This is a genomic window from Altibacter sp., assembly GCF_019913785.1.
Classification (GTDB): Bacteria; Bacteroidota; Bacteroidia; order Flavobacteriales; family Flavobacteriaceae; genus Altibacter.
This window is the reverse complement of record NZ_JAIOHK010000033.1, coordinates 1-57391: the sequence shown is the minus strand read 5'-3', so window position 1 is coordinate 57391 and position 57391 is coordinate 1. Positions and strand designations below refer to the sequence as shown.

At 39.2% G+C, this 57391-nt stretch carries 65 protein-coding genes; 21 read left to right on the top strand and 44 right to left on the bottom strand.

The features are described from left to right. Positions 1 to 50 precede the first annotated feature (50 nt). Positions 51 to 821, top strand: coding sequence for a hypothetical protein (locus K8F54_RS05140; protein WP_290787983.1), 771 nt, complete (start codon positions 51 to 53; stop codon positions 819 to 821). A gap of 9 nt (positions 822 to 830) precedes the next feature. Here K8F54_RS05140 and K8F54_RS05135 read toward each other — a convergent pair whose 3' ends face one another. After that, positions 831 to 2084 (bottom strand): DEAD/DEAH box helicase, encoded by a 1254-nt coding sequence (locus K8F54_RS05135; protein ID WP_290787981.1) that lies wholly within the window; start codon positions 2082 to 2084, stop codon positions 831 to 833. 265 nt (positions 2085 to 2349) lie between these two features. On the opposite strand from K8F54_RS05135, the gene K8F54_RS05130 reads away from it, so the two are divergent. Beyond that, a complete protein-coding gene (locus K8F54_RS05130; RefSeq protein ID WP_290787978.1) occupies positions 2350 to 2904 on the top strand; it encodes a nuclear transport factor 2 family protein in 555 nt (184 codons plus the stop codon). Between the two features lie 59 nt (positions 2905 to 2963). Here K8F54_RS05130 and K8F54_RS05125 read toward each other — a convergent pair whose 3' ends face one another. Continuing rightward, positions 2964 to 3824: a DUF4349 domain-containing protein gene (locus K8F54_RS05125; protein WP_290787976.1), complete on the bottom strand. Its 861-nt coding sequence runs from the start codon at positions 3822 to 3824 to the stop codon at positions 2964 to 2966. Between the two features lie 133 nt (positions 3825 to 3957). On the opposite strand from K8F54_RS05125, the gene K8F54_RS05120 reads away from it, so the two are divergent. From K8F54_RS05120 to K8F54_RS05100, 5 genes are all read left to right on the top strand, one after another. After that, positions 3958 to 4857: a hypothetical protein gene (locus tag K8F54_RS05120; RefSeq protein WP_290787974.1), complete on the top strand. Its 900-nt coding sequence runs from the start codon at positions 3958 to 3960 to the stop codon at positions 4855 to 4857. After that, positions 4854 to 5348, top strand: a complete 495-nt coding sequence (locus tag K8F54_RS05115; protein ID WP_290787972.1) for a hypothetical protein — start codon at positions 4854 to 4856, stop codon at positions 5346 to 5348. The genes K8F54_RS05120 and K8F54_RS05115 overlap by 4 nt, the downstream gene beginning before the upstream one ends. Positions 5349 to 5903: 555 nt before the next feature. Then, a complete protein-coding gene (locus K8F54_RS05110) occupies positions 5904 to 6530 on the top strand; it encodes a carbonic anhydrase (RefSeq protein ID WP_290787970.1) in 627 nt (208 codons plus the stop codon). A 69-nt stretch (positions 6531 to 6599) separates the two neighbouring features. Continuing rightward, complete coding sequence (locus K8F54_RS05105) at positions 6600 to 8087, top strand: M28 family peptidase (RefSeq protein WP_290787967.1); 1488 nt, start codon at positions 6600 to 6602, stop codon at positions 8085 to 8087. Between the two features lie 3 nt (positions 8088 to 8090). Further along, a complete protein-coding gene (locus tag K8F54_RS05100; RefSeq protein WP_290787960.1) occupies positions 8091 to 8501 on the top strand; it encodes a hypothetical protein in 411 nt (136 codons plus the stop codon). Between the two features lie 179 nt (positions 8502 to 8680). Here K8F54_RS05100 and K8F54_RS05095 read toward each other — a convergent pair whose 3' ends face one another. Continuing rightward, the gene (locus K8F54_RS05095) at positions 8681 to 9157 is read right to left on the bottom strand and encodes a hypothetical protein (protein WP_290787959.1); all 477 of its coding nucleotides are present in this window, start codon (positions 9155 to 9157) and stop codon (positions 8681 to 8683) included. 47 nt (positions 9158 to 9204) lie between these two features. Next, positions 9205 to 10965 (bottom strand): hypothetical protein, encoded by a 1761-nt coding sequence (locus K8F54_RS05090; RefSeq protein WP_290787958.1) that lies wholly within the window; start codon positions 10963 to 10965, stop codon positions 9205 to 9207. 109 nt (positions 10966 to 11074) lie between these two features. Between K8F54_RS05090 and K8F54_RS05085 the strand changes: the two genes are divergently transcribed. The 3 genes from K8F54_RS05085 to K8F54_RS05075 are packed head-to-tail and all read left to right on the top strand — an operon-like array spanning position 11075 to position 15094. Next, positions 11075 to 11584 (top strand): sigma-70 family RNA polymerase sigma factor, encoded by a 510-nt coding sequence (locus K8F54_RS05085; protein ID WP_290787956.1) that lies wholly within the window; start codon positions 11075 to 11077, stop codon positions 11582 to 11584. A gap of 59 nt (positions 11585 to 11643) precedes the next feature. Further along, positions 11644 to 12552, top strand: coding sequence for a FecR family protein (locus K8F54_RS05080; RefSeq protein ID WP_290787952.1), 909 nt, complete (start codon positions 11644 to 11646; stop codon positions 12550 to 12552). Then, positions 12533 to 15094, top strand: coding sequence for a TonB-dependent receptor (locus tag K8F54_RS05075; RefSeq protein ID WP_290787949.1), 2562 nt, complete (start codon positions 12533 to 12535; stop codon positions 15092 to 15094). Before K8F54_RS05080 ends, K8F54_RS05075 begins: the two co-directional genes overlap by 20 nt. A gap of 1 nt (position 15095) precedes the next feature. Here K8F54_RS05075 and argS read toward each other — a convergent pair whose 3' ends face one another. From argS to ctlX, 4 genes are all read right to left on the bottom strand, one after another. Next, positions 15096 to 16868: an arginine--tRNA ligase gene (gene argS / locus K8F54_RS05070; protein ID WP_290787946.1), complete on the bottom strand. Its 1773-nt coding sequence runs from the start codon at positions 16866 to 16868 to the stop codon at positions 15096 to 15098. 170 nt (positions 16869 to 17038) lie between these two features. After that, positions 17039 to 17599 (bottom strand): GNAT family N-acetyltransferase, encoded by a 561-nt coding sequence (locus K8F54_RS05065; RefSeq protein WP_290787943.1) that lies wholly within the window; start codon positions 17597 to 17599, stop codon positions 17039 to 17041. Beyond that, positions 17580 to 17786 (bottom strand): hypothetical protein, encoded by a 207-nt coding sequence (locus K8F54_RS05060; RefSeq protein ID WP_290787940.1) that lies wholly within the window; start codon positions 17784 to 17786, stop codon positions 17580 to 17582. The genes K8F54_RS05065 and K8F54_RS05060 overlap by 20 nt, the downstream gene beginning before the upstream one ends. Before the next feature lie 36 nt (positions 17787 to 17822). Beyond that, positions 17823 to 18728 (bottom strand): citrulline utilization hydrolase CtlX, encoded by a 906-nt coding sequence (gene ctlX, locus K8F54_RS05055; RefSeq protein WP_290788066.1) that lies wholly within the window; start codon positions 18726 to 18728, stop codon positions 17823 to 17825. A gap of 250 nt (positions 18729 to 18978) precedes the next feature. On the opposite strand from ctlX, the gene K8F54_RS05050 reads away from it, so the two are divergent. The 5 genes from K8F54_RS05050 to K8F54_RS05030 all read left to right on the top strand — a co-directional run bounded on the left by K8F54_RS05050 (position 18979) and on the right by K8F54_RS05030 (position 23178). Beyond that, positions 18979 to 19416 (top strand): thioredoxin family protein, encoded by a 438-nt coding sequence (locus tag K8F54_RS05050; protein ID WP_290787937.1) that lies wholly within the window; start codon positions 18979 to 18981, stop codon positions 19414 to 19416. Between the two features lie 6 nt (positions 19417 to 19422). Then, entirely contained in the window at positions 19423 to 20409 is a 987-nt protein-coding gene (locus tag K8F54_RS05045) for an FAD:protein FMN transferase (RefSeq protein WP_290787934.1), read from the top strand. Next, complete coding sequence (locus K8F54_RS05040) at positions 20406 to 20615, top strand: DUF4266 domain-containing protein (protein WP_290787931.1); 210 nt, start codon at positions 20406 to 20408, stop codon at positions 20613 to 20615. The genes K8F54_RS05045 and K8F54_RS05040 overlap by 4 nt, the downstream gene beginning before the upstream one ends. A gap of 10 nt (positions 20616 to 20625) precedes the next feature. After that, positions 20626 to 21870, top strand: a complete 1245-nt coding sequence (locus K8F54_RS05035) for a DUF3570 domain-containing protein (RefSeq protein WP_290788063.1) — start codon at positions 20626 to 20628, stop codon at positions 21868 to 21870. A gap of 117 nt (positions 21871 to 21987) precedes the next feature. Next, positions 21988 to 23178, top strand: a complete 1191-nt coding sequence (locus K8F54_RS05030) for a proprotein convertase P-domain-containing protein (RefSeq protein ID WP_290787929.1) — start codon at positions 21988 to 21990, stop codon at positions 23176 to 23178. A gap of 13 nt (positions 23179 to 23191) precedes the next feature. Here K8F54_RS05030 and K8F54_RS05025 read toward each other — a convergent pair whose 3' ends face one another. From K8F54_RS05025 to rpsL, 36 genes are all read right to left on the bottom strand, one after another. After that, positions 23192 to 24106, bottom strand: a complete 915-nt coding sequence (locus K8F54_RS05025) for an arginine deiminase family protein (protein ID WP_290787926.1) — start codon at positions 24104 to 24106, stop codon at positions 23192 to 23194. Between the two features lie 65 nt (positions 24107 to 24171). Beyond that, a complete protein-coding gene (locus K8F54_RS05020; RefSeq protein WP_290787923.1) occupies positions 24172 to 25458 on the bottom strand; it encodes a citrate synthase in 1287 nt (428 codons plus the stop codon). A 182-nt stretch (positions 25459 to 25640) separates the two neighbouring features. Further along, the gene (gene eno, locus K8F54_RS05015) at positions 25641 to 26927 is read right to left on the bottom strand and encodes a phosphopyruvate hydratase (RefSeq protein WP_290787920.1); all 1287 of its coding nucleotides are present in this window, start codon (positions 26925 to 26927) and stop codon (positions 25641 to 25643) included. After that, a complete protein-coding gene (gene carA, locus K8F54_RS05010; protein ID WP_290787917.1) occupies positions 26924 to 28045 on the bottom strand; it encodes a glutamine-hydrolyzing carbamoyl-phosphate synthase small subunit in 1122 nt (373 codons plus the stop codon). Before carA ends, eno begins: the two co-directional genes overlap by 4 nt. Before the next feature lie 140 nt (positions 28046 to 28185). Continuing rightward, positions 28186 to 28689, bottom strand: coding sequence for a 50S ribosomal protein L17 (rplQ, locus tag K8F54_RS05005; RefSeq protein WP_290787914.1), 504 nt, complete (start codon positions 28687 to 28689; stop codon positions 28186 to 28188). Between the two features lie 69 nt (positions 28690 to 28758). Next, positions 28759 to 29751: a DNA-directed RNA polymerase subunit alpha gene (locus K8F54_RS05000; protein ID WP_290787911.1), complete on the bottom strand. Its 993-nt coding sequence runs from the start codon at positions 29749 to 29751 to the stop codon at positions 28759 to 28761. A 21-nt stretch (positions 29752 to 29772) separates the two neighbouring features. Next, positions 29773 to 30378 carry a 30S ribosomal protein S4 gene (rpsD, locus tag K8F54_RS04995; protein WP_290787908.1) on the bottom strand — a complete coding sequence of 202 codons (606 nt, stop codon included), beginning with the start codon at positions 30376 to 30378 and terminating at the stop codon, positions 29773 to 29775. Between the two features lie 85 nt (positions 30379 to 30463). Beyond that, complete coding sequence (gene rpsK / locus K8F54_RS04990) at positions 30464 to 30856, bottom strand: 30S ribosomal protein S11 (protein WP_100803233.1); 393 nt, start codon at positions 30854 to 30856, stop codon at positions 30464 to 30466. Positions 30857 to 30867: 11 nt separating this feature from the next. Next, positions 30868 to 31242, bottom strand: a complete 375-nt coding sequence (rpsM, locus tag K8F54_RS04985; RefSeq protein WP_290787903.1) for a 30S ribosomal protein S13 — start codon at positions 31240 to 31242, stop codon at positions 30868 to 30870. Between the two features lie 2 nt (positions 31243 to 31244). Next, a complete protein-coding gene (gene ykgO / locus K8F54_RS04980) occupies positions 31245 to 31361 on the bottom strand; it encodes a type B 50S ribosomal protein L36 (RefSeq protein ID WP_281542470.1) in 117 nt (38 codons plus the stop codon). Positions 31362 to 31366: 5 nt separating this feature from the next. Continuing rightward, positions 31367 to 31582: a translation initiation factor IF-1 gene (infA, locus tag K8F54_RS04975; protein ID WP_100803230.1), complete on the bottom strand. Its 216-nt coding sequence runs from the start codon at positions 31580 to 31582 to the stop codon at positions 31367 to 31369. A 1-nt stretch (position 31583) separates the two neighbouring features. Continuing rightward, positions 31584 to 32927 (bottom strand): preprotein translocase subunit SecY, encoded by a 1344-nt coding sequence (gene secY / locus K8F54_RS04970; protein WP_290787895.1) that lies wholly within the window; start codon positions 32925 to 32927, stop codon positions 31584 to 31586. A 12-nt stretch (positions 32928 to 32939) separates the two neighbouring features. Beyond that, positions 32940 to 33392, bottom strand: a complete 453-nt coding sequence (gene rplO / locus K8F54_RS04965) for a 50S ribosomal protein L15 (protein WP_290787892.1) — start codon at positions 33390 to 33392, stop codon at positions 32940 to 32942. Positions 33393 to 33402: 10 nt separating this feature from the next. Continuing rightward, on the bottom strand, positions 33403 to 33582 hold the full coding sequence (gene rpmD, locus K8F54_RS04960) for a 50S ribosomal protein L30 (RefSeq protein WP_290787890.1): 180 nt from the start codon (positions 33580 to 33582) through the stop codon (positions 33403 to 33405). Between the two features lie 11 nt (positions 33583 to 33593). After that, on the bottom strand, positions 33594 to 34118 hold the full coding sequence (rpsE, locus tag K8F54_RS04955; RefSeq protein WP_290787887.1) for a 30S ribosomal protein S5: 525 nt from the start codon (positions 34116 to 34118) through the stop codon (positions 33594 to 33596). A gap of 5 nt (positions 34119 to 34123) precedes the next feature. Further along, positions 34124 to 34480 carry a 50S ribosomal protein L18 gene (gene rplR / locus K8F54_RS04950; RefSeq protein WP_290787884.1) on the bottom strand — a complete coding sequence of 119 codons (357 nt, stop codon included), beginning with the start codon at positions 34478 to 34480 and terminating at the stop codon, positions 34124 to 34126. Between the two features lie 11 nt (positions 34481 to 34491). Beyond that, positions 34492 to 35034 (bottom strand): 50S ribosomal protein L6, encoded by a 543-nt coding sequence (rplF, locus tag K8F54_RS04945; RefSeq protein WP_290787882.1) that lies wholly within the window; start codon positions 35032 to 35034, stop codon positions 34492 to 34494. Between the two features lie 17 nt (positions 35035 to 35051). After that, positions 35052 to 35453, bottom strand: coding sequence for a 30S ribosomal protein S8 (gene rpsH, locus K8F54_RS04940; RefSeq protein WP_290787880.1), 402 nt, complete (start codon positions 35451 to 35453; stop codon positions 35052 to 35054). Positions 35454 to 35519: 66 nt separating this feature from the next. Continuing rightward, positions 35520 to 35789: a 30S ribosomal protein S14 gene (gene rpsN / locus K8F54_RS04935; RefSeq protein WP_290787878.1), complete on the bottom strand. Its 270-nt coding sequence runs from the start codon at positions 35787 to 35789 to the stop codon at positions 35520 to 35522. 3 nt (positions 35790 to 35792) lie between these two features. Then, positions 35793 to 36344 (bottom strand): 50S ribosomal protein L5, encoded by a 552-nt coding sequence (gene rplE / locus K8F54_RS04930; RefSeq protein ID WP_290787876.1) that lies wholly within the window; start codon positions 36342 to 36344, stop codon positions 35793 to 35795. 2 nt (positions 36345 to 36346) lie between these two features. Beyond that, the gene (gene rplX, locus K8F54_RS04925) at positions 36347 to 36661 is read right to left on the bottom strand and encodes a 50S ribosomal protein L24 (protein WP_290787874.1); all 315 of its coding nucleotides are present in this window, start codon (positions 36659 to 36661) and stop codon (positions 36347 to 36349) included. A gap of 12 nt (positions 36662 to 36673) precedes the next feature. Beyond that, the gene (gene rplN, locus K8F54_RS04920) at positions 36674 to 37042 is read right to left on the bottom strand and encodes a 50S ribosomal protein L14 (RefSeq protein WP_034259303.1); all 369 of its coding nucleotides are present in this window, start codon (positions 37040 to 37042) and stop codon (positions 36674 to 36676) included. Positions 37043 to 37044: 2 nt separating this feature from the next. Beyond that, the gene (gene rpsQ / locus K8F54_RS04915) at positions 37045 to 37305 is read right to left on the bottom strand and encodes a 30S ribosomal protein S17 (protein WP_034259304.1); all 261 of its coding nucleotides are present in this window, start codon (positions 37303 to 37305) and stop codon (positions 37045 to 37047) included. Positions 37306 to 37322: 17 nt separating this feature from the next. Then, on the bottom strand, positions 37323 to 37514 hold the full coding sequence (gene rpmC / locus K8F54_RS04910; protein WP_290787871.1) for a 50S ribosomal protein L29: 192 nt from the start codon (positions 37512 to 37514) through the stop codon (positions 37323 to 37325). 11 nt (positions 37515 to 37525) lie between these two features. Further along, entirely contained in the window at positions 37526 to 37945 is a 420-nt protein-coding gene (gene rplP, locus K8F54_RS04905) for a 50S ribosomal protein L16 (protein WP_100803218.1), read from the bottom strand. 18 nt (positions 37946 to 37963) lie between these two features. Next, on the bottom strand, positions 37964 to 38689 hold the full coding sequence (gene rpsC / locus K8F54_RS04900; RefSeq protein ID WP_290787868.1) for a 30S ribosomal protein S3: 726 nt from the start codon (positions 38687 to 38689) through the stop codon (positions 37964 to 37966). A gap of 3 nt (positions 38690 to 38692) precedes the next feature. Beyond that, positions 38693 to 39103, bottom strand: coding sequence for a 50S ribosomal protein L22 (gene rplV, locus K8F54_RS04895; RefSeq protein ID WP_290787866.1), 411 nt, complete (start codon positions 39101 to 39103; stop codon positions 38693 to 38695). A 6-nt stretch (positions 39104 to 39109) separates the two neighbouring features. Further along, positions 39110 to 39388 (bottom strand): 30S ribosomal protein S19, encoded by a 279-nt coding sequence (gene rpsS, locus K8F54_RS04890; protein WP_290787864.1) that lies wholly within the window; start codon positions 39386 to 39388, stop codon positions 39110 to 39112. A 3-nt stretch (positions 39389 to 39391) separates the two neighbouring features. Continuing rightward, positions 39392 to 40216, bottom strand: coding sequence for a 50S ribosomal protein L2 (gene rplB / locus K8F54_RS04885; RefSeq protein ID WP_290787862.1), 825 nt, complete (start codon positions 40214 to 40216; stop codon positions 39392 to 39394). Positions 40217 to 40242: 26 nt separating this feature from the next. Next, on the bottom strand, positions 40243 to 40533 hold the full coding sequence (gene rplW, locus K8F54_RS04880) for a 50S ribosomal protein L23 (protein WP_290787860.1): 291 nt from the start codon (positions 40531 to 40533) through the stop codon (positions 40243 to 40245). 7 nt (positions 40534 to 40540) lie between these two features. Then, positions 40541 to 41170, bottom strand: a complete 630-nt coding sequence (gene rplD / locus K8F54_RS04875; protein ID WP_290787858.1) for a 50S ribosomal protein L4 — start codon at positions 41168 to 41170, stop codon at positions 40541 to 40543. Further along, entirely contained in the window at positions 41170 to 41781 is a 612-nt protein-coding gene (rplC, locus tag K8F54_RS04870) for a 50S ribosomal protein L3 (protein ID WP_290787856.1), read from the bottom strand. The genes rplD and rplC overlap by 1 nt, the downstream gene beginning before the upstream one ends. A gap of 164 nt (positions 41782 to 41945) precedes the next feature. After that, entirely contained in the window at positions 41946 to 42251 is a 306-nt protein-coding gene (gene rpsJ / locus K8F54_RS04865; protein WP_010181931.1) for a 30S ribosomal protein S10, read from the bottom strand. 10 nt (positions 42252 to 42261) lie between these two features. Further along, a complete protein-coding gene (gene fusA, locus K8F54_RS04860; RefSeq protein WP_290787854.1) occupies positions 42262 to 44394 on the bottom strand; it encodes an elongation factor G in 2133 nt (710 codons plus the stop codon). A gap of 3 nt (positions 44395 to 44397) precedes the next feature. Then, entirely contained in the window at positions 44398 to 44874 is a 477-nt protein-coding gene (gene rpsG, locus K8F54_RS04855; protein WP_290787852.1) for a 30S ribosomal protein S7, read from the bottom strand. A gap of 23 nt (positions 44875 to 44897) precedes the next feature. Continuing rightward, positions 44898 to 45272 carry a 30S ribosomal protein S12 gene (gene rpsL, locus K8F54_RS04850; RefSeq protein ID WP_010230128.1) on the bottom strand — a complete coding sequence of 125 codons (375 nt, stop codon included), beginning with the start codon at positions 45270 to 45272 and terminating at the stop codon, positions 44898 to 44900. Between the two features lie 258 nt (positions 45273 to 45530). Here rpsL and K8F54_RS04845 point away from each other — a divergent pair, with 258 nt between their 5' ends. The 6 genes from K8F54_RS04845 to K8F54_RS04820 all read left to right on the top strand — a co-directional run. Beyond that, the gene (locus K8F54_RS04845; RefSeq protein ID WP_290787831.1) at positions 45531 to 47153 is read left to right on the top strand and encodes a BamA/TamA family outer membrane protein; all 1623 of its coding nucleotides are present in this window, start codon (positions 45531 to 45533) and stop codon (positions 47151 to 47153) included. A gap of 119 nt (positions 47154 to 47272) precedes the next feature. Continuing rightward, the gene (locus K8F54_RS04840) at positions 47273 to 50374 is read left to right on the top strand and encodes a SusC/RagA family TonB-linked outer membrane protein (protein WP_290787828.1); all 3102 of its coding nucleotides are present in this window, start codon (positions 47273 to 47275) and stop codon (positions 50372 to 50374) included. A 16-nt stretch (positions 50375 to 50390) separates the two neighbouring features. Then, positions 50391 to 51818: a RagB/SusD family nutrient uptake outer membrane protein gene (locus K8F54_RS04835; RefSeq protein WP_290787825.1), complete on the top strand. Its 1428-nt coding sequence runs from the start codon at positions 50391 to 50393 to the stop codon at positions 51816 to 51818. A gap of 18 nt (positions 51819 to 51836) precedes the next feature. Then, positions 51837 to 52265, top strand: a complete 429-nt coding sequence (locus K8F54_RS04830) for a hypothetical protein (RefSeq protein WP_290787823.1) — start codon at positions 51837 to 51839, stop codon at positions 52263 to 52265. Between the two features lie 227 nt (positions 52266 to 52492). Continuing rightward, positions 52493 to 55756, top strand: coding sequence for a SusC/RagA family TonB-linked outer membrane protein (locus K8F54_RS04825; RefSeq protein ID WP_290787820.1), 3264 nt, complete (start codon positions 52493 to 52495; stop codon positions 55754 to 55756). 18 nt (positions 55757 to 55774) lie between these two features. Next, the coding region (locus tag K8F54_RS04820; RefSeq protein WP_290787817.1) for a SusD/RagB family nutrient-binding outer membrane lipoprotein at positions 55775 to 57391 on the top strand (1617 nt) is incomplete at its 3' end.

Sequence of the window (57391 nt, the reverse complement as noted above, 5' to 3'; positions counted from 1 at the left end):
CGAACTTTTTGGCAATCCCACTTATGATACTAATATAAAACCCTACCACTATGAAATCATTGTCCATCACTCTTTTTAGTACCATATTTTTATTACTAATCCCTATTTTAAGTTTTTCACAAGAAAATGCTTCTCAGGCCTATTGGGTACATGAGGATCCGGTTTACCCAGCTAAAGTAGCCGATTATGAAGGTTATTGCACTACCCTGGCCGACAATTGTAAAAAGTACGATGTCAAGGAAGCCAAATGGGTAACGGTTTCCACAGATGACCTGCGATATTTTCACCTTTCACCTATTGAAAACATGGGAGACCTTGATAAAAGTAGGTTCTCACTCCTTAGAGATAAGATGGGGGAAAATGAATTCAATGAATTATTCGAAAATTTTGATAGTTGTTACGATACTCATACCGACTATATTATTCACTTAGACAATGATCTTTCGTATATGCCGGAAGGGGTAAAAATAGTGCAGGCGGGTATGGAATTCAGAAAACTAGAGTTTTGGTATGTAACCCCACAAAACTTTCAAAAAGTGCTCAACCTTGCCAAGGAGTTTAAAGAGTTGTATACCAAGAATAATTCGAAAGAGTATTATCGCGTCTACCGAAGCGGGTTTGGAGCTGCTGGTCAGTTTATTTTAGTGGCGATTTCAGCAAAAAGCGCACAAGATTACGAACGTATTCGTGTAGAAAACAAAGCGTTGTTGGGAGAAGCTAGAACACCGGTGTATACCGAACTTTTAAAATCTATTATTCGTGTAGAGACCTTAAACGGCTATATGCGGAATGACTTGTCATACGACCCTGACGAAAAATAATAAAAGCTATTATCTTCCTCTCTTATGAAACCCACGCCCTTTTGTGGGTTTCTTTTTTTGTGTACTTGAACGCCCTTTCTGATGTTGTGCCTTGTTTTCGGCTTTCTTGTCCAGTACTTCTTTTAAAGATTCGGTTGGCTCAAAACCCGGAATGACTTCACTCTCCAATTTCTCACCCAATAGTTTTTCGATCCCTTGCACATATTCATATTCATCCACACTTACAATAGAAATAGCTTCGCCACTGGCACCGGCTCTTCCCGTTCGGCCAATGCGATGGACATAATCCTCTGGAATATTGGGAAGTTCATAATTGATAACATGCGGTAGTAATGGAATATCCAATCCGCGAGCGGCAATATCGGTAGCGACCAAGACTGCAACCTTTCCGCTTTTGAATCCTGCAAGTGCCTTGGTGCGTGCCCCTTGACTTTTATTTCCGTGTATGGCTGCCGATCTAATTCCAGCCTTTTCCAATTTCTGACTCAGTTTATTGGCACCGTGCTTGGTTCGGGTAAAAACGAGTACTTGTTGCCAGTTTCCTTCAGAAATTAGTTTGATGACCAATTCAGTTTTCTTTCCCTTGTCAGTTCGGTACACAATCTGATCTACTTTTTCGGCCGTGGTGTTGACCGGTGTAGCCTCCACCATAACCGGGTGGTGCAAAAAAGAACCCGCAAGTTGCTTGATTTCTTTTGAAAAGGTAGCCGAAAACAAGAGGTTCTGTCTTTTCGATGGCATTAAAGCTAGAATTTTCTTAATATCCCTTAGGAATCCCATATCCAGCATACGATCTGCCTCATCCAACACCAATATTTCAACTTTCGCTAAGGAGAGCACCCCTTGGTTTTCTAAATCTAATAAGCGACCCGGAGTTGCAACCAAAATATCCACCCCTTGCCGAAGTGTTCTAATTTGCGGATTGGCGTTAACACCACCAAAGATTACTGTCGATCGCAAATCCAAAAATTTACTGTACTCCCTAAATTCATCTTCCACTTGAGCGGCGAGTTCTCTTGTTGGGGTCAAGATTAGGGTGCGTACCGGACGATGACGTAATGGTTGTCCACTATTGAGAATTTGTAAGATTGGTAACGCAAACCCTGCAGTTTTTCCACTTCCTGTTTGGGCTGAAGCCAATACGTCCTTTCGCTCGAGGATTAATGGAATTGCTTTTTGCTGAATAGGTGTTGGGTTGGTATATCCTTTTTTGTTGATCGCTTTCAACAGGGCATCAGACAAGCCCAAAGATGTAAATGACATAGTATTGGATTACAAAATGACAATGTAAGGCAACGTCATTTCTTTATAAGGGGCGAAGATACATTAAATTATCTGAGTGGAATTTGTAGGAAAAAAAGAAGTGCAGGTGCAAGTAAAAACTCAACTATATTTTGTAATTTTAAATTGCTGTTTTTCAGTTTATTAAAATTAAAAGCCGTTTTATTTACCTGCCTTATTTCATAAGTATTAAAACCAATCAAGATTATTAACCAATATAAAATAGTTCTAACCAATTTAAATAATTATGAAAACAACTAAAATTTTAGGATTACTGGTAATTACATTACTACTATTTGCAGCTTGTCAAGAGCAGACCAAACGCTATACCCAAAGCTCTCCGGAAATTGACCACCTGAAAGCTGCAATCGCCGATTATGAGGCTAGTGACTGGGAAGGTTATATGAGTCATTATGCAGATACCGCGAAAATATATCACAATACAGATGACAAACCAATCTCTCCTAAAGAATCTACTGAATATTTTACTGAAAGAAATAAAAATTACACTTCTTATGGTTTTGTAAAAGATGAAGGCGATTCAGAAATGGTGGTGACCGATGAAGGAGAGACTTGGGTGAATTACTGGGGTATTTGGAATGGCACACTGGCCGGAAACAACCAAACAATTGTGATGCCAGTACATTTAACGGCTCAGTTTGTAGATGGAAAGATTGTTAAGGAATATGGTTATTTTGACACAGCTCCTATAATGACAGCCATGATGGAAATTGAAGCGGCTAAAAAAGCAGCCGATACAATGTCTGGGAAAAATTCGTTAACACCGTCAACCAAAAAGTAATTTAGAAAACTATTAAAAAACAAAAACCCCCGTGTTTACTTAACACGGGGGTTTTCTTCTTATTTTTTGAGCCTTGCCCTAACAAAAACCACAGCAATAATTCCTACTAGCAATAATGGCCAAATATGGATCATTCCTAAGACAACCGTTTCTATAATATTCCAGCCAAAGGCAAAACCATCCTTTGTTTTCGAAATAAAGGTTCTAGAATAATGCTCTGGTTCCTCTTTATAGTTAACCGTTTCATACAAATCAATTTGAATGGTACTATAGGCAACTTTACTGCTAAGATATTTTAGTCGTCCTTGAGCTGCTTCTATCTCTTCCTGAATTATGCGTAGTTTATCTTCGGTGGCCAAGATATCCTCAACGGTTTTAGCATTCCTTCTCAACACCTCCTCATACCGCTCTTTTACATCCAACTTTGTTTTGAGTCGGGACTGCAGATCAATATACTCCTCGGTTACATCCTGCGTCGAAATGTTTTCAAATTCAACAAACTCAACAACGCTGCCAATTGAGTCAAGAAGTACATCAAAATATTGTTGTGGCACTTTGATAGTGAATCTATTTTCAATTTGATATAAGTTATTCTGAAATCGAAGATCACTTACATATGCGTGATACTGCAGGGTGATGCCTTTAATCTGCTCGGTGGCAACTTTTACATTTTTAACCTTGTAACGGGCATTCGCCGACTTAATGATCTTAAGATCCAATGGGGTCTTTGCCAAAACGGCATCGGTTTTAATAGTAGCTTTGGTACTTTCTTCTTCAATAACTTCAAAGCTAGTGGTGACTCCCGTATCTTCGAGTGTGAGATTTTCTTTATAATCTCCCTGATTACATGCAAAAACGGTTAGGATACATACCAAACTAACTGTGATTTTAAAAACTGATTTTACTGAAATTGTTTTCATAATTTTATATTTTTAAGTTTTACAGAAACAAACCTAATCCACCGGAGCAGCTGGTGGCTGTAAAACACCAGTAAACCCGTTGTAAATTAATTTACAATTTATATTTAATTGATTATCAGTATATTACAATCATTTGACCAAGACTGAACAACATCTTCTTACCCTTCTGAAAAAGGACATTGTGCGTACTTTTTTAGAGAATAATTTTGCGCCGGAGGATATGTCGGAGTGGAAAGGTGAAGCTATTGTGGCATTTCAGGAAGATCTTTTTAGCAAAACAAAGGCGAGGGTCAGCGAAAAGTGGTTCTATACTTACCTAAAGAAAAAGCCGAAAAAATTACCCCGTATCGATATGCTTAATTTACTGAGCAGTTATGCGGGTTATACCAATTGGAATAATTATGAAGCGGCACACCTTCAAAAAGTAGGCGCCATAAAAAAGACCGGTGCTTTAAAAAAATACGGTTGGATGTTGGTGTTAATTCCGCTAGTAGTTCTGATTGTTGGTAACTTAAATTCGGAAAATGAATTTCACTTTTGTATGATCGATGAGGATAAGGGAGAGGCAATTACAAACATCCCCTTGGATATAAAAATTCTTTCTCTGGATCAATCCCCTATTTATCTGAAAACAGATACCACAGGATGTTTCAGCTTTATGACCAAAGAAGAGACGATTCGTTTTGTAGTGCAATCACCTTATCATAAGACCGATACCATTGTTCGGCATATTAATTCAAATAGTAATGCTAACGTTCAACTTGCAACCGATAATTACGCACTCATGCTTCAGTATTACAGCAATGGTAATGTGGAAGACTGGAAAAAACGGAAAGAACAGCTAAACAACCTAATTGCCGATGATGCCCAGATCTATCAGGTTTTTCAAAAACACTCCGGAATTGAACTGTACAGTAAGCAGGATTTTATTGGCAAAATGACGATTCCAACAAGTAGCTTGAAGAATATAGATATACTCGACAAGCACTATAAAGATGGAAAGATTGTAAAACTAAAATTTATGGTGAAATGAGATCGGCATACTATATACTAATACTGCTATTTTTAATTTCATGTAACCATGGTGAAAAGTCGGATTCGCTCAAGAACTTCGACTTACTTGAAGAAGAGGCCACTGCCACTTCCTACGAGGTAATTCCGGAAGCGTTCGAGTATCAATCTTTAACCACTCAGAAACTTCAGGACTATTTTGATTTACTTGTTTTACAGCAACAACACCCCGAATTTAAAAATGAAATACACAAACAACTTGTTGCTCTATCTAGTGATTCCACTAAAATTCCTTTAAATACGGCTAAGATATCCATCGAGGATGTACAACAAATTGGTGTTCCGGAAAAGATTTCGGATTCGGTACAACTACTCACAGTATCCTTCTATGTGGTGACACCTTCCACTACAATAAAAGATACCTTAGTTGCGAGGATTGTTTCAAAGAAAGTAATGGTCGAGGGGGCAGAAGTTACTACAACCAAACTTCAATTTATACATAAAATGAATTGAATTGGCTCTTTTTATAATTCTAAACTAGCCTTTCAGGCAATGGTTTTCTTTGTCGTTAATAACTAAAAATTTACTTAAAGGAGACAAGCTTACGGACGTTTCGAGTAAAACAGCAGGATCGAAGTGTTTGGAATAAAGAACTCATTGGTCATGGCAGGGCCTATTTACGCAAAGCCGGTAAAGGCAATACCTTTTCGACCTATCATTTTGAAGCTGCTATCGCCATGGAACACTGTATCTCAAAATCGTATAGGGACACCAACTGGGGTGCTATTCTAGGGTATTATGACATGATGCTTGCTGTTACTGAAGATCCCATTGTTGCATTATTACATCTGCCATACGTGCTTGGGCGGAATTTATCAGAAACTCCACCGCACTCCCGATGCACTTGCGCATTATCAAAAGGCAATTCAACTTAGGCAGTCCAAAAAAGAGCAGCAATTTCTTCAGAAAAAAATGACAGGAATCTACAACTGAGGAAGTATATTTTTTAATAAAAGTAGTTATCAAACTTTCGTTATCTTTAAAACCGAAAAATAGCTGCCTTACATTATGAATATCGATCAAATTTTTAAAAACAATCAGAATTGGGTGAATGAAAAGTTAGGACTCGATCCCGACTATTTCAAAAATCTTGCGGCAGGGCAACGCCCTGAAGTTCTATATATAGGCTGTAGTGACAGTCGGGTGACTGCCGAAGAAATTATGGGTGCAAAACCGGGAGAAGCTTTTATCTTGAGAAACATTGCCAATATGGTTTCCAACCTCGATCTGAGCGCCATGTCTGTTATCAACTATGCGGTAAGTGTTCTAAAAGTGAACCACTTAATTATTTGCGGTCATTATGGCTGCGGAGGTGTTAAAGCAGCGATGGAATCAAAAGATTTGGGTATTTTAAACCCTTGGTTACGGAGTATTCGCGATGTTTACAGACTACACAGGCAGGAATTAAATAGTATCGAAGATGAAGAAGAAAAATACCGCCGTTTGGTCGAATTGAACGTACAGGAACAATGTGTAAATGCGATTAAGACAGCTGACGTACAGATTGCGCACCGCGACCGAAACTTTACGGTTCACGGTTGGGTATTAGATATTAAAACGGGTAAATTAATAGACCTCAACATTGATTTCAACAAGGTGTTAAAAGGGATTATGGAAATTTATCATCTGGAGTGACCTTTCCCGAATTATTTAACGCAACACGATTTTTAAAAAAAATTTACTGAAACCAAATCCAAACCCACTATGCAAATTATTACAACTATAATTACCTTCCTATTTATAGGCATTGCTCCGCTTTTTTCTCAAACTGAAAAAGAAATGGTTGAAGCAACCGTCAATAAAAATACGATTGAAAGTCATATCTATTTTCTTGCAGACGATTTGTTAAAAGGGCGTGAAACCGGAACTCCTGAACTTGAAATCGCCGCCTCCTATTTGGCAAATACACTCCGAAGCTATGGGGTACAGCCTGTTTCAATGACAGGTAGTTATTTCCAACAAGTACCTATGCAGAAAGTGAGTCCGCCAAAAAAACTACTTTTAAAGATAAACGGAACCGAATACAAAAAGAAAGTAGTGTTAGAAGCCAGTAAGATGGATTTTAAAGGAGAGGCTGTTTTTCTTGGTTATGGACTAGAAGAGGATTATAAAGGAAAAGATGTAACCGAAAAGATGGTTTATATAAAGGCAGGAAGCTCGGAAACGCAAGATGCCCGTTCGGCTTTTGGGTTGCGCGAGACAAAAATGGAACTCGCTAAAAAAGCAGGGGCATTGGGAATTGTGGAATTTGTACAAACTCCCGGTACAATATGGGAATATATTGAACACAATTTTAACAGTGATCGTTTAGAATTGGCTTCGAATAAGGTGGAGAAAAAGAAACAAGGAAAGGGATTTGTGTACCTGTGGCTTCACGATGAAAATAGCAGCTTTATTACATCCATAAGTGCAGAGAAATCGATTCGCATCGAACTCTCGGTGACCGAGAGAACAACCGAAATGATTAGCTCACAAAATGTGATCGGAATGGTCGAGGGTACGGATCCTACACTAAAGAATGAATTTATTATCTATTCGGCGCATTACGATCATGTGGGAATTGGTGCAGCCGATGAGACCGGGGATGTGATTTACAACGGAGCACGGGACAATGCGGTGGGCACGACAACGGTCTTGAGTATGGCAGAAAATCTAGCGAAATACCCAACAAAACGATCTGCGCTGTTCATCCTGTTTACCGGAGAAGAAAAAGGCTTGTTGGGAAGTGAATACTATGTAAATAATCCGGTATTGCCATTAAACCAAATGGTGTATTGTTTTAACAGTGATAACGGAGGTTATAACGATACTTCATTGGCAACTGTCATTGGGCTAAATCGCACAACGGCAGCTCAAAATATAAAAGATGCCGCGACTGCATTCGGACTTACAGCCATCGATGATCCGGCTCCCGAAGAAGGTCTTTTTGATCGCAGTGACAATGTACATTTTGCAGCCAAAGGAATCCCGGCACCCACTTTCAGTCTTGGGTTTACGGCCTTTAATGGAATGGTGACCGAATACTATCACAGACCTGGAGACGAAGCCGATACGCTGGATTATGCGTATTTGCTGAAGTTCTTTAAGGCCTATGTACTGGCAGGAAGAAATATTGCCAATGATCCCAGCACTCCTTCTTGGACGGGTGGTGACAAATACGAAGCTGTGGGTAAAAAACTGTACAATCGATAAATTGTGAAACAACTTCTTTCCTTATATGGCTGTGTTTTGATGCTTTTTGTCCTTACGGGCTGTGGTGATCGAGTTGATAAAATGATATATTTCTATACCGATCAAAATAACAATACGTACACCATCTCTTCTTCGGAAGTTCGATACGATCCCATAACTCCAAAAGAGAGTTCTTCGGGAGTGTATAGCGGGGGTGAAAAAGCGGTCATTCCCATTACGCAAAAGACCTTTAGGAAAATCGTTCAGCTAGCCGAAACACTTCAACAAGACACCTTGTCCCATATCGACCGGCGAGAAATGCGTACCGCCATTTTACTGGCTGAATCTAATGGAAAAGACATTTCCAGGGTTATTTTATTGCCTTCAGAAAAACGATCAGCACTTGAAAAATTATTGGAAGAATTAGTCGATTGAGCATTGCTAACACCGATCAAAAAATAAAAACCGACTGAATAAATCCAGCCGGTTTTCCGGGGCAAAAAATTGTGGTGGTGTAAGTTTTAAAAATGAGGCATTCAATATAAATCTTTTTCAAAGCAATTTTCTTCCAATCTTTATTCCTGAATGCCTCTAACTAACTAATCCACCTATTGTTAGTTCTTTGTAAATGTTAGGTAGTCGGTACCTCCATTTCCACCGCTTACATCAATCAATTCAATTTTAGTTTCACTGCTGGAAATAATATCCCAATCATCGGTAAGATCTTCGAAATCTCTTGGAGCAGAGAAAAAGATATTAAAATCGTCGTCATCACTACTGCTGCCGTCATCATCACTGGAATTGTTACTTCCATCTACTACAGACCAACTACCGGTAACCGTAGTGCTTCCATTAACCGCAACTAGCGTTCCGTCTTGATTAAAACTAAAACTATAGCCACTAAAGTTACCGGTTTCATCTTGGTCTGTATCGTAGAAGTAGGTGATTTCCCAAGTACCCTGGCGTACCAGGTTGGCCGTTTGCTCGGCGCTTGAAATGTTGGGCTGATTTGAATCATCGGAAGGGCTACAAGCGCCAAGTGCGGCCGTTAGGGAAATCACTACCATTGTGTTAAAAATTCTCTTTTTCATAGTTTTCTTAGATTGTTTTGTTGTTAATTTCTTTATTCAATTTTTTTTTAATTTTTCTTAAATATGAGCGTATCTTCAATATTGCCATTGCTGTCCTTGGTAATAAGGGTGGTTGTGGTTTCGGTAAACTGCAGTACCTTGTATTCTTGATCATCTGCACCATTAATAGGGCTATCCATATCAAACTCGAAATTGAGTTCGTCAGATTGTAGGGTTACGACCCATATCCCATACACATTTTCTGAACCGTTGGTTGCCAAGACTGTTTGATTCGCATAGAAATTGAAATTATAGCCGTTGAAGTCGCCCGTTTCATCATCTCCATTATCCAAGAAGGTATCAACATACCAGGTACCTGCAACCATTATATCTATAAGTTCCTGCGGATCAGGGCCTCCTCCACCACCACCACAATCGGGGCTGGTTTCACGTCCAAAATCCAGATAATTGGTACCACTACCACTTGTATCTTTTAAATTGAGGAAGGATACATCAAAATCGAGTACGTCCCAATCGTCATTTAGTTCTTTAAATGGGTCATCGCTATTGTTGTATTCGAAATTCAATATAAGTTCCAGATCACCACCACTATCCACTTCTACTGTCCAGAAACCATCTTTGGTCTCGGTACTTCCGGTAGCAGTTGCCGTACCATTGGTATTAAAATTAAACGCGTATTCGTGGTAATTACATGTGTCGTTCGCACCATCATCTTCAAATAAATTAACGTACCAAAGCCCGGTTGTCAACTGCTCAATAAAAGCATTGACGTCATCATTTGAACCATCGTTCGGCGTTCGCCCAAAGGTGAGGTAATCTATGCTACCATTGCCACCACTCACATCCTTAGTTCGAATTTCTTCGGAAGAAGCCTCAATTATATCCCAGCTCGCATATAATTCATTAAAAGGAAAATCACTTCCGAAGTTTAAATCTAAATATGTAAAATCTTCATTCGTGCCCCAGGTTCCCGGAATTCCAGTACTTCCATTGGAGGCTTGTGCGGTATTATCTGAATTAAAGGTGAAGGCATAATCGGTAAAATTTCCCGTTTCATCATATTCATCAAAATAATAGGTAATATACCAAGTCCCGGATGTAAGGTCTTCCGTAAAGTCGTTATTAATAGGATCATCGTCACAATTTGCATTGCTTATAATGTCCAGTAATTCGGTATTGGTATGTACCTCTGTAGTCTCCCCATTCACGATTACCGACACCGGAAATTCAATACTGAAATAATCGTCGCTATCCAAATTGCTCAGGAAAAGATACAGCTCGTAACTTGAATTTACGGTAACCGTATCGGTCTGCTGTTGGTTACTATTATACAGAAAGAAAGTGATGGGATACACAAAATCTACACATTCGATCGCGTCATCCAAATCGCCATCACATAGCGCTATAATGGCATCCAGGTCGGCTTGACTATTGATAATTACTTCTGTAAAATCTTCCAGCAAAATGGTAATAGGGAAAAGGATTTCCAAGGTATCCGTATCGTTGGGAAATTGGTCAAAAATAGCGGCAACAAGCGCGAAATCTTCTTCCGAATTAATCACAACCTCTTGTCCGTTTGCAATAACGGTAATAGGAAGTACGATACTTCCGCAGCTAAATCCATCAATTAGATCATCGAAGTTTCCTGCATTTTCCGCTGCACGAATAAGGAATTGGGTTACGGTCGAATTTGCCGTAATTGTTTCGGCATCGGTTTCATCGATAAGCACCTTCTCTTCTTTTTGACATGCAGTTAGCACTACCGCTAACAGTAGAAGCGTCAAAGTAAATTGTAGTAGTCGTTTCATATACATTTATTAATCTGGGGCACTTTGGTATTAAAACAATTTAATACAGGCTTACCCTACCCCTATTTTTAAAACTTTTTAAATATCTTTGGTTTACACCTCATCGTGCATGAAAGATATAGAAAACGTTTGTAATGAACATATATTCAATCAGGTCTATAAGGACTATGGAAAACCCATTTGGCGCTTTATATATTACAAATGTGGGGATTCGGCACAGGCCGATGATTTGGTGCAAGAGGCATTTATAAAATTGTGGCAAAACTGTGCAAAGGTACCTTTAGGGAAGGCAAAATCATTCTTGTACACCGTTGCCAATAATACTTTTTTAAACGAAGTGGCACATAAAAAGGTGGTGCTTAAGCACGCCCAGCTTCAGCCAACGAAGGTAGATAGTCAATCGCCCGAATACATCTTGGAAGAAAAGCAATTTCTAAAAAAACTTGAATCGGCTATTGCAAATCTAACGGAGGCACAACGAACCGCCTTTTTAATGAATCGCATCGACGGAAAAAAATATCGAGAAATAGCCGAAATCTTGGAAATTTCTGTAAAAGCAGTCGAGAAACGTATGAGTCAGGCATTGGCAACGCTTCGGAAGGATATTGAAAATATATAAGCTAAGGTAGGGTAAAGCCAAGGTAGGCTGTTTCAAGAATAGGTATGAACAAATTAGATATGGAATTAAACTACATCTTACATAAATATTTGAATGGGGAGGCTACTGCCGATGAGATAGATAAATTGAAGTCCTCGCCGGAATATGCTTCTTACATGAAAATTGCAGAAGCAACTTCCGGTTTTGAGGCACCAAACTTCAATGCCGAAGCTAATTTTGAGTTGATCAATTCGAAACGTATCGTTCAAAAGGAGGTGAGGCGAATGCGGCCATTTTCGGCATTTTTGCGAATTGCTGCCGTACTAGCCGTCGTCCTTGTGGGTTATCTTTACCTAAATTCTTTGGACACAACCGTTTCAACCCAAATAGCGCAAAAGGAGACCTTCTTATTACCCGATGCTTCGGAAGTGGTTCTAAATGCCAGTTCTGAAATTGTTTTCAATAAGAAAAACTGGAAAAAGGATCGGAGATTAACACTGAATGGCGAGGCTTATTTTAAGGTGACCAAGGGAAATTCCTTTAGTGTAGAAACAACGCAAGGTGTGGTTACCGTTCTAGGGACTCAGTTCAATGTGTTTTCAAGAGATTCCATATTCAATGTGAATTGTTTTGAAGGCTTGGTGAGTGTAGCTTTTAATGACACATTGGTAAAGTTACCCGCCGGTAATAAACTCAAAATTGAAAATGGTAGCTTAGTCGTACACACAACATCCAATGCCCTTGCCCCAACTTGGATAACTGACGAAAGTCATTTTGAGAATGCGTCGTTCAATATAGTTTTAAATGAATTAAAACGTCAATATCCAATAAGCGTAACCGCAATAAATGTAAATTTGAACAAACGTTTTACCGGAAGCTTTACACATAAGGATATCAATCTAGCTTTGAAATCGATTTGTGATCCGTTAGACTTACAGTTTACAGTTACGGAAGGGGAAGTAAACATTTATGCAAAAGAAGGCAACTAGCACCTATCGCTATGTTTTTATCGGGCTGTTTTATGTGTTTTGGGGTCAGTTATGTACTGCTCAGGACCATGATAAAATTGCCCTGCAGACCGTTATTGAAAACATGGAAACGAAATACAGTATTAGTGTTTCCTACACTCCCGATGCAATTGCCGGCATTACCATAACACCTCCTTCCCCTAGCTTTTCCCTTGATGACCTATTAATTTACTTGAACGAAAATACCCCGTTGGTATTTACTAGCATCGATGCCAGATACGTCACCGTAACTTTCAAGGACTCCGAAAAAGTGTATTGTGGTCGTATTTTGGATGCCAGCTCCGGCTTTCCATTAGAAGGAGCCACTGTACAGACTAATAATAATAAGTATGCTACTATCACCAATGCGGAGGGCGTGTTTTATATTTCTGAAAATGCCAATATTACTTCCGTACTCATTAGTTATGTAGGTTTCGAATCGTACGAAATCCCATTGCAGCGATTTGAAACGAATTGTCCCACCTTTTTATTGATCCCCTCAGTTACCCGCTTAGAGTATATAACCTTAAATGCCCTTTTTACTAAGGGAATTGTCAAGGAGCTTAACGGTTCTATTTCTCTGAATACCGATAATTTTGGACTACTACCCGGTCAGGTTGAAAATGACGTACTACAGATTGCACAGGCCCTTCCCGGAGTAGAAAGTGTGGATGAAACCATTTCGAACATTAATATCCGTGGAGGTACACATGATGAAAACTTGATCCTTTGGGACGATATCAAAATGTATCAAAGCGGTCATTTTTTTGGACTTATTTCGGCTTTTAATCCCGACTTGACGGAGCGAGTAAGTATTTATAAGAATGGAACACCTGCAAAATACGGTGAGAGTGCTTCGGGGGTCATCGCTATGTATTCTAAAAATACCGTATCCAACACTTTTACCGCAGGAGGTGGTTTTAATTTGATCAATGCCAATGTATTTGCCGATGTGCCTGTTTCTGAAAACTTTTCGATGCAGGTCTCCGGCAGACACTCATTAAGTTTTCTGGTAGAAACGCCGGTATACAATACCTTTTCGGAACGGATCTTTCAAGATACAGAAATTACGAATCGCGAAAATCCGAATAACCCGACCACTATTTCAACCGAAGTTGATTTCAATTTCTACGACGCCAGTGCCAAACTACTATGGGATGTATCGGATAAAGATAAATTCAGGCTTAATTTTCTAATCATAGAAAACCATCTGCACTTCGACGAGTCGGTGGAAGCATCTATGCAATCTAAAAGAAGTCAATTGGGACAAACAAGTACAGTAGGTGGAATTTCATGGAAACGGATTTGGGATTCGAATTTCGAAACAACGGTGCAAGGATACGGATCGAGCTATTTGATTGATTCTATCAATAAAGACATTTTAACGTCTCAAGAACAGCAACAGGAAAATGAAGTTTTGGAAACCGGAATTAAGTTGGAAACAAAAATTACACTTTCTGACAGGTATTCATTGGAGAGTGGTTATCACTTTTCGGAAACCGGGATTTCGAATACACAAGATGTCAACCTGCCTAGATTTAGAAGTGTTGTAAAAAATGTGTTGCAAAGCCATGTGCTCTTCGGAACACTCAACTATACATCTCCTAATGACCAAACCATAATCAACGGAGGCGTTCGAATGAATTATTTGGACAAGTTCAGTAAATTTATTGTTGAACCTAGGCTGAGCTTTCATCAGAAGATGGGTGGTGGATTTGCCTTTGAAGCACTGGGAGAATTCAAAAACCAATCGGTTACCCAGCGCATTGATTTTACCAATGATTTCTTAGGAATTGAAAATAGAAGATGGGTACTTGCCGATGACCAAGCTGTACCTGTGATACAAAGCAAACAGGCTTCAGCAGGAGTGGTATACAAAAGGAATAATTGGTTTGTCAATCTAGAGGGGTTTTATAAGTTTGTAGATGGCATTACCTCATCCAATCAAGGATTTCAGAATCAATTTCAGTCTGTTCAAACCACGGGTAGTTATACTGCAAAAGGAGCTGAGTTCACCCTGAACAAAAAGATTCGATCTTTTAGCGCCTGGTTTACCTATCTGTATATGAAAAATGATTACACTTTCGATTCCTTGTCCCCCAGTACTTTTCCGAACAACTTAGATATTCGACACAGTCTTACAACCGCAGGTTCTTATTCATTTAAAAATTTTAAGATCGCCTTGGGATATAATTATCGAACCGGAAAACCCAATACGTTCCCCCTAGCCGGGGAAGAAATCATTATTGAAGATGGAGCAGAGGTAATTCAATTCGACACGCCCAATAATGAACGCACAGCAAATTATTTCCGTACCGATCTTTCGGTAGAATACCTATGGGAGATCTCTTCGAAGGTAACCGCCAAAATAAACGCGGCCGTATTGAATGTATTTAATACAAAGAACACGCTAAATATTCGGTATACTTTGGATACCGACAGCAGTGGTAACTCGCGGGTGAATCAGGTAAAAGAAGTTTCTTTGGGAGTAACACCTAATTTTTCCTTACAGCTATTATTTTAGGTTACATCCGTACCGGAACTCGAATTCCAAGTAGGTTGAAAGCTGTTTTTATAACATCCCCGGTTGCTTTTGACAGTTGGACTCTAAAGTGCTGTTCTTCCTCTGTATCTGCGCCAAAAATTGAGATATTCTGAAAAAAGGAATTGTATAATCGTACCAGCTCATAGGTATAATTAGCAATAAGTGCCGGACTGTATTGTTGGGCAGCCTGCTGAATTGTTTCAGGGAATACTTGCAGTTGTTTAAGCAGTTCCTTCTCTTTGTCCTGTAAGATGATATTATAATTTACCTGCTTTTTAAGAGGGCCCGCCTTCCGCAAAATAGATTGTATTCGAGCGTAGGTATATTGAATGAAAGGACCTGTATTTCCTTGAAAATCTACACTCTCTTCTGGGTTGAAAAGGATTCTCTTTTTTGGATCCACCTTCAGGATATAATATTTTAAAGCACCCAATCCAATGGTTTGGTAGAGTTCTTTTTTTTCTTCTTCCGAAAAGTCATCGATTTTACCGAGTTCTTCACTAATATCACCTGCTGTCTTGGCCATATCTGAAATAAGATCATCGGCATCCACCACAGTTCCTTCCCGACTTTTCATTTTCCCGGAGGGTAGATCTACCATCCCATAACTTAAATGATACAATTGTTGCGCCCAGACATATCCCAGTTTTTTCAGAATTAAAAACAATACCTTAAAATGGTAATCCTGTTCGTTTCCTACCGTATAGATCATCCCATTCACATCGGGGTGGTCCTTTACACGCTGAATGGCAGTTCCAATATCCTGAGTCATATAGACAGCGGTGCCATCACTACGCAATACAATTTTTTCATCCAATCCTTCATCGGTGAGGTCACACCATACCGAACCATCCTCTTTTCGTTTGAATACGTTTTTTTCGAGTCCGATATCGATCACCTCTTTCCCCAATAAATAGGTGTCACTCTCGTAGTAATAACTGTCAAAATGTACACCTAAAGACGCATAGGTCTTTTCGAAACCCTCGTAGACCCAGGCGTTCATTTTCTTCCAAAGTGCCACTGTTTCGGTATCGCCGGCCTCCCATTTACGAAGCATTTCTTGGGCTTCCAATAAGGATGGGGCTTCGGCCTTAGCCTCATCTTCAGATCTTCCGTCAGCAATCAACTTTGCGATCTCTTTTTTGTATTCCTTATCGAACTTTACATAATAATTTCCAACCAGCTTATCTCCTTTCAAACCGCTAGATTCTGGCGTTTCTCCCTTGCCAAATCGCTTCCAGGCCAACATACTTTTACAAATATGAATACCGCGGTCGTTGATGATTTGCGTGTTGTACACTTTCTTACCTGCGGCTTTAAGTATTTCGGCAACACTGGCACCCAATAAGATATTTCGAATATGTCCTAGGTGCAAGGGCTTGTTGGTATTGGGAGAGGCGAATTCGACCATGATGGCCTCTGTTTCATCTTGCCTCTTTCCGAAGGTGGAAAAATCTGGAACACTACGAAAGAATTCCAAATAATAGGCATCACTCAGCACCAAATTCAAAAAACCCTTTACCACATTGAATTTTGATACGACATCTATATGTTTCACGATATATGTTCCAATGGCCTCTCCAATTTGCACCGGATTTCCCTTTACAACACGAAGCATAGGAAATATCACCACGGTAATATCGCCTTCAAACTCTTTTCGAGTGGCTTGAAACTCGACAGTTTCGAGCGTAGCACCATATAGTTGTGACACCGCCTTAATAATTTCCTTTTCAAGAGTGAGTTGCAAATTCATGAGTTGATTTTAAATATAAGGCTCTCCTACACCATAGGGCTGGAAAGCGAGGGCAAAGATACAAGAATTTTTAGGGATGGATTGGAGATGTATACTTGAAAAATATCGCGATCATAACTCTGGCCCTATCGGTTAGAGAAAGCGTTGAAAATGGAAATACCAGGTACGAGCTACACCAAATCCAATTGCATCATAATATCAAACTGCAAATCGGTACCCACCATAAATTTATGCTTCGAAAAAGCTACAAAGCCGTTCCTTTCATAAAAGGAAATTGCTCTTAGATTTTTGTCCCATACCCCCAGCCAGATTTTATCGATCCTCTTCTGTTTTGCAAAGTCAATTACAAATTGCAAGAACTGCTTTCCAACTTTTAGCCCCTGATATTTGGAAATTATATAGATGCGCTGAATTTCTAAAGCGTTTTTGAAAGGCATTTCGGTTTGGGCCGTTTGGAGATTGAGTTTGACAAAACCAATTATATCGGCATTGTATTCGGCAAAAAAATGATAGGAATTCGGATTCTCATACTCCAATTTTATCTGTTCAAGGGTAAAGGCCTCATCCATATACATTTTAAAATCGGATGGGTTGTTTAAATGTTCAAATGCTTCCACAAAAGTCTTGCTGCTGATCTGTTGCAACAATGCGACTTCGGTAGGCTGCACGTCCCGAATACGTATCTTTTCAGAAACCATACGCGTGTAAATGCTATCTGCGATTTTTAGCAAACAATGCGGCTAGTAACGCCAAGACGCCTAAACCGATCATTCCCAGGGTTTGATTATTCAGCCCCTCTTTGGCCGAGACTTCCAATGGTCCAATATCGAGTACTTCTTGTGGGACAAAGGCACTGTAGAGTCCAAACCCAATAAGTGCAATCCCCACAATCACCAAAATTATTTTTAGGATCCTCATTACAGTATCTGTTATGTGACTTAAAGATAGTTAAATTTATTCCTTCGGAAGAAAGACTTCGGCCATCATACACCGGGCACTACCTCCACCGCAGGTTTCAATAGTTTCCAGATCACTACTTAAAATCTCACAATGTTTTTCAATCGCCTCAACTTGATCTGGACGTAAACTCTCGTGAGCCGCTTTGCTCATGATCATGTATTTAGTGTCTCCCGCTCCTTTTACTTGTAGCATATTCCCGGCAAATTGGTGCATCTGCGCTTCGGTTATCGCTATGATCTCTTTCCCGTCTTGTTTTAAATGTTGCACCACATTTTTCTTTTCGGTAGCATCGTCTATGGTATCCAGACAAATTACTGCAAAATTTTCGGCAAGTGCCATCATTACATTGGTGTGATAAATGGGCACTCGTACACCATCGACAACCTGATTGGCCGTAAACACCACCGGGAAATAATCGAAATCCTCGCAAAACTCAATTAGAAGTTCTTCATCGGCACGCGGAGATAGGGCACAATATGCCTTTTTATGAACCCGATCCAACAACAAGCTTCCGGTTCCTTCCAGAAACAAACCTTCTTCTTCGGCACTGGTATAATCCATATAGCCTTCGATAACAAAACCTTCACTTTCTAAACGGTCCATGACCTCTTCGCGACGTTCTCTACGTCTGTTTTCAGCAAACATTGGGTACAATCCAACGATACCGCTATCGTGAAAACTAACCCAATTGTTGGGAAAAATAGAATCGGGCGTATCCATCTTAAGGTCGTCGTGTTCCACAATCACCTGCACCCCAACCGCCCTTAGTTTAGCTACAAACGCATCGAACTCGGCCTGGGCCTTGGTATTGATCTCGCTATTTTTAAGATCTATATTTTCCTGAAAAAAATTATTCACGGCGGTCTCTTCGTTCATGCGGAATGCGACCGGACGAATCATTAAGATGGTGTTGGTAATTTGTTGTGCCAAAGGGTTATCATTTAGGCTACAAATTTACGTGTTTTTATGATTGAAAAAGTAGATAAAAGTTGGGAAATTATATTCAAATTAACTCGTTACCAATTTATAATTGTTGTAATTAATTGCATTACAATTCGACTTTATACAACAAAATTAAATTAGACTAACAATTATTAGGTAGTATATTTCGTTTAGTAATTGTTTGCGTACTATCTATTATTGCTTAACTATGAATAAACTAGTAGTTACTTTTATTTTTTCACTATTTACATTGACCTCAGGGATGGCTCAGAAGTGGGAAACAGACATTACTATTGCCAAAGAACTTGCTGCCAAATTCAACCGCCCTATTGTTTTAGTTTTTCAAGGAAGTGATTGGTGTGCACCTTGTATTAAATTAGATAGAGAAATTTGGAGCAGTGAAGTCTTTACCGCTTATGCCAAAGATCATTTTGTCATGTTGCAGGCGGACTTTCCCAAAAAAAAGAAGAATGCTTTGCCGGAATCCCTTCAGAAACAAAACAATGCGCTTGCCGAAATCTATAACAAACAAGGTATTTTCCCTTTTGTTGTAGTATTGGATAAGAAAGGTAAAAAGCTTGGAGAGACAGGTTATATTAATACAACCCCTTCAGAATACATTAAACATTTGGAATCATTTAAATAATAGTACTTGAGACAACTCCTGATCTTTTTTATATTAAGCTTTGTTACAAATAGTTTGCTTGCACAGCAAACGGTAAAGCGGACTCTAAAATTAATGGGTAGTCGGTTTGAGATTACGGTCATTGCCAATACCAAACCCGAAGCCAATGGGTATATTGATTTGGCTGTTGCCGAAATTACCCGAATTGAAAAATTGATTTCCTCGTGGGATCCTGCTTCACAAACTTCAGAAATTAATAGAAACGCGGGAATTAAGTCCATTACAGTAGATGAAGAATTGTACACACTCATTGGACGTAGCGTTGAACTCTCGAAGTTAACAGATGGCGCCTTCGATATTAGTTATGCTTCTATGGACAAGATTTGGAAATTTGATGGCAGTATGTCTGAAATGCCTGCGGAAAAAGACATCGCTGCTTCCGTAGAAAAAGTTGGCTATAAAAACATCATCCTAGACCCTGAAAATTTCACTGTTTTTCTGAAACTCCCGGGGATGAAAATAGGATTTGGTGCTATTGGCAAAGGCTATGCTGCAGACAAAGCAAAAAAACTATTAATGGAGCATGGTGTGAAGGCTGGTATCATTAATGCCTCAGGCGATATGACAACATGGGGGAAGCAAATGAATGGTAGCGATTGGAAAGTAGCTATTACCAATCCAATGGACAAAAATAAGGCCTTTGCTATGTTGCCCATAGAAGAAGGCGCTGTAGTTACTTCAGGAAATTATGAAAAATATGTGGTTTTCAATGGAGTGCGTTATTCTCATATTATCGATCCTAGAACGGGGTATCCCGCAACTGGGATAATAAGCGCCACTGTTTTTGCTCCTAAAGCTGAGCTGGCAGATGCCTTGGCAACCTCTATATTTGTAATGGGTATAAAAGCCGGGTTGGACTTTATCAATCAAATTCCCAAAATAGAATGTATTTTAATAGATGCAGAGGGAAATATATACACATCGAACCAAATAGAAATCGACACTAAAAAATGAAAAAAATCTTCCTGTTATGTCTTTTCTGTTCTTTGTTCGCTTCCTGTGTGGTAGTGAAGGAATATGAAAAAGTAAATATCAACGACCCGGATATGGCGCTTAGCGATAAGGGAATTAAACGATTTGAAACAAATGCACATGCGTATCGTGAAGCTGCTTCAGGTGCTAACGGAGGTAAAACCGGTGGTGGATGTGGCTGTAATTAATCTTAAACATATGAAATCCATTTTAAGCCTATTTTGTTTCCTTTTTACTATTCTCGGCTTTTCTCAGGATTCAACTAGCACCTATAAAAAGAGAGTGTTAGAAACACCTGAAGTTGATTTCTTAATAAGTTATTATTCACAAGATGGGAATAACGCCGCGGTGACTGGTGGAATAGGAACCGAAGAATTAACAGATTTCACGCCTACCATTGTAGTAGCAATTCCTTTAAATGACGATGATGTTCTAACGATCGATGCCGGAGTTTCGGCCTATACCTCAGCTTCATCCAGTAATGTGGATCCTTTTGATGGCCCGGGTGACCCAGATCCGTTTGTAGCTTCTTCGGGTGCATCAGGAAGTGACCTATGGTTTAATGTTTCGGCTAATTACAGCCATAGCAGTGACGACCGAAACAATCTCTGGTCGGGTAAGGTTGCTTTCGCGAATGAATATGACTACACTTCCATCGGATTCGGTGGAAGCTATACAAGATTGTTTAATGAAAAGAATACGGAGGTCAGCATCAATGCCAATGTCTATCTGGACACCTGGAACATTATTTATCCTATGGAACTTCGACCCATCGAACTCTCCGGTTTGGAACCTCTTTCTTCAAAAAGCAGAAATTCTTATTCGGTTGGATTTGGCTTTTCACAGATTTTATCCAAACAATTGCAAGGATCCTTGTCCCTTGACCTCGTGCAACAGGATGGTTTATTGTCTACACCTTTTCAACGCATTTATTTTAGTGACCAACCCGATTTCTTCGTTGGTAATAATTTTCAAATTGCCGATGACATAGAACGCTTACCCGATAGCCGCTTCAAAACTGCCATTGGTGGACGCTTGCATTATTATGCGAACGAATTCATGGTGATTCGTACGTACTATCGATATTATTTTGATGATTGGGGAATTAACTCACATACGGCGAGTATTGAAGTCCCAGTAAAGTTAGGAGATAAATTTACTGTCTACCCATCCTACCGTTATTACAATCAAACGGCATCCGATTACTTTTTTGCTAATAATGAAGCACTATCTACGGATGAGTTCTATACTTCAGATTATGACTTATCTGAGTTTTCAGCAAATCAGTATGGCTTCGGAATTACCTATACCGATATTTTTACCAAATTCAACCTATGGAAATTGGGTTTAAAAAGCATAGATTTAAAATACAATTACTACAAGCGTGATTCCGGACTAAAATTCAGTTTGATTTCAGGAGGTTTTAAATTCATATTGAATTAGACTTTAAAACTATTTTTCTTCCATTTATATTTTTAACAAATTCTTAATTAAAATGCAATATACCTTTGCCTATATTTTATATCGATACTGAAATTGATATAGTTTGATTCTAGCTTTATGTATAAAAAACTCCCCAGTTTTGCATTGCTACTATTCAATGCAATGTACTTATGTGCCCAAGTAGGTATTGGTAATACTAATCCCTTAGCAACTTTAGACATTCTAGGCACCAATCATAACGGTGCTGTAACCGCAACAGATGGAATTCTCATTCCTCGGGTCAATAGCCTTTCGGTTTCAGGAAGTCAGGACGGTCAATTGGTGTATCTAATAGCCGATGTAGGAAATCAGAAAAAAGGATTTTATCATTGGAATTTAATTAAATGGAACCCAGTATCTATTACAGGGAGTGCAACCTTATCGGAAAGAATTGTATCACCAGATGCTTTTCCTGTTGTAACTGCACCTACAGCATTTACAATTACTCCAAATTCGGCCATTGCAAATAACACGGCATACGCCAATAATATAGTGGTAAGTGGTGTCACAGGCACCACATCTTTGGTTACACTTACGCTTACAATAACTCACGGAAATGATGCCGACATTGACATCTTTTTACAATCCCCTACCGGGCAAATTTTAGAATTGAGTACAGACAATGGCGGTACAGGGAATAATTATACCAATACCGTTTTTAGTGATGCCGGTGCGACCAATATTACCGCTGGTGTTCCTCCCTTTACTGGAACATTTAGACCGGAAGGCACACTAACCGCATCGGGAGCTCCCCTAAATATTACAGCAAATATTACGACTTTTGTAGGATTTAATGGTGCCGCTCCAAATGGGACCTGGATTTTACGAATTGGTGATGACCTTGCGGCCAATACAGGAACTTTTAATTCGGCTACATTAACAATTTCGGGAACATCTGTAGATAACTGGGTATTATTAGGCGAAGTTTCGATCGCCTATTTAAACGGTACGGCTGTAATTGTACAATCTTCGTATTCGGGAGATCCAACCGACTTAAGTGGGGTTATAACTTCCCTAACAAGAAGTACCGCAAGTGCCAGCGCTATTGGAATGACAACGGCTAGTCTACCGGGTACTATTTTAAATTATGCTAGTGCTTCACCAAGTGGAAATGGAAACTTTTGGGTAAATACGTTCAACCAAACACGCAATGTGGGTCTTTCGGATGATACGGTCTATTTTTATCAGTTATGGAGGAAGGGAAATATCGAAAGCCCCGTGGCTTCTAATGAAACTTACTCATTAATTCCTTTTCGGATAAGAGAATAGTATTTTAGTATAATCAGTCTCTAATAAGAGGCATTGTAGTACAGCGTAACAGACCTTCTTGCTTGGAAATTTCGGCATAGGGAACTTCTTCTACTTTGAAGCCCTGAGCACGTAACCAAGTATTGAGTCGTGTGAAATTCTTTTCTGAAATCACCACATCGGGAGAAATAGAAAAAATATTGCTGTTCATTTCGTACATCTCGTCCTTGGTGATATGAAAACAGTTTTCTTTTCCGAAGAAATTGAGCAACCATTCATACTCTTCTTCAACCAAAAAACCTTCTTTGTGAATTATTGCCTTACCTCTACCCAAAGGCTGAAAGCAACAATCCAAATGAAGCGCATTGTCACGAGCAACGGTATTGGATTTTCGCAAACTGAAGGATTTCACTTTTTTATGCGGAAATAATTTCTGAAGGTGCTTTACGGCTTTTATATTGGTGCGCGCGGTAATATAATTGGCATAATCATCGCCGTAATACGTACCTGCAAAAATATAGTCACCCCAAGGCATCACGTCACCCCCTTCAATATGGGCATCTTCCGGAAATTCGATAATTTTTGAGGGATCTATTTGTGAAATAACATGTTCAATTGCCTCAATCTCCAGCGAACGATCATCCAGAATATTGGCGATAATAAATTTGTCTTCAATGACAAAGGCAATATCGCGGGAAAAGATCTGGTTGTAATCCTTGATGCTTTTAGGGCGAAAGACTTTAACGTCGTATTTTTTTAAGATTTCAGCCACCGCATCCATCTCCCTTACCATGTCTTCGTCTTTCGGATAGGTGCCTGCCTTGATATGTTCAGCCGATTTGGGGTCGTACGCGTCTTCTAATTTAGGGACAGGACCATTGCTGTCTGCTCTACCAAGCACGACAGCACGTAGCCTAGAAATTTCGTCATTAATGTTCAGTTGAATCATATGGCAAATATAAAAAAGCATCCCGATATGGTCAGAATGCTTTTCAATTATAAAAAAACGAAACCTTATCTTTTTTCTACAGGCTTAAAGTCACGTAGTGTTTCTCCAATATAAATCTGTCTGGGTCTCCCTATAGGTTCTTTACGCAAGCGCATTTCTCTCCATTGGGCAATCCAGCCGGGTAAACGTCCTAAGGCAAACATGGGTGTAAACATTTCTACTGGAATACCTAGCGAACGGTAAATAATACCCGAGTAGAAATCTACATTGGGATATAATTTTCTATCTACAAAGTACGGATCTTCCAAAGCTTCTTTCTCTAGTCCCTTCGCAATGTTTAATACCGGATCGTCAATGCCAAGGTCATCCAACACACTGTCGGCCGATCGCTTAATAATCTTTGCTCTAGGATCGAAGTTTTTATATACTCTATGTCCAAAGCCCATTAGACGGAAAGGATCGTCTTTATCCTTCGCTTTTGCCATGTATTTTTTGGTGTCTCCACCATCTTCTTTTATAGCTTCCAGCATTTCAATTACGGCTTGGTTAGCTCCACCATGCAGAGGGCCCCATAAAGCAGCAATTCCTGCTGAAATAGAAACAAATAAACCGGCATGCGATGACCCCACAATTCGCACGGTCGAAGTAGAGCAGTTTTGTTCGTGATCTGCGTGTAAAATCAACAATTTATCCAATGCATCGACAATTACTTGTTTTGGAATATAGTCTCCATTTGGTTTCTTAAACATCATCTTTAAGAAATTTTCAACATATCCCAATGAATCGTCACCGTAATCCAACGGCAATCCTACTCTTTTTCTATATGCCCAAGCCGTTAGTACAGGAAATTTAGCCATTATTTTTACAATGGCATTATACATTTCCTCTTCGCTATCAACATTGACCGATGAAGGGTTAAAAGCGACTAAGGCAGATGTAAGTGAAGACAACACCCCCATTGGATGTGCTGACTTTGGAAATCCATCAATTATTCTCTTTACATCCTCATCGACATGAGATTGTGCTTTTATATCGTTATGAAATTTTATGAGTTCATCTTTGGTAGGTAATTCTCCAAAAATAAGTAGGTAAGCGACCTCAAGGAAATCGGCTTTTTCAGCCAAATCTTCAATGGCATATCCACGGTATCTTAAAATACCCTCTTCTCCGTTTAAAAAAGTAATAGCACTCTCACAGGATCCCGTATTTTTATATCCAGGATCGAGTGTTGTTACTCCGTTGGTATCACTTCGTAAGCTCTTAATATCTATAGCAACTTCGTTTTCGGTACCCTCCACTAATGGGAATTCATATTTTTTTCCGTCGATTTCGAGGATCGCTGTCTTTGACATATATTCAATTTGGTTTTAATGGTTCTGAAAAGATATCAGTCCGAATTGTAAAATTACAAAATCTCGAACGATTTTTTAACACTTACGAACACTTGTTAGGTTAAAAAATACTTAAATCAGTATTATTTGATGTATAATTCCCAGGTAACACTTCTTACAGGTTGTGAAGGAGGTGCTTTCTTTTATATTTTAAATGCTTTTCGCTGTGGATAGTAGGCAACCTCTCCCAATTGTTCCTCTATTCGAAGCAATTGATTGTACTTTGCCATTCGGTCACTTCTGGAGGCAGAACCCGTTTTTATTTGTCCACAATTTAGTGCTACCGCTAGGTCTGCTATTGTATAGTCTTCAGTTTCACCACTACGATGTGACATCACAGAAGTATATCCCGCATTGTGCGCCATATTAACAGCCGCAATAGTTTCGGTAAGTGTCCCTATCTGGTTTACCTTAATAAGAATTGAATTCGCTATATGTTCTGAAATACCTCTTGATAATCGCTCTACATTGGTCACAAAGAGGTCGTCTCCAACAAGTTGTACTTTATTCCCTACTATTTCGGTAAGATACTTCCAACCTTCCCAGTCGTTTTCATCCATTCCATCTTCAATAGAAATAATAGGATACTTTTCACATAGTTCGGCCAAATAATCGGCCTGTTGTTTTGACGTCCTTACTTTTCCACCTTCCCCTTCAAAAACTGTATAATCGTATTTTCCATCTTTATAGAATTCGGCTGAAGCACAGTCTAAAGCGATCATCACATCACTTCCTAATTTATAGCCTGCTTTCTCCGTGGCCACTTTAATCGTATCTAGGGCGTCTTCAGTACCATCCAGTGTAGGGGCAAATCCGCCTTCATCACCCACGGCAGTGCTCAAACCACGATCGTGCAACACTTTTTTTAGGTTGTGAAATATCTCACTTCCCATCTGCATCGCATGTGTAAAATTCTTTGCTTTTACCGGCATGACCATAAACTCCTGAAATGCAATAGGGGCATCGCTATGTGAACCACCGTTAATGATATTCATCATAGGAACGGGAAGGGTCTTTGCGCTTACACCTCCTACATACCGATAGAGCGGCATTCCCAATTCGTTAGCCGCAGCCTTTGCTGCTGCCAAAGAAACTCCAAGTATCGCATTCGCTCCCAGCTTCGATTTGTTAGGGGTACCGTCCAAATCGATCATAATCTGATCGATCAATTCCTGTTCAAAGACAGAAACACCTAAAAGTGTTCCTGCAATTTTTCCATTTACCTTTTCTACAGCCTTTAGGACTCCTTTGCCCATATAGTCCGTTCCACCATCTCGCATTTCAACAGCCTCGTGTTCTCCTGTAGAAGCTCCTGAAGGTACCGCAGCACGTCCTAAATAGCCATTTTCGGTAATCACATCTACTTCGATGGTTGGATTTCCTCTCGAATCGAATATTTGTCTTGCGTGGATGTCTATGATAATGCTCATGCGGTTTGTAGTTTGTGTTTTTTAATATTTTCTAAAAAGTCATCAAAAAGATAGGAAGCATCGTGTGGACCCGGACTTGCTTCGGGATGGTATTGTACCGAAAATACGGGTTTGCCCTTCATGCGGATTCCCGCCGCTGTTTTATCATTGAGATGCACATGTGTAATCTCGATATCGGGATGTGCTTCGGCATCTTCCCTACTAATGGCAAAACCGTGATTTTGAGACGTAATCTCCCCTTTTCCGGTTAGCAGATTCAAAATAGGGTGATTAATACCCCTGTGTCCGTGATGCATTTTATAAGTCGAGATTCCATTCGCCAAAGCCAACACCTGATGTCCTAAACATATGCCGAAAAGGGGTTTCCCGGAGTCAATTATTTGTTTAGTGGTCTCGATGGCACTGTGAAGCGGCTCAGGATCACCAGGCCCATTTGATAGGAAATAGCCATCCGGCTCAAAGGATTTCATATCGTTGAAGCTGGCGTCATACGGGAACACCTTAATATAGCAATCTCGTTCTGCCAGATTGCGAAGAATATTCTTCTTGATACCAATATCCAATGCTGAGATTTTAAAGGTAGCCTCTGGATTTCCGAAGAAATAAGGTGCTTTTGTTGAAACCTTACTAGCCAATTCGAGCCCTTCCATATTTGGCACTTCGGCCAATTGTTTTTTAAGTTTCTCTATTTGATCCACTTCGGTAGTGATCACGGCATTCATAGCACCGTTGTCCCGAATGTAATTTACCAAAGCGCGTGTATCCACATCACTGATGGCTAAGAGGTTATTCCGATCTAAAAATGCTTCCAGAGAGTCATCGGCCGCCGGACGCGAATAGTGATAACTAAAATTTCGGCAAATAAGTCCGGAGATTTTTATACCCTCCGATTCAACTTCTTCCACATTGGTACCGTAGTTTCCAATATGTGCATTGGTGGTCACCATAAGTTGTCCATAGTAAGAAGGATCGGTAAATATTTCCTGATAACCGGTCATTCCGGTATTAAAACAAACTTCTCCAAAAGCGGAGCCTTCTTTACCTCCTACTGCTTTTCCGTAAAAAATAGTCCCGTCGACTAATAAAATAAGTGCTTTTTTTCGTTTTTGATACTTCATATTCCTCAAATGTTTTGCAAAAATACTTTAAAAGATGAACGTGTACAATTCAGGTTTTAGAACTTTTAAACAATTTAGGTCATAAAAAAAGGGATAAACATTGACTGCTTATCCCTTTGATTTTATAACTGATATTTCATTTATTCTTCTTCTTTCTTTGCTTCAGTTTCTTTCTTTGCTTCAGTTGCTTTAGCCACTGGTGCAACAGCCGCTGCAGTTTTTGAACCACCACGACGACTACGACGTGTCGTCTTCGTTTTAGTTGCTTTTCCTGCGTTGTACAGCTCGTTGTAATCTACCAACTCGATCATTGCCATATCTGCATTATCCCCTAGACGATTCCCTAATTTGATAATTCGGGTATATCCTCCCGGACGTTCTCCCACTTTTACGGCAACGTCTCTGAACAATTCGGCTACCGCCTCCTTTTGACGCAATCTACTGTAAACGATACGACGGTTATGTGTAGTATCCTCTTTAGATTTTGTGATCATTGGTTCAACAAATCGCTGTAATGCTTTCGCCTTAGCTACTGTGGTATTGATTCTTTTATGTTCAATTAGGGAGCAGGCCATATTTGCCAACATCGCGCTTCTATGTGCCGTCTTTCTTCCTAAGTGATTTGTTTTTTTTCCGTGTCTCATGACATTTGTTTTTAATCATCATCTCGCTACCAAATCCCAAAAGCTATCGGGAGAGCAAAATATGACGTATTAATCTTTATCTAATTTATATTTTGAAAGATCCATTCCGAAGTTTAGTCCCTTCACATTCACTAACTCTTCTAATTCGGTCAATGATTTTTTTCCGAAGTTTCTAAATTTCATCAAATCGTTCTTGTTGTAAGAAACCAAATCTCCCAAGGTATCTACTTCGGCCGCTTTTAAACAGTTAAGCGCACGGACCGAAAGATCCATATCTACCAACTTGGTTTTAAGCAACTGGCGCATATGCAATGACTCTTCATCGTAGGTTTCGGTTTGAGCAATCTCGTCTGCTTCCAGAGTGATACGCTCATCGCTAAACAACATAAAGTGGTGAATCAAGGTTTTTGCGGCTTCAGTTAAAGCATCCTTTGGATGAATAGAACCATCGGTTACAATTTCGAAAACCAATTTCTCGTAATCGGTCTTTTGCTCTACACGGAAATTCTCAATGCTGTATTTCACATTTTTTATCGGCGTGTAGATCGAATCGGTAAAGATGGTACCAAGTGGTGCATTTGCTTTTTTATTCTCTTCAGCAGGCACATACCCTCTACCTTTCTCAATTGTGATTTCGAAGTTCAGGTTCACTTTAGATTCCATATTGCAGATCACCAATTCGGGGTTCAACACTTGGAATCCTGAGATGAATTTCTGAAAATCACCAGCGGTTACTTGATCGGCACCATTAATAGAAATGGTAACAGTTTCGTTATCGATCTCGTCTATTTGTCTTTTGAAACGAACTTGCTTCAAATTTAGAATGATCTCGGTAACGTCTTCCACAACACCGGCGATGGTTGAAAATTCGTGGTCAACACCTTCGATACGAACCGAGGTAATTGCGAATCCTTCCAATGAAGAAAGTAAAACGCGTCTTAATGCGTTACCAACGGTCAATCCATATCCAGGTTCCAAAGGGCGAAATTCGAATTTCCCTTCAAAATCTGTGGAATTGATCATGATAACTTTATCAGGCTTCTGAAAACTAAATACTGCCATAGTGTGACTCGTGTGTTTTGATTATTTAGAATATAATTCGACGATGAACTGCTCGTTAATGTTTTCCGGGATCTGAAGACGCTCTGGAATAGATACGTATGTACCTTCCATTTTCTCTCCATTCCAAGAGATCCACTCGTAAACACTACTCGCGTTATTCAACGAATTTTGAATGGCTTCAAGAGATTTTGACTTCTCTCTTACCGCAATAACATCACCTGCTTTCAATTGGTAAGAAGGGATGTTTACTTTTTCACCATTAACGGTGATATGTCTGTGAGAGACTAATTGTCTTGCTGCCTGACGGCTAGGTGCTATTCCCATACGGAATACCACATTGTCAAGACGCGACTCACAGTATTGTAACAATACAGTACCGGTTATACCTGGCGCTGCTGTTGCTTTCTTAAACATATTTCTGAACTGACGCTCTAATACACCATAGGTATATTTTGCCTTTTGCTTTTCCATTAACTGGATAGCATATTCAGATTTTTTCCCACGACGACGGTTGTTTCCGTGTTGTCCCGGAGGGTAATTTCTCTTTTCGAAGGATTTGTCTTCTCCGAAGATAGCTTCGCCGAACTTACGAGCTATTTTAGTTTTTGGACCAGTATATCTTGCCATTTTAAATTGATTTAGAAGGAAAAACTAAATTAAGGTCTTATCTATCCTCTAGCTTTTAACCCCTTCAGGTTGATATTTATAATTATTAAACTCTTCTTCTTTTTGGAGGTCTACATCCGTTGTGTGGCATTGGGGTAACGTCGATAATCTCTGTTACTTCAATACCGGCATTGTGAATAGATCGAATAGCAGATTCTCTACCATTTCCTGGTCCTTTCACATATACTTTTACTTTACGTAGACCTGCAGCGTGCGCCACACCTGAAGCATCTTCGGCGGCTAATTGTGCTGCATAAGGAGTATTCTTCTTTGATCCTCTAAAGCCCATTTTACCGGCTGATGACCAAGAGATAACGTCTCCGTTCTTATTGGTTAACGAAATGATAATGTTGTTAAAGGAAGCTGTTACGTGTGCCTCACCAACAGATTCAACATTAACCTTGCGTTTTTTTGTACTTTTTGAGCTAGTCTTTGCCATATCTCTAGGTATTATTTAGTTGCTTTCTTCTTGTTAGCAACTGTTTTACGTTTTCCTTTTCTAGTTCTCGAGTTATTCTTAGTGCGCTGTCCTCGTAACGGAAGACCTGCTCTATGACGAATACCTCTGTAACATCCAATATCCATTAAACGTTTGATGCTTAATTGGATTTCACTACGTAATTCACCTTCGATTTTGAAAGACCCAACAGCCTCACGAATAGCACCGATTTCATCATCGTTCCATTCGCTAACTTTTTTGTCTTCGTCAACTCCGGCTTTGTTCAATATATCCTGCGCTCGGCTTTTACCAATTCCGAAGATATACGTTAACGCGATTACACCCCTTTTTTGCTTTGGGATATCTACACCTGCGATTCTTGCCATAATTATCCTTGTCTTTGTTTGAACCTAGGGTTCTTTTTATTAATTACATATAATCTACCATTTCTGCGAACAATCTTGCAGTCGGCACTTCTCTTCTTAACGGATGCTCTAACTTTCATCTCTATTAGTATCTATAAGTTATGCGAGCCTTCGATAAATCGTATGGGCTCATTTCTAATTTTACTTTATCTCCGGGTAACAATTTAATATAGTGCATACGCATCTTACCCGAAATGTGTGCAGTTACAATATGACCGTTTTCAAGTTCCACACGAAACATTGCGTTAGACAATGCTTCTATAATGGTTCCGTCTTGTTCTATTGCTGTTTGCTTTGCCATATTATGCTACTGCTTTTCTATTTTTACCACTCTTCATCAAACCGTCGTAATGACGATTTAATAAGTAGGAGTTTATTTGTTGCATAGTATCGATAGCCACCCCTACCATAATTAGGAGGGAAGTACCACCGTAGAATAATGCCCACCCTTGTTGGATTCCCATTAACTTCACAACAAATGCAGGAAATATTGCAATAAGTGCTAAGAAAACAGATCCCGGCAAGGTTATTTGAGACATGATTCGGTCTAACAATTCGGCGGTTTCGGTTCCCGGTTTAATACCCGGAATAAAACCACCACTTCGTTTTAGATCATCTGCCATTTTATTGGTTGGTACCGTAATTGCCGTATAGAAGTACGTAAATACTATAATCAATGCTGCAAAAACAATGTTGTACCACAATCCAAATATATCACTGAATGCCGCCTGAACTGATTGCGCCATCTCACTTTCAGAAAGACTGGCAACAGCTGAAGGAACAAACATGATCGCCTGTGCAAAGATAATAGGCATTACCCCAGAAGCATTCAACTTTAAGGGAATGAATTGTCTTGCACCAAAGATGTTTTTCTCGTAACCACCACTGGCTGTCCTACGCGCGTATTGTACAGGTATCTTTCGGACTGCCATGACCAGCATCACCGACGCCAGAATAATGACAAACCAGATTACCAATTCGATAAGAATCATGATCAATCCACCATTCGATTCTAATACTCTAGACGCAAATTCCTGAGCAAAAGATAATGGTAAGGTGGCAATAATACCCACCATGATCAAAATAGAGATCCCGTTTCCGATACCCTTATCTGTAATCTTTTCACCCAACCACATCGCGAATACACAGCCTGTTACCAAGATAATTGTTGAAGACACAAAGAACATCGTGTCCTTACCAAGGATAAAGGCTTCGGCTGGAACGCCCAGGGCTTCCAAACCAAATAGGTAACTCGGTGCCTGCACTAGACAGATACCAATGGTTAACCAACGTGTAATTTGATTGATCTTCTTTCTTCCGCTTTCTCCTTCTTTCTGTAATTTCTGAAGGTAAGGCACCGCAATCTGCATTAATTGTACTACAATAGAGGCCGAAATATACGGCATGATCCCCAATGCAAAAACCGAAGCATTCGCAAAGGCTCCTCCTGTAAATGCATTAAGTAATCCACCAATACCACCGGCGTCAAATTTACCAGCGAATTCAGATAACTTAGAAGCATCTATCCCGGGCAATACTACCTGTGCACCAAAACGGTACACCAATAATAACCCCAAGGTAACCATGATGCGATTTCGCAGCTCCTCTATTTTAAAAACGTTTTTTATAGTATCAATAAATTTCATTGGTGTCTTGAATTACAATGTTACTACTTCACCACCGGCCGCTTCAATCGCTTTTTGAGCTGAGGCAGTAAACTTGTGTGCAGATACTTTTAATTTAGCCTTTAATTCTCCTCTTCCTAAAATCTTCACCATTTCGGTTTTTCCAGCTAGACCTAAACCTACTAGGGTTTCAAAATCTACAGTATCCTTTATCTTTTTATCATCAACCAATTGCTGAAGCGTGTCGAGGTTTACACCCTGATATTCCTTACGGTTAATGTTCGTAAACCCGAACTTAGGCACACGACGCTGAAGTGGCATTTGCCCTCCTTCAAATCCAAGTTTCTTGGAATATCCTGAACGGGATTTTGCTCCTTTATGACCACGAGTTGCCGTTCCACCTTTTCCGGAACCTTGCCCACGACCTACGCGCTTGCCTTTGTTACTAACCGAACCTTTTGCAGGTCTTAAGTTACTTAATTCCATTGTCTATATCTTAATTGGTTTCAACCGAAACCAAGTGTTTAACTTTAGTTATCATACCAAGAATGTTTGGCGTATCATTGTGCTCGACCGTCTGACCTATTTTATGAAGACCTAAGGACTCGAGCGTTCTCTTTTGGGTTTGAGTACGGTTTATGGCACTCTTTACCTTTGTTACTTTAATTTTTGCCATCTTTCCTGGTTTTATCCTTTAAACAATTTTTCCAAAGAGATTCCGCGTTGAGCTGCTACTGACTGCGCACTACGCAATTGCAATAACGCATCAAATGTCGCTTTTACTACGTTGTGTGGATTAGAAGATCCTTGAGATTTTGACAATACATCATGTACCCCAACGGCCTCTAATACCGCACGTACTGCACCACCTGCAATTACACCCGTACCGGGCGCTGCTGGCAATAGCGTTACACGCGCTCCACCATATTTTCCTTTTTGTTCGTGAGGAAGTGTTACTTTGTTCAACGGAATTCGAACTAAGTTCTTCTTGGCATCTTCAATGGCTTTAGCAATTGCGCTGGCCACATCTTTAGATTTTCCAAGACCGTGTCCTACGACACCGTTCTCATCACCAACTACAACAATAGCTGAAAATCCGAAGGCTCTACCCCCTTTAGTTACTTTAGTAACACGTTGTACGCCTACTAAACGATCTTTTAATTCAAGACCTCCTGGTTTTACTAATTCTACGTTTTTATAATCTTGATACATACTACTTAGAATTTAAGGCCGCCTTCGCGAGCTCCTTCAGCTAATGATTTTACTCTTCCGTGATATAGGTACCCGCCTCTGTCAAAAGAAACATTTTCAACACCGGCTTTTACAGCTTTCTCTGCAATGGCTTTCCCTACTAATTTTGCCGCTTCGGTCTTATTCACCTTTGTAGCGTCAATTTCTTTGTCTCTTGAAGATGCAGCTGTAATTGTCTTACCGCTTACATCGTCAATAAGTTGCGCATAAATCTCTTTATTACTTCTGAAAACAGCCAAACGAGGACGTTGCTCTGTTCCTGAAACAGTTTTTCTAATTCTGAAACGAATACGATCTCTTCTATCGTTTTTTGATAATGCCATAACTCTATTTGTTATGCAGATTTACCTGCTTTTCTTCTTAATATTTCTCCAACAAACTTGATTCCTTTTCCTTTGTAAGGTTCTGGCTTACGGAACGAACGAATCTTAGCCGCTACTTGTCCAACCAATTGCTTGTCGTGAGACGTTAATTTTACGATAGGATTCTTTCCTTTCTCAGCAATAGCTTCCACTTTTACTTCGGGAGCAATGTCCAACACTATATTATGTGAATATCCAATTGCCAAATCCAATTTTTGTCCTTGATTAGTAGCTCTGTATCCAACTCCTACCAGCTCTAACTCTTTTGTCCATCCTGTTGACACCCCTTTAATCATATTATTGATTAAAGATCTGTACAAACCATGCTTTGCTTTGTGCGCATTTATATCTGAAGGACGTTCCACAAAAGCATTTCCGTCTTCTACTTTGATGGTCACATCGGAATATTCCTGAGTCAACTCACCTAATTTTCCCTTTACCGTAATTACGTTGTCTTTAATATCGACTGTAACTCCTTCTGGGATTGCTACCGGGTTATTACCTATTCTTGACATTTCTTCTTGTCTTTATATTAGTATACGTAACATAATACTTCACCACCCACATTTTGAGCTTTGGCTTGCTTTCCTGTCATAACTCCTGCTGAAGTTGAGACAATTGCAATACCTAAACCATTCAAAATTCGAGGTAGTTCGGTTGAACTTGCGTACTTACGTAAACCAGGTTTACTAATTCTTTGAATCTTTTTAATTACAGGGTCTTTTGTAAGCTTGTCATACTTTAAAGCGATCTTGATAGTCCCTTGGGGTCCCTTATCGTCTTCAAACTTATAACTTAAGATATACCCTTGATCAAACAAGATTTTTGTAATCTCTTTTTTAAGATTGGAAGCCGGCACCTCTACTACGCGATGTCCTGCTTTCACTGCATTTCTAACTCGAGTTAGAAAATCTGCTATTGGATCTGTTGTCATTTAATTTAATTTGCGGTAATGGTTTTCGTCTGCTCTGGCGGACAAACCTGCTACCCATTTATAATTTTACCAGCTTGCTTTTCTAACACCTGGGATTAGACCTTGATTTGCCATTTCACGGAATGTTACACGTGAAAGTCCAAAAGTTCTCATATACCCTTTAGGTCTTCCGGTTAGCTTGCACCGATTGTGCATGCGAATTGGAGATGCATTCTTTGGTAATTTCTGTAAACCTTCCCAGTCACCAGCTTCTTTCAAAGCTTTGCGCTTTTCGGCATATTTAGCTACCATTTTTGCTCTTTTAACCTCACGGGCTTTCATTGATTCTTTAGCCATCTCTTAATTCTTTTTAAAAGGTAATCCTAGTTCAGTTAGTAATGCTTTCGCTTCTTTATCGGTTTCGGCTGTGGTTACGAATGTGATATTCAAACCTTCAATCTTCTTTACCTTATCGATATCGATCTCTGGAAAGATAATCTGTTCGGTAACACCCAAAGAGTAGTTACCTCTACCATCAAAACCTGTTGCTTTAATTCCGCCGAAATCACGCACCCTTGGCAATGCGGTAGTCACAAGTCTATCTAAAAACTCATACATGCGTTCTCCACGCAAGGTAACTCTCGCTCCAATTGGCATTCCTTTACGAAGTTTAAAGTTTGCAATATCTTTTTTAGAAATAGTTGCAACCGCTTTCTGACCTGTAATGTTTGTCAATTCGTCTACTGAGTAATCGATTAGTTTTTTATCTGCAACTGCTGCTCCAACGCCACGAGACACAACAATGCGCTCTAATTTTGGTACTTGCATTACATTTTTGTATCCAAACTCATCTGTAAGAGCATTCACTACTCTGCTCTTGTACTCTTCCTTAAGTCTTGGTAAATATCCCATAACTATAATACTTGATTCGATTTTTTGGAAAATCGCACTTTTTTACCATCTTCCATTCTATATCCTACACGTGTTGCGGTTCCAGATTTTGGATCGATCAATGCGAGATTAGAAATATGAATAGGAGCTTCTTTTTCGGTAATTCCACCTTGAGGATTAGCTGCGCTAGGTTTCTCATGCTTCTTTACTGTGTTCACTCCTTCTACTATTGCTTTGTTTTTTTCAAGAATCACCTTCATCACTTTTCCTTCGGCACCTTTGTGCTCTCCGGTAGTAACAACTACAGTATCTCCCGATTTTATTTTAAGCTTTGCCATCTTTGTTTCGTATTAAAGCACCTCTGGCGCCAATGATACTATTTTCATAAATTGTTTGTCACGAAGTTCTCTGGCAACCGGTCCAAATACACGTGTTCCTCTCATCTCCCCTTGTGGGTTTAAAAGTACACAGGCATTGTCGTCAAAACGGATATACGATCCATCCGGTCTTCTAACTTCTTTCACGGTACGTACCACTACTGCAGTAGAAACGGCACCCTTTTTAATGTTACCATTGGGAGTAGCTTCTTTTACAGTTACTACTATCTTATCTCCAATGGAAGCATATCTCTTTTTAGTTCCGCCCAACACTCTAATGGTTAGCACCTCTTTGGCACCGGTGTTGTCTGCTACTTTAAGTCTTGATTCTTGTTGTATCATGATTACTTCGCTCTTTCAATTATTTCTACTAACCTCCAACATTTCGTTTTACTTAAAGGTCTAGTTTCCATGATCTTTACAGTATCTCCTTCGTTGCAGTCATTTTTCTCGTCGTGTGCTACGTATTTCTTCGTTTTCAACACGAACTTTCCGTACATAGGGTGTTTTACTTTTTTTACTTCGGCAACAACAATAGACTTCTCCATTTTGTTACTGGTAACTACCCCAATACGCTCTTTTCTTAAGTTTCTTTTTTCTTCCATCTTTCAGCTTCGTACCCTTATTGTACTTCTCTTTTAGTTAGTTCTGTCGCAATTCTAGCGATCGTTCTTCTGTGCGATCTAAGTTGAATTGGATTTTCCAACGGTGATATGGTATGTGCCATTTTTAGGTCTGAATATGCTTTTTTTGATTCAGCAAGTTTTTCCTGAAGTTCCGCTGTTGATGTCTCGTTTATCTGTGATTGTTTCATCTTTAATAAAATTAAGCTTGATAATCTCTAGACATGATAAATTTTGTTTTTACCGGAAGCTTTTGAGCTGCAAGACGCAACGCTTCTTTGGCAGTTTCCAAAGTAACTCCGGAAACTTCAAACAACATTCTACCTGGTTTAACAACTGCTGCCCAATATTCTACAGCTCCTTTACCCTTACCCATACGTACTTCCAAAGGTTTCTTTGTAATAGGCTTATCTGGAAAAATCATAATCCAGATGGAACCTTCCCTTTTCATATAACGGGTAGCGGCAATACGTGCTGCTTCAATTTGACGTGCTGTCAAGAAATTTGAATCTAAAGACTTAATACCAAAGGTTCCATATGCAAGTTGGTTGCCACGACCGGCATTCCCCTTCATACGGCCTTTCTGCATTTTACGGTATTTTGTTCTCTTAGGTTGTAACATTTTCTTCTATTTAAAAAATTACTTTCTACGACGTGGCTTATTGTTGCCTCCTCGTCCTCCGGAATTTCCACCTTTTCCAGCCTTTTTGGTCATACCAACAAGGGGAGAAAGCTCTCTTTTTCCATAAACTTCACCTTTCATGATCCATACTTTAACACCCAATCTACCATAGGTAGTGTGTGCCTCAACTAAAGCATAATCGATGTCGGCTCTAAAAGTTGATAAAGGGATACGTCCATCTTTATACGATTCTGAACGCGCCATCTCAGCCCCATTTAAACGACCCGAAATCTGAATTTTAATACCCTCTGCGTTCATACGCATAGCAGCTGCAATAGCCATTTTAATAGCTCGACGGTATGAAATTCTGTTTTCAATTTGTCTCGCTACACTAGCTCCTACTAAGAAAGCATCTAATTCAGGTCTTTTGATCTCATGGATGTTGATCTGAACCTCTTTACCCGTAATCTTTTTAAGCTCTTCTTTTAACTTGTCTACTTCCTGACCTCCTTTACCGATAATGATACCGGGGCGGGCTGTGGTTATAGTAACGGTTACAAGTTTAAGCGTGCGCTCAATAATTACTCTAGACACACTTGCTTTACTCAAACGGGCGTGAATATATTTTCTAATCTTGTCGTCTTCGGCTAATTTATCACCGTAGTCGTTACCTCCGTACCAGTTGGATTCCCATCCTCTAATAATACCTAGGCGATTCCCGATTGGATTTGTCTTCTGTCCCATTTATTAATTGCTTTGTGTGTTATCGTTAGCTCCCAATACCAGTGTTACGTGGTTGGAACGTTTTCTAATTCTGTGTGCGCGACCCTGTGGTGCTGGACGAAGTCTTTTCAACATAGTTCCACCATCTACACGAATCTCTTTTATAAAAAGATCTGCATCTTCCAAAGAAGCATCCTCGTTCTTAGCTTGCCAGTTTGCAATTGCAGACAAAACCAATTTCTCTAAACGACGTGATGATTCTTTAGCACTGAACTTTAAAATATTAAGCGCCTTGTCTACTTTTTCACCTCGTATCAAATCCGCCATCAAGCGCATTTTTCTAGGTGAAGTAGGGCAATTGTTCAACTTAGCAAAGTACATTGTCTTCTTTGCTTCCTTGATCTGTTCTGCTCTTTCTCTTTTACGAACTCCCATGGCCTATTATTTTTTTCCTTTATTTTTTGCACCAGCGTGACCACGGAATGATCTTGTAGGTGAAAATTCTCCTAATTTATGTCCTACCATATTTTCGGTCACATATACAGGAACAAATTGTTTTCCGTTATGTACCGCGATAGTTTGTCCAACAAAATCCGGAGTAATCATAGAAGCACGTGACCAAGTCTTGATTACGGTTTTCTTATTCGACTCAACATTTTGTCCAACTTTCTGTTCTAACTTATAGTGAACGTAAGGTCCTTTTTTTAATGATCTTGCCATAGCTTATTTCTTTCTACGTTCGATAATATATTTACTACTCGGATTCTTCTTAGAACGGGTTCTGTAACCTTTAGCAGGAATACCGTTTCTAGAACGTGGGTGTCCTCCCGAAGATTTACCTTCACCACCACCCATTGGGTGATCAACCGGGTTCATAACCACTGGTCTTGTACGAGGTCTTCTTCCTAACCATCTTGATCTACCAGCTTTACCAGATACCAACAATTGATGGTCGCTATTCGATACAGCTCCAATAGTAGCCATACAATTAACAAGGATCATTCGTGTTTCACCAGAAGGTAATTTAACGGTTGCATATTTCCCATCTCTTGCCATTAATTGCGCAAACGCACCGGCGCTACGCGCCAAAACAGCACCTTGACCAGGACGCAACTCTAAACAAGATATAACAGTACCTAATGGGATATTGGCGAGTGTCATGGCATTTCCAATTTCTGGAGCAACGCTCTCACCCGAAACGATGTTTTGCCCAACCTGTAGTCCGTTCTGTGCAATTATATAACGCTTTTCACCATCTTGGTAATTCAATAAAGCGATAAAAGCCGTACGGTTTGGATCGTATTCAATTGAAGCAACAGTTGCAGGAATTCCTGCCTTGTCGCGTTTAAAATCGATAATTCGATATTTTCTTTTATGACCTCCACCTAAATAGCGCATGGTCATTTTTCCTTGACTGTTTCTACCACCAGATCTTTTGTTCGGAGCTAATAAACTTTTCTCCGGCTTATCAGTTGTAATGGCGTCAAATCCATTTACAACTCTAAATCGCTGACCTGGGGTGATAGGTTTTAATTTTCTTACTGACATTTTTGTCTAATTAAATCTAAGCAAGCTTAGATGTTCGTGTAAAAATCTATTGTATCACCTTCCGCCACCTGTACAATTGCCTTTTTATAAGCATTTGTTTTACCAGTTTGAATTCCCGTCTTTGTATAACGAGTCTTTCTATTGGGGCGGACATTCATTGTACGAACTCCGGTAACAGAAACTCCGTAAGCAGCTTCCACCGCTTTCTTGATTTCAACCTTGTTCGCCTTTGGGTTTACTACAAAACCGAAAACATTTTTGTCTTCCGCAGCTTTGGTAGCTTTTTCCGTAATTATAGGTTTTATTAAGATATTCATCTTGTTTCTATTTACTTAAGTTTGTTTCAATTCCTTCCAAAGAACCTTCAAACAGCACAAGACTGCTTGCATTCATAATTTTATAAGTACTTAATTCTGAGCTAGTTACAACTTCTGTACCTTTCAAATTGCGAGACGACAAATATACATTATTATTTAACTCTCCCAACACAAACAAAGATTTTTTGTTTTCAAGTCCTAACGACTTCAAAACAGCTGTGAAATTCTTTGTTTTTGGCCCTTCAAAATTAAGGTCTTCCAATACCACGATTGCCTTATCATTTGCCTTGATACTCAGGGCCGAACGACGCGCCAAACGCTTTAGGGTTTTGTTTAACTTAAAGGAATAACTTCTTGGTCTAGGTCCGAACATACGTCCACCACCTTTAAAAATTCCAGACTTGATACTTCCCGCACGGGCAGTACCTGTTCCCTTTTGTTTCTTGATCTTTCTCGTAGAACCCGTAATCTCTGCACGTTCCTTGGCTTTGTGAGTTCCTTGCCGTTGATTGGCAAGATATTGTTTCACATCTAGGTAAACAGCGTGATTGTTTGGCTCTATTCCGAACACATCCTTAGAAAGTTCAACCTTTCTACCTGTGTCTTTTCCGTTACTATCTAATACAGCTACCTTCATTATTTCTGAATCATTACATAAGCGTTTTTGTGACCGGGAACACATCCTTTAACCACAAGTAGATTCTTTTCAGGAACTACTTTTAAAACTCTTAAATTTTCAACTTTCACCTTTTCGTTCCCCATTTGGCCGGCCATCTTCATTCCCTTGAATACTCTCGCAGGATAGGATGCAGCACCAATAGAACCCGGCGCTCTTAAACGGTTGTGCTGACCGTGAGTCGCTTGACCCACACCACCAAAACCATGACGTTTTACAACACCTTGAAATCCTTTACCTTTAGAAGTACCTGAAATATCCACGTATTCTCCTTCGATAAAATGTTCCACCGTGATGGTGTCACCTAATTTGTAATTTTCTTCAAATCCTTGGAATTCTACGACTTTACGTTTTGCAACGGTTCCTGCTTTTTTGGCGTGCCCTTCGGCGGCCTTTGTAGCAGTCTTCTTGTCATCGAAACCAAGTTGAAGAGCTTCGTACCCGTCAACCTCTTTGGTTCTGACTTGGGTAACAACACAAGGGCCTGCCTCAATAACGGTACACGGAATATTTTTTCCGTTCTCGTCAAAGATGCTGGTCATCCCTATCTTCTTTCCAATTAACCCAGACATATTTATTTATTATTAGTTATTAATTATTCTCTTTTTTTATTCTGAAACCGCTTCAGAAAAAAACAGGGTCAAAATAAATTCAACCCTGAAATTATTTTGTTCCGTTTTTCCATTGCACGCAGCTCCGGACATGTTACTGAAACTATGGTGTTTCAGCAAAAGCACTATACCTTGATCTCTACTTCAACACCACTTGGCAACTCCAACTTCATTAGAGCGTCAATTGTTTTTGAAGAAGAGCTGTAGATATCCAATAAACGCTTGTAAGAGCTTAATTGAAATTGTTCTCTACTCTTCTTGTTTACGTGTGGTGAACGCAATACGGTAAAGATCTTCTTGTGCGTAGGTAAAGGGATTGGCCCTGTTACTACGGCACCGGTACTTTTTACGGTCTTAACGATTTTTTCAGCAGATTTGTCCACTAAATTGTGATCGTAAGATTTTAGTTTAATTCTTATTTTTTGACTCATTGCTGAAATATTATACGTTAGCGGTTCCTCTTGCTGCTGCGATTACTTCTTCCGATATATTTGAAGGAGTTTCAGCATAATGTGCAAATTCCATTGTTGATGTGGCACGACCTGATGACAAGGTTCTCAAAGTGGTTACATAACCAAACATTTCAGAAAGAGGCACTTCAGCTTTTACAACCTTAGCACCGGCTCTATCACCCATATCATTTACTTGACCACGACGACGGTTCAAGTCGCCTACTATATCACCCATGTTTTCTTCAGGCGTGATCACTTCCAATTTCATAATTGGCTCGAGTATTACGGCGCCTGCTTTTTTGGCAACCGCTTTAAAGCCTAATTTAGCAGCAAGTTCAAAAGAAAGTGCGTCAGAATCCACAGCGTGGAATGACCCGTCTTTCAAGGTAACTTTCATGCTATCAACTTCAAATCCGGCCAAAGGTCCATTCGCCATAGCTTGTTTAAATCCTTTTTCAACCGAAGGGATAAATTCCTTAGGAACGTTACCACCTTTTACAGCATTCACGAATTCAAGTCCTACTTTGCCGTCCTCAGCCGGTTCAAGGGTAAACACAATATCTGCAAACTTACCACGACCACCAGATTGCTTTTTATACACTTCTCTGTGATCTGCAGTTTTAGTTACTGCTTCCTTATACTCAACCTGTGGTTGACCTTGGTTCACTTCTACTTTAAACTCACGACGTAAACGATCCACGATAATGTCTAAGTGAAGCTCACCCATACCAGAAATAATAGTCTGGCCGGAAGCCTCATCGGTACGAACCGTAAAGGTTGGATCTTCTTCGGCAAGCTTTGATAAAGCCATACCTAATTTGTCTACATCGGCCTTTGTTTTAGGCTCCACCGCGATACCAATTACAGGATCGGGGAAGTTCATACTTTCTAAAACGATAGGGTGTTTCTCATCGGACATGGTATCTCCTGTCTTAATATCTTTAAACCCAACAGCTGCTCCAATATCTCCTGCTTCAATAAAATCGATAGCGTTTTGCTTATTAGAGTGCATTTGGTAAATACGTGAGATACGTTCTTTTTTTCCCGAACGGTTATTCAAGATATAAGAACCTGCATCCAATCGACCGGAATAAACACGGAAGAATGCCAAACGACCTACAAATGGATCGGTAGCAATTTTAAATGCCAATGCCGAAAAAGGAGCAGATACATCCGGCTTGCGGATCTCTTCTTTTTCGGTATCCGGGTTTACACCAATAATACCTTCCTTATCCACTGGAGAAGGTAAGTATCTACAAACGGCATCCAATAAAAATTGAACTCCTTTGTTTTTAAAAGACGACCCACATACCATTGGTATGATAGACATATCCATTACAGCAGCTCGAAGTGCAGCATGCACTTCATCTTCAGTAATAGAATCTTCATCTTCCATATATTTTTCAAGCAAATTTTCATCATAGGCAGCAACTTCTTCAATAAGTTTACCACGTAATAATTTTGCTTCTGCCTTTAGTTCTTCAGGAATATCGACAACGTCAAAAGTTGCTCCGAAAGACTCATCATGCCAAATTACCGCACGGTTCTTTACTAGATCAACAATTCCTTTAAAGTTCTCTTCATCACCAATATTCAATACGATCGGTACGGCGTTTGACTTTAACATGTCTTTCACCTGCTGACAAACTTCCATAAAGTTAGCCCCTTGACGATCCATTTTATTAACGAATCCAATACGTGGCACCTTATAGTTATCTGCAAGCCTCCAGTTAGTTTCAGATTGTGGCTCAACACCATCTACTGCACTAAAAAGGAATACCAATCCATCTAGCACACGTAGCGATCTGTTTACCTCAACGGTAAAATCAACGTGACCCGGAGTATCGATAATATTAAAATGAAAATCTTTTGTTTCGTCCACCGGTTCACCATTTTTCAATGGGAACTTCCAGGTACAAGTAGTAGCTGCCGAAGTAATGGTAATACCTCTTTCTTGCTCCTGTTCCATCCAGTCCATAGTTGCTGCACCATCGTGAACTTCACCAATTTTGTGACTCACCCCGGTATAGAACAAAATACGTTCTGTGGTGGTGGTTTTACCGGCATCAATATGCGCAGCAATCCCTATATTTCTTGTATATTTTAAATCTCTTTGTGCCATTTTTTAGAATCTGAAATGTGAGAATGCCTTATTTGCTTCGGCCATTTTGTGCGTATCCGTACGCTTTTTAACCGCAGCACCTTCTTCTTTTGCAGCTGCAAGAATTTCGCCTGCTAACTTTTGTGCCATAGATTTTTCGTTACGCTTTCTCGCATAACCGATCAACCACTTCATAGCAGTTGCAATCTTTCTGTCCGGACGTATTTGCATAGGAATTTGGAAGGTGGCCCCACCAACTCTACGACTACGAACCTCGACGTGTGGCATTACATTAGAAAGAGCATCTTTCCAAATTTCTAAAGCCGTTTTTTCTTCGTCTGTTTTTTTCTCTTCTACGATATCTATTGCATCGTAAAACACTTTAAAAGCCACCGACTTTTTTCCGTCCCACATCATGTTGTTCACAAAACGTGTTACCAATTGGTCGTTAAACCTTGGATCGGGTAAAAGTGGTCTTTTCTTGGCCTGTCTTTTTCTCATGTCTTCTCTTTAAAAGTTTTAAATTACTTTTTAGGGCGTTTTGCACCATACTTAGATCTACGTTGTGTTCTTCCTTCAACACCAGCGGTGTCTAAAGCTCCACGAACAATGTGGTATCTAACTCCTGGCAAATCCTTCACCCTTCCACCTCTAACCAATACTATCGAGTGCTCTTGTAGATTGTGTCCTTCACCCGGGATGTATGCGTTTACTTCTTTTCCGTTTGTCAACCTAACCCTCGCTACTTTTCGCATCGCAGAGTTTGGTTTCTTAGGAGTAGTCGTATATACACGCGTACACACACCTCTTCGCTGAGGGCACGAATCTAAAGCAGCCGATTTACTCTTCTTGGTTATTTTGGCTCTTCCTTTTCGTACTAATTGTGAAATTGTTGGCATATAAAATATGTATTATACTTATTTAAATATAAAATCCCTCTTTTTAAGGGCTTGCAAAGGTAGAAATAAAATTGAATTAATCAAACGTTACTAAATTAATTTTACCCACTCTTTTATTATTTTGAAATTCAGATATTAAATGCCGAAGCGAAACGTTAGTTTTACAACACAAAAAAGTAGTTTTTGAAACAGTTCCTTCGCCTTTTCTTATACCTTAATATATATACTGCTTTTCTTCAGATAGCAAATGCTCAAAATTTGAATCTGATAATTGAGGCCGAAACAACGATCCCCCAATCCCTTTTGGATAGCCTGGAACATCCCAAATCCTTTGCCAATTATTTAAGTCTGAAAAAAGTCGCCGACACCTTGGCTTATCAACTTCAAAAGAAAGGATATATTGAAAGTGAATTACGCACGCTTGATAAAAAGAATGATTCCAGTTATATCGCTACGTATTTTTTAGGAAATAGATACCTATATATTAAGGTATTCTACCAAGCAACCGATTTCAAAAAAAGTGAATTGTTCAGAGTTGCCCAAGAGGTAACTGACGAATATTTTATACTTCGTGTGGAGAATGTGGAAACCGCACTATTAAAATTGAACAGTTTTAAAGCCGAAAACGGAAACGCCTTCGCTAAAGTACGGTTGGATGAGATCACCAAACTGTCCGCCAACACACTAGAAGCGCAACTAATTCTCGTGAGCGGTGCCGAGCGAACCATCGACTCCCTTGTGGTAAAAGGGTATGATAAATTTCCTAAGTCTTATTTGAAATATTATGCCGGCGTGAGGGTTGGGAGAAAATTCAGTCAAAAAAAATTGATCGCGCAAAACGACGTACTCAATAATCTGGGATTTGTAAGTACCATAAAAGCCCCGGAAGCCTTATTTCGAAAAAAAACAACTGCGGTTTATTTTTATCTGAAAAAACAAAACAACAATCTGTTCGATGGCATTTTGGGGTTTTCCACTAACGAAGAAACTCGGAACTTGGCTTTTAACGGCTACATCAACTTAGAACTTAACAATAATTTGAACTTCGGCGAACAATTGGTTGTCAACTACAAAGCCGACGGAAACGAGCAACAAAATTTTAGAGTAAAGGCGACTATGCCCTATTTATTTAAGTCGCCATTTGGTTTGGGAGCAGAACTCAAGATTTTTAAAAGGGATAGTTCGTTTGTCACTACAGAGCAACAGGCGAGGATTACCTACCAGATCACACCCACTTCCCACAGCTATATTGGATATAAAGGATATGAATCAAGCAATTTATTGGACGCAGCTATTGGAGGTATCGCTATTGAAGATTATACTTCGCGCAATATTATAGCCGGAATAGCATATAAAAAACAACAAAGAAATAACCTCTTTCCGGTTAAATCGTACCTATCTATCGATGCTGAAGTTGGGTCGCGAGAATTAAAAAGTGCCAAAGAAGGGCAAGAACGCTTTTCCGCCTTACTACATCATATTTTTAATCTCAATTTTAAAAATTCTGTTTTTCTTCAGAATAGTACAAGTGTTTTGTTGAGTGATACTTTTATCACCAATGAACTTTTTAGATTTGGCGGTATTACAAGTATACGTGGATTTGACGAAAATAGTATCGATGCATCGTTTTTTTCAGTATTAAATACGGAATATCGATATGCCTTTAATGCATCTATTTATATACATAGTATTATTGATGTTGGGTATTTTGAGAATCAGATTTTTCTTCAGAAAGAGAAATTATACAGCTTCGGAATTGGTTTGGGATTGCAGTCCAAAGCAGGGCTTTTAAAGCTTAATATTGCCAATGGAAACTCCGAAACACAAGATTTTGGACTTTCAAACACCAAGATTCATATAAGCCTAACCTCAAGGTTTTGATTTTATTGGGTAAGAGCCGATAATAATAAACCTTGGCATGTATAATTTTTAAGAATAAAAACTTGTTAATTCAACAATTTATTGTCAATTTTGACCAATCTTAATTAAATATTAATAATATGAAACAAAAAATACGTGGAATACTAACGTTTTTATTAGCGTTAGTGGTGCAATTTGCTTTTGCACAAGAAAAGACCGTTTCCGGAACTGTGTCTGATGATACAGGGTTACCTTTGCCGGGAGCCAATATTATTATTAAAGAGACAAACACCGGTACCCAATCGGATTTTGACGGAAATTATTCTATCGAGGTAAACGTTGGGCAAACTTTGGTTTTCAGTTATGTCGGTTTCGACCCTCAGGAAATTAAAGTGGGTGCCGCCAACACTATTAACGTTGGTATGGTTGCTGGTAATGTCCTTTCAGAAGTAGTTGTAACTGGGTATTCGACCCGAAACCAGACAGTTTCTACTTCGGCAGTAGTATCTATATCTGCCAGCGAAATTTCGGAATTGAGTCCAACAACGAGTATTGACAACCTGTTACAAGGTAAAGCAGCAGGGGTTGCAGTAACCTCAGCAAATGGTAAGCCCGGACAAGGTGCGTTCGTACGTATTCGTGGAGTTGGGTCGCTATCTGCTGGAGCTTCTTCTCCTTTATATATAGTTGACGGTGCAGTGGTTCGTGAAGAAGATTTAGGAAATATCCCCAATGAGGATATTGATAAAATCGACATTTTAAAAGATGCTGCGACTACAGCACAGTATGGTTCCAGAGGAGCCAATGGAGTTGTGGTTATTACAACAAAAAGAGGTAATAGAAATAAAGATGCTATTGTAAAGTATAGTTCGCGATTTGGATTCACTTCTAGAATCAATCCAAATTTTGAAGTGATGAATGCTGAAGAAAAGATGCAATATGAAGCAGAACTTTTCGCCCTTGGAATATCAGCAGCAAATAGTTTGCCGGGTGTTACAACGGCACCGGGTAGTACCGAAAGACAGTTCTTACTTGACAATGAAACCGACTGGCAAGATCTAATGCTTAAGCAAGGGATCGTTCAAAATAACAGCGTTTCTATATCCGGTGGATCAGAAAAAGCGGATTACTACTTTTCTGTAGGTCATGATAGAAACTCTGGAATCATTGATCAACTAGACGGTTTTGAAAGAATCAATTCCAGATTGAACGTTAATTTTGACGCAAAAGACTGGTTGAAAATTGGTGTGAATGTAGGATATGCTCGATCCACTAGTGATGAGCCTAGAGACAGAAACAACGCACAAAACCCGTTTAGAGCGATGTATGATTACAATCCATACGAAACAGAATTTGTTTTGGACGAAGATGGTAGTATCGTATTAGACGAAAACGGAAACCCAGTTTATTCACCTACGCATACTACTTTCAATGTGAGAGGTGCTTTATTATCTGAGCCATCAGTTGCCATTGAAAACAACTTATTGGCAGGTGTAAACGCTGACGTAAAGCTATTTAAAAACTTTAGTTATGGCTTTTCAGCTTCGGCTAATAGCCTTAATAGAAGAACAGATGGTTATTCGAAACCCGGAGGAATCTTGGACGCGATTATTGGTGATCCTAACAACCCCGGAAATAAATTAGATACCGGTATATACCGTTTTGACTTTACCGTTAGCAATAGACTGAATTATCGTCTTGATGCAACCAATCACCATTTAAATGTATTGGGACTAATGGAGTATAATGTCAATGAAAACAATGGATATACTGCACGAAGTATCGGTTTTCCATCGGCACAAGTGCACACACAGGTGAATGCTAGTACGCCTACGGTTGCTTCGACAACACGAAACATACTTACACTTTTATCTTATGGACTTTTCGCTGATTATGATTTTGACGAAAGATATTTGGCATCAGCTTCTGTACGTACAGATGCATCCTCAAATTTTGGACAAAACAATCAATACGGTTGGTTCTATAGTGGAAGTTTGGGATGGAACATCGCCAAAGAAGATTTCTTTCAGGTAGATGCGATCAACGATTTAAAGCTTAGAGCTGCTTATGGTACCGTAGGAAATAGAAATGGTATTGCTCGTTATGCATCTCAAAGTTTAGTAAGTTTTGGTAGTTCTTATCCTGGAGGTCCTTCAACTACAACGAATAACCATGGAAACAATGCTATTAAGTGGGAAACCACCATTACTTCCAATATCGGTTTAGAGTTTAACTTGTTTGGCAGAAGAGTTAGAGGTGTAGCTGATTATTTTAAAAGAGAAACTGAAGCCTTGTTATTCTTAATACCTGCTGCAGATGAAGTAGGTGCGATTGACAATACTGGTCAGTTAGGTGTTGTTGGTAACCTTGGGGTTATTGAAAATAAAGGTTTAGAAATTTCATTACAGGCTGATGTCTTTAGAAATGAAAACTTTAAATGGACCTTAGGAGGAAACATCGTATTCTTAGATACAGAAATTGTTGAGCTACCCGATTTAGATGGGGATGGTGAAGGTGATGATGTATTTCCAACACAGGCTTATAATATAGCTTATCGCGAGGGTGTTAAAATTAATGAGCACTACTTGGTACGATATGCCGGTGTAGATCCTGCTACAGGAGAAGCGCTTTATTATGGAGCCGACGGTGAAAAGTATACAGGTCTAAACCTTCCTGAAGGTGAAAATAGAGTTTTCCAAGGAAAATCTACTATCGCCGATAAAGAAGGAGGTTTCTTCTCAAACATTACTTATAAAGGTTTTGGTTTGCGTACCGACTTTGTATTCAAGGCAGGAAACTGGGTTAACAACTTTGTGAAGAATAACTTAATTTCTGATGGAGCCAATATAGATGACAACCAAGCATTGGATGCATTCAATTACTGGCAACAACCAGGAGACACAGACGTTCACCCAAGTCCATTATACTTACAAGATGAGTTAGAGGCTGGGGTTAATTCGGATCGTTTCTTGGAAAAAGGCGACTATATAAGAATGCGAAACGTAACATTTTCTTATAACTTCCCAAGAGCAACCTTGGAAAGATCTCCATTAAGTGCATTGCGAATTTATGTGCAAGGGCAGAACTTATTGACCTTCACAAAATTCTATGGAGATCCAGAAGTAGGTCTTTCATCGGGAGAAACAATTAGTTTTGCAAATTCTGTTGCACCGGGTGAAGCAACTCTCTATAGTTATCCAAATACAAAATCTATTCAAGTAGGTTTAGACGTAAGTTTCTAATTAAAAAAAAATGACAATGAAAAAATATATATATAAATTAACGTGTATTTTTCTTTTAACAGGAACACTTATTTCCTGTGATAAAGAACTAGACCAAATACCTTATGACGGTTTTGCTACGGCAAATGCGTTTGTAACGGCATCCGATTTTGAAAATGGTATCCGTGGAGTATATTCTCAATTACTTAGAGGTGGAATGTACGGAAGTAGTGATGCTGGCTCTATGCTAAGTGCACCAGATGTATTATCAGATAATGCAACCTTATCACAAGGCGGTAGGAATACAAAATTGTATTTACACAATTTTAGTTATAATGCATCTACTACAATGCTTACTTTTTATAGAGACGCATATGTAATGATCTATCATGCCAATCAAGTATTGTTTTATGCCGAAAACTTTGAAGGAGAAAGCAAAGCGAATATCGTGGCTGAAGCAAAAGCACTAAGAGCGCTTGGACATTTAAATTTGGCATCCTATTTTGCTAAAATACCAACACAGTCGGGTGACGCTAACGGAAGTTTAGGTGTTGCTTATGTAACAGAAGCAGATACAAGTATTTTACCTTCTCGTTCCAGCGTTGCCGAAACTTATGGCATGATCATTCAAGATTTGGAAGATGCTCGTGCTGGGATTAATGATAGCAATCCAGCAAATAGATTGAATAAAAATGCTGTTAATCTATTATTATCTAGAGTATATCTATATATGGGACAATGGCAAAATGCTGTTGATGCTGCTAATCGAGTAACCACCGCTGTTGCTCCTAGAGGCTCTGTAGTAGGAATTTGGGAAGACACAAGCACCGATGGATTAGTCTTTAGCATTGAAAACGAGCAACCCGTTCTTGGAAACGCAATTGGTGTTACATGGAGCCAAGGTGGTGTTACAAGTTTAATTCCTGAATATGTAGTTTCCTTTGAGCTTGCCAATTTGTTTGCAAGTGATGATATCCGAAAAGACGCCTATGTTTTAGATGCGTCTAGCGGAGGAATTCCATATAATGGTATTAAGAAATTATTTGCTCGCCCTGGAGGGCAGCCTGGTGTTGTTGACTACAAAATATTAAGAGCTGAAGAAGCCTATTTAAACAAGGCAGAAGCGTATTTTAATATTGGAAATGAGGCTGCAGCAAGACAAGCTTTAGATCAAATAAGAACTAATAGATATACAAACCCGCCAAGTGGTGAAACAGGAAATGCTTTAAGAGATGCGATACGTCTCGAAAGACGATTGGAGCTTGCTTTCGAATACCAACGCTTTTTTGATTTAAAAAGATGGGGATTGGGAATAAACAGAACCAATGCTGGTGATATCGCTGACGGATCAGGAACGCCTTCAGACGTGTTGACACTTGCTGCAGGAAGTAATAAATTTCAATTACCGATTGCTCAAAGTTCTTTAGATTCCAATGCAAACATGCAGCAGAACCCAGGGTATTAATTTTAAAAACTAAAACAGATGAAAAAAATATTTTTAGTATTAACATTAATTGTGTCGGCTGCATTAGTTACATCATGTGAAGTTGATAACAATGATTATGATAGCGAACGAGGAAACACAATTGGATTTACTTTTCCTAGTCAGCAGATATCGATAAATCCAGGACAAACTATAAATTTCCCAGTTGCCTATTTTGTGACTTCTCTTTCTTCGGAAGACAGAACTTTCGCATTAGAGGTAGTTGCTGAAGAAACCAGTATTACTTCAGATAATTTTAGTTTTGATTCTGAAGTTTTGATTCCGGCAGGAGAACGAAAAGGATCTGGCTTTTTCGCACTAACTAATAATTCACTACCTACCGAGTATGGAACATTGGTAGTTCAGTTTGTACCAACTGCTGATATTACTTCAGGACAGCGTGCAATTTTTGAATTAAAAAGTAATTAATATAGATTAGATTTCTAATCATATAGTTATAATAACAAAAACACTTATGGTAATTCCATAGGTGTTTTTTTATTCCTTTAAATGTAATATCTAAAAATTATCTCATTTTTTTTGCTTTAACATAGATTATACAATAGTTAAAAAAAACTAAATTTTAAGTTTAAAAAGTTGTGTATTTAACTTTTTATTGTGATTTTTGGCATTGGCTAATTCAAATAAATCATAAAATGAGAACAAAGTTTAGTGGAATTTTAACGCTATTACTAGCGTTTGTAGTGCAACTCACGTTCGCACAAGAAAAAACAATCTCCGGATCGGTGTCAGATAATACTGGTTTACCCCTGCCTGGAGTTAACATTATCGTAAAAGGTACTAGTAATGGTACACAGAGTGATTTTGATGGTAACTACAGTATTCAAACTAGTACTGGTCAAATTCTTGTGTTCAGTTATGTAGGTTTTACTACGATAGAAAGACCCGTGACAGCGGCAACTAACTCAATAAGTGTTCAGCTTCAAGAGGATGCTGCAGTACTTGAGGAAGTTGTTGTAACTGCTTCGGGAATTAAAAAGGAAAAGAAAGCACTGGGATATGCTGTTTCTTCGATTAAAGAAGAAGCTATTAAAGATAATCCTGAAACTGACTTAACTCGTATTTTAACAGGTAAATCGGCTGGTATTGACATTACAACACAAAATGGAATGTCAGGATCTGCTAACCGGGTTATCATTAGAGGGATGAACTCCTTCTCTGGAAACAACAACGCGCTTTATGTAATTGACGGAGTCCCGTATAGTAACGATACCAATGCAGCAGGCGATTTTGTTGATGGTAACATGGGAACCAGTAGATCGTTTGATATTGATCCAAACAACATTGAAAATATTGATATCTTAAAAGGTCTTGCCGCAACCACCCTTTATGGAACCGATGGTAGAAATGGAGTGATTTTAATTACTACTAAAACAGGAAGTTCTAAAAATTTAGCTTCGAAGCAAGAAATTGAGATTTCTTCTTCTTACTTCTTTAATGAAATTGCTTCATTACCAGACTACCAAAATAAATACGGTGGTGGTTTTGATCAGGCATTTGGTTGGTTCTACAGTAACTGGGGACCAGGTTTTTACAAAGATGGCCTTGGAGGCTGGGGACAGTTTGTAGATGATACAGATACGGATGGAACTAAACCTTTCCATTCAGACGGTACCATTCCTCACCCATATTCACAGTCTGCTTACTTGGCTACTAACTATCCCGATTTTGCGGCACAATACGACGGTGCTCGTTATGACTGGAAACCTAGAAATGCTGTAGAAAAATTCTTTAAGACTGGTGGAGTTGCGTCTATAGCTTTGACCGCTAGAGGAAGAAGTGAAGATAACAAATATAACTACGGTCTAGCGTTCGCACATGTGAATGATGAAGGTTTTACACCAGAGAACAATGTAGACAGAACGAACTTAACCATATCAGGTGGTGCAAAATTATCTAACAAGGTTAACGCAAGAGGATCTTTAAATTATACAAAAACCAACTTAAAGACACCTCCGGTATCAGCGAGTTTTGGTAGTAGTATATTTGGAACCGGTTCATCGGTCTTTGGAGATTTATTATATACTCCTAGAAGTTTGGATTTCTTTGATTTCCCATATCAAGCTCCAGATGGTAGTAGTATTTACTATCGTGATGACAATGCCATTCAACACCCACTTTGGACGATTGCTAATGCACGTTTCTCACAAAACGTAAATCGTGTAAATGGATTTGGTGCCATTGACTATGACTTGACCGAAAATCTAAATATTGCGTACCAAGGAAGTGTGGACATGTATTCTGAAGATAACGTGAATAAACAAAACAAAGGTGGTGTAACCGGTAACGAGGCAACCGATAGTGGTTTTTACAGCACACTTAATAACAATAATCTCATTGTAGATCATAAAGTGGTATTAAGCGGAAATAACTTTTCACTTTTTAACGACGACTTAAATATCGATTTCTTAGTTGGTGCAACATCAAAAAGTACCGACTACAATAGAATTGGAGTTTCCAGTACAGGGCAACAGGTATTTAATTTCTTCGATCACAGCGGTTTTACTGATGCGTCAGCTATAGAATACCACGAGAAAAGAAATGTAGTTGGTGTATATGGTCAACTTGGGTTTGATATTAAAGATTTCCTTTATCTGAACTTTGCAGGAAGAAATGACTGGGTATCAAATGCAATAAATAACACCATATTTTATCCATCTGCTAGTGCGTCGTTTATACCAACTTCTGCATTCCCAGCTTTACGATCGGATGCAGGTATAAACTTCTTAAAATTAAGAGCCGGTTATGGAACCTCCTCAAGATTTGCAGAGGCATACCCTACTGCCACCAATGTGGTGCTAGATTCTCAAGCATGGCTTAATGGAACTACATTAGTTACTTCCAACACTACCAATAGTAACATTGGTAATCTTAATATCAAGCCGGAATTGTTTTCTGAAATTGAATTTGGTGTGGAAGCAAGATTATTCAACCGTATCAATTTTGATGTTTCTTATTACGAAAGAACTACAACCGACTTGATTATTCAGGGACAACCCATTGCGGTTAGTACAGGAGCTTCGACTACCGATACCAACATCGGTGAAATTTTCCGTCATGGTATTGAAGCAGATTTCGGTGTAGATATCATCAAAGGAGATGGCTTCAACTGGAATTTTAATGTAAATTTTGCAAAAACTGAAAGTGAAGTAATTGATTTAGGTCAAGAAAATGCTCAGCTTATCATGTATGCCGGATTCACAAACCTTGGAAATGGTGCACGTGAAGGATATCCACTTGGTGCTATTTTTGGAGCACGTATCGCAAGAGATGAAAATGGTAATTTATTAGTAGATGGTGCAGGTAACTATCTTTCTCAAGAAATAGACGAGGATGGTCTATTGCCATTTATCGGTGATCCAAATCCAGATTTTGTAATGAACTACTCAAATACATTCTCGTATAGAGGATTGTCATTGAATGTAGCCGTTGGTCACACTTCAGGAGGAGACATGTACACAGTAACTGTTGCTTCACTTATGGGTAGAGGATTAACGACTGATACCGAAGATCGTTTAGCAACGTACATCTTACCTGGTGTAAGTGCGGCAACTGGATTGCCAAATGATATTCAGATTAATAACTCTAATTTCTATTTCGATAATGGATTTGCAAGTCCTGCTGATGAGCCATCAATTTATGATGCTTCAGTAGTACGATTGAGAGAAGTATCTCTAGCCTATTCATTACCTACAAAACTATTAGAAAAGACACCTTTTGGAAAAGTTGTAATTAAGGCAAGTGGATACAATATGTGGTACAATGCATATAACACTCCTAAAGGAATTAATTTCGATCCCAATGTCGCAGGTTTAGGTGCAGGAAACGGAGAAGGATTTGAGTTCTTAACTGGACCAAGTAGTAAGAGATATGGTTTCAGTGTTAATCTTACATTTTAATATTTAAAAAAAATGACAATGAAAAAATTAAATAAAATATCAATATTATTTTTTCTACTTCTTGGGATTACCTTCACATCATGTGAAACCACAGATTTAGATTTACTTGATGACCCAAACCAAGTTACCCTAGATAAGGCCGATTTGGAGCGTTATTTGGTGGCTATTCAGTTAGACTTCAATAATTTCAGTAGAATTTATGGAGGTAACGGAGCGGCTCTAACCAGAGTTAGCTATATGTTTGGAAGAACCTATGCTAATAATTTTGCCCCTGAGAATACAAATTTCGAATGGGGATTAGCATATCGTGGGATGTTTTCAGATATGAAAAATGCCGAAGTGATAGCCTCAGAGCTAGAATTGAACAAGCATATTGGAGTAATGCGAATTCTAAAAGCATCTGCGCTTATGACCTTGGTTGATTACTATGGAGATATTCCTTTTAGTGAGGCTACAAATCCAGAAGAATTTCCAAATCCAAACGTAGATGATGATGCATCTGTTTACGCTGCTGCTTTAGAAATGCTTGACGAGGGTATCGCTTTGCTAAATAGTGAAAGCTTAGGACTTGAAACCGATTTTTATTACGACAATGATTTTTCAAAGTGGATTAGATTAGCGAACACCTTAAAAATGAATGCGTACCTAAACACTAGATTGGTTAATTCAGATGCAACAGCAAAATTTAACGCCATAGTAAACAGTGGAAACTATATTTCTAATACCGCAGATGATTTCCAATTTCAATATGGAAACAATGTAACCAATCCCGATACAAGACACCCTTCTTACACAGGAGACTATGCAGTGAGTGGAGCTGGTAATTACAAATCAAACTGGTTAATGGATGTAATGTATCATTCAAATGACCCAAGAATTAGATATTATTTTTACAGACAATGGCCTTGTACGCCAAACGCCGATGGAGCTGATGGCAATCCTTGTCCTCCAGACCCACAACGCTTGTTCTGTTCTACTCAGGCTAGACCCGCTCATTTCCCAAGTGGAATGGTATTTTGTAGTGTAGACGGTGGATATTGGGGTAGAGATCATGGAAATGGAGAAGGAATTCCACCAGATTCCTTTAGAAGAACTGCCTTTGGTGTATATCCGGCCGCTGGAAATTTTGATGACGACAGATTTTTGCCAGTGGGTGTAGGTCAAGGCGGTGAAGGTGCAGGAATTATGCCAATTATGTTAGCTTCTTGGGTTGACCTTATGCGAGCAGAAATGGCATTAGCCGGAGGAAATGCTTCAGGAGCTAATTCGTTCCTTCAAAGCGCCATGCAAAAATCAATTGCTAAAGCAATGAGTTTTGGAAATTTTGATCCACAAGCCGACCTGAGTTACGCGCCTTCTTCTGGAGATGTATCAACTTATATTTCTTCAGTAGGTGCTGCTTTTACAGCAGCCAATACGCAAGGAAAATGGGACATCTTAGGAGTACAGCATTTTATCGCTCATTTTGGTAATGGAAACAACCCTTACAATTTCTATAGAAGAACTGGTTACCCAACATCACTACAGTTTAATCTTGAATTGAGCTCTGGAAATTTCGTGAGATCATTTTTCTACCCTGCTGATGAGGCGAATACAAATAGCAACATTCAGCAAAAATCAAATGTAGATACTCAG

Excerpts from the sequence above, each read along its gene's own strand:
- K8F54_RS05075 (WP_290787949.1), top strand. The coding sequence starts at position 12,533 with ATGCAAAAGAAGGCAACTAGCACCTATCGCTATGTTTTTATCGGGCTG.
- K8F54_RS05025 (WP_290787926.1), bottom strand. The coding sequence starts at position 24,106 with ATGATTCAACTGAACATTAATGACGAAATTTCTAGGCTACGTGCTGTC.
- infA (WP_100803230.1), bottom strand. The coding sequence starts at position 31,582 with ATGGCAAAGCAAACAGCAATAGAACAAGACGGAACCATTATAGAAGCA.
- K8F54_RS05085 (WP_290787956.1), top strand. The coding sequence starts at position 11,075 with ATGAAAGATATAGAAAACGTTTGTAATGAACATATATTCAATCAGGTC.
- eno (WP_290787920.1), bottom strand. The coding sequence starts at position 26,927 with ATGAGCATTATCATAGACATCCACGCAAGACAAATATTCGATTCGAGA.
- rplD (WP_290787858.1), bottom strand. The coding sequence starts at position 41,170 with ATGAAGGTAGCTGTATTAGATAGTAACGGAAAAGACACAGGTAGAAAG.
- rpsG (WP_290787852.1), bottom strand. The coding sequence starts at position 44,874 with ATGAGAAAAAGACAGGCCAAGAAAAGACCACTTTTACCCGATCCAAGG.
- K8F54_RS05110 (WP_290787970.1), top strand. The coding sequence starts at position 5,904 with ATGAATATCGATCAAATTTTTAAAAACAATCAGAATTGGGTGAATGAA.
- ctlX (WP_290788066.1), bottom strand. The coding sequence starts at position 18,728 with ATGATTCGTCCGGTCGCATTCCGCATGAACGAAGAGACCGCCGTGAAT.
- K8F54_RS05135 (WP_290787981.1), bottom strand. The coding sequence starts at position 2,084 with ATGTCATTTACATCTTTGGGCTTGTCTGATGCCCTGTTGAAAGCGATC.
- secY (WP_290787895.1), bottom strand. The coding sequence starts at position 32,927 with ATGAAATTTATTGATACTATAAAAAACGTTTTTAAAATAGAGGAGCTG.
- K8F54_RS04830 (WP_290787823.1), top strand. The coding sequence starts at position 51,837 with ATGAAAAAAATATTTTTAGTATTAACATTAATTGTGTCGGCTGCATTA.
- K8F54_RS05140 (WP_290787983.1), top strand. The coding sequence starts at position 51 with ATGAAATCATTGTCCATCACTCTTTTTAGTACCATATTTTTATTACTA.
- rplR (WP_290787884.1), bottom strand. The coding sequence starts at position 34,480 with ATGGCATTATCAAAAAACGATAGAAGAGATCGTATTCGTTTCAGAATT.
- rplO (WP_290787892.1), bottom strand. The coding sequence starts at position 33,392 with ATGGAATTAAGTAACTTAAGACCTGCAAAAGGTTCGGTTAGTAACAAA.
- K8F54_RS05035 (WP_290788063.1), top strand. The coding sequence starts at position 20,626 with ATGAAATCCATTTTAAGCCTATTTTGTTTCCTTTTTACTATTCTCGGC.
- K8F54_RS05020 (WP_290787923.1), bottom strand. The coding sequence starts at position 25,458 with ATGTCAAAGACAGCGATCCTCGAAATCGACGGAAAAAAATATGAATTC.
- rpsH (WP_290787880.1), bottom strand. The coding sequence starts at position 35,453 with ATGACAACAGATCCAATAGCAGATTTTCTAACTCGAGTTAGAAATGCA.
- rplP (WP_100803218.1), bottom strand. The coding sequence starts at position 37,945 with ATGTTACAACCTAAGAGAACAAAATACCGTAAAATGCAGAAAGGCCGT.
- rplW (WP_290787860.1), bottom strand. The coding sequence starts at position 40,533 with ATGAATATCTTAATAAAACCTATAATTACGGAAAAAGCTACCAAAGCT.
- K8F54_RS05115 (WP_290787972.1), top strand. The coding sequence starts at position 4,854 with ATGAGATCGGCATACTATATACTAATACTGCTATTTTTAATTTCATGT.
- rplF (WP_290787882.1), bottom strand. The coding sequence starts at position 35,034 with ATGTCAAGAATAGGTAATAACCCGGTAGCAATCCCAGAAGGAGTTACA.
- argS (WP_290787946.1), bottom strand. The coding sequence starts at position 16,868 with ATGAATTTGCAACTCACTCTTGAAAAGGAAATTATTAAGGCGGTGTCA.
- rpsM (WP_290787903.1), bottom strand. The coding sequence starts at position 31,242 with ATGGCAAGAATCGCAGGTGTAGATATCCCAAAGCAAAAAAGGGGTGTA.
- rplX (WP_290787874.1), bottom strand. The coding sequence starts at position 36,661 with ATGGCAAAGCTTAAAATAAAATCGGGAGATACTGTAGTTGTTACTACC.
- rplC (WP_290787856.1), bottom strand. The coding sequence starts at position 41,781 with ATGTCTGGGTTAATTGGAAAGAAGATAGGGATGACCAGCATCTTTGAC.
- rplB (WP_290787862.1), bottom strand. The coding sequence starts at position 40,216 with ATGTCAGTAAGAAAATTAAAACCTATCACCCCAGGTCAGCGATTTAGA.
- K8F54_RS05090 (WP_290787958.1), bottom strand. The coding sequence starts at position 10,965 with ATGAAACGACTACTACAATTTACTTTGACGCTTCTACTGTTAGCGGTA.
- rpsC (WP_290787868.1), bottom strand. The coding sequence starts at position 38,689 with ATGGGACAGAAGACAAATCCAATCGGGAATCGCCTAGGTATTATTAGA.
- K8F54_RS05050 (WP_290787937.1), top strand. The coding sequence starts at position 18,979 with ATGAATAAACTAGTAGTTACTTTTATTTTTTCACTATTTACATTGACC.
- rpmD (WP_290787890.1), bottom strand. The coding sequence starts at position 33,582 with ATGGCAAAAATTAAAGTAACAAAGGTAAAGAGTGCCATAAACCGTACT.
- rplQ (WP_290787914.1), bottom strand. The coding sequence starts at position 28,689 with ATGAGACACGGAAAAAAAACAAATCACTTAGGAAGAAAGACGGCACAT.
- carA (WP_290787917.1), bottom strand. The coding sequence starts at position 28,045 with ATGAAGTATCAAAAACGAAAAAAAGCACTTATTTTATTAGTCGACGGG.
- rplE (WP_290787876.1), bottom strand. The coding sequence starts at position 36,344 with ATGGGATATTTACCAAGACTTAAGGAAGAGTACAAGAGCAGAGTAGTG.
- K8F54_RS05080 (WP_290787952.1), top strand. The coding sequence starts at position 11,644 with ATGGAATTAAACTACATCTTACATAAATATTTGAATGGGGAGGCTACT.
- rpmC (WP_290787871.1), bottom strand. The coding sequence starts at position 37,514 with ATGAAACAATCACAGATAAACGAGACATCAACAGCGGAACTTCAGGAA.
- rplV (WP_290787866.1), bottom strand. The coding sequence starts at position 39,103 with ATGGGAGTTCGTAAAAGAGAAAGAGCAGAACAGATCAAGGAAGCAAAG.
- rpsL (WP_010230128.1), bottom strand. The coding sequence starts at position 45,272 with ATGCCAACAATTTCACAATTAGTACGAAAAGGAAGAGCCAAAATAACC.
- rpsE (WP_290787887.1), bottom strand. The coding sequence starts at position 34,118 with ATGTATCAAGATTATAAAAACGTAGAATTAGTAAAACCAGGAGGTCTT.
- rpsQ (WP_034259304.1), bottom strand. The coding sequence starts at position 37,305 with ATGGAAGAAAAAAGAAACTTAAGAAAAGAGCGTATTGGGGTAGTTACC.
- K8F54_RS05125 (WP_290787976.1), bottom strand. The coding sequence starts at position 3,824 with ATGAAAACAATTTCAGTAAAATCAGTTTTTAAAATCACAGTTAGTTTG.
- K8F54_RS05060 (WP_290787940.1), bottom strand. The coding sequence starts at position 17,786 with ATGAGGATCCTAAAAATAATTTTGGTGATTGTGGGGATTGCACTTATT.
- rplN (WP_034259303.1), bottom strand. The coding sequence starts at position 37,042 with ATGATACAACAAGAATCAAGACTTAAAGTAGCAGACAACACCGGTGCC.
- rpsN (WP_290787878.1), bottom strand. The coding sequence starts at position 35,789 with ATGGCTAAAGAATCAATGAAAGCCCGTGAGGTTAAAAGAGCAAAAATG.
- K8F54_RS05105 (WP_290787967.1), top strand. The coding sequence starts at position 6,600 with ATGCAAATTATTACAACTATAATTACCTTCCTATTTATAGGCATTGCT.
- rpsK (WP_100803233.1), bottom strand. The coding sequence starts at position 30,856 with ATGGCAAAGACTAGCTCAAAAAGTACAAAAAAACGCAAGGTTAATGTT.
- rpsD (WP_290787908.1), bottom strand. The coding sequence starts at position 30,378 with ATGGCAAGATATACTGGTCCAAAAACTAAAATAGCTCGTAAGTTCGGC.
- K8F54_RS05000 (WP_290787911.1), bottom strand. The coding sequence starts at position 29,751 with ATGGCAGTATTTAGTTTTCAGAAGCCTGATAAAGTTATCATGATCAAT.
- rpsJ (WP_010181931.1), bottom strand. The coding sequence starts at position 42,251 with ATGAGTCAAAAAATAAGAATTAAACTAAAATCTTACGATCACAATTTA.
- rpsS (WP_290787864.1), bottom strand. The coding sequence starts at position 39,388 with ATGGCAAGATCATTAAAAAAAGGACCTTACGTTCACTATAAGTTAGAA.
- K8F54_RS05040 (WP_290787931.1), top strand. The coding sequence starts at position 20,406 with ATGAAAAAAATCTTCCTGTTATGTCTTTTCTGTTCTTTGTTCGCTTCC.
- K8F54_RS04840 (WP_290787828.1), top strand. The coding sequence starts at position 47,273 with ATGAAACAAAAAATACGTGGAATACTAACGTTTTTATTAGCGTTAGTG.
- K8F54_RS04825 (WP_290787820.1), top strand. The coding sequence starts at position 52,493 with ATGAGAACAAAGTTTAGTGGAATTTTAACGCTATTACTAGCGTTTGTA.
- K8F54_RS05130 (WP_290787978.1), top strand. The coding sequence starts at position 2,350 with ATGAAAACAACTAAAATTTTAGGATTACTGGTAATTACATTACTACTA.
- K8F54_RS05095 (WP_290787959.1), bottom strand. The coding sequence starts at position 9,157 with ATGAAAAAGAGAATTTTTAACACAATGGTAGTGATTTCCCTAACGGCC.
- K8F54_RS04835 (WP_290787825.1), top strand. The coding sequence starts at position 50,391 with ATGAAAAAATATATATATAAATTAACGTGTATTTTTCTTTTAACAGGA.
- fusA (WP_290787854.1), bottom strand. The coding sequence starts at position 44,394 with ATGGCACAAAGAGATTTAAAATATACAAGAAATATAGGGATTGCTGCG.
- ykgO (WP_281542470.1), bottom strand. The coding sequence starts at position 31,361 with ATGAAAGTTAGAGCATCCGTTAAGAAGAGAAGTGCCGACTGCAAGATT.
- K8F54_RS05030 (WP_290787929.1), top strand. The coding sequence starts at position 21,988 with ATGTATAAAAAACTCCCCAGTTTTGCATTGCTACTATTCAATGCAATG.